The sequence below is a fragment of the Streptomyces noursei ATCC 11455 genome (assembly GCF_001704275.1).
GTDB lineage: Bacteria > Actinomycetota > Actinomycetes > Streptomycetales > Streptomycetaceae > Streptomyces > Streptomyces noursei.
The window spans coordinates 5,069,781-5,127,451 of the sequence record NZ_CP011533.1 but is presented as its reverse complement, the minus strand read 5'-3'; the positions used below and the strand labels follow the sequence as shown (position 1 = coordinate 5,127,451).

Annotated in this window: 40 protein-coding genes, 3 rRNA genes and 1 pseudogene (2 of these 44 cut by a window edge); 15 read left to right on the top strand and 29 right to left on the bottom strand. The window is 70.6% G+C overall.

Features of this window, described 5'->3' with window-relative positions:
- The 6 genes from SNOUR_RS21675 to SNOUR_RS21650 form a co-directional block, all read right to left on the bottom strand.
- Nucleotides 1-2,011, bottom strand: the 5' portion of a protein-coding gene (locus tag SNOUR_RS21675) for a hypothetical protein (protein WP_067349732.1). The gene continues 29 nt to the left of window position 1, outside the view; only the first 2,011 of its 2,040 coding nucleotides appear in the window; its start codon is at nucleotides 2,009-2,011; its stop codon lies off the left edge, out of view.
- A gap of 35 nt (nucleotides 2,012-2,046) precedes the next feature.
- Nucleotides 2,047-2,466: a hypothetical protein gene (locus tag SNOUR_RS21670; protein WP_159425891.1), complete on the bottom strand. Its 420-nt coding sequence runs from the start codon at nucleotides 2,464-2,466 to the stop codon at nucleotides 2,047-2,049.
- A gap of 303 nt (nucleotides 2,467-2,769) precedes the next feature.
- A complete protein-coding gene (locus tag SNOUR_RS21665; RefSeq protein WP_067349725.1) occupies nucleotides 2,770-3,180 on the bottom strand; it encodes a hypothetical protein in 411 nt (136 codons plus the stop codon).
- Nucleotides 3,177-5,330, bottom strand: a complete 2,154-nt coding sequence (locus tag SNOUR_RS21660; protein WP_067349722.1) for an integrase — start codon at nucleotides 5,328-5,330, stop codon at nucleotides 3,177-3,179. The genes SNOUR_RS21665 and SNOUR_RS21660 overlap by 4 nt, the downstream gene beginning before the upstream one ends.
- Entirely contained in the window at nucleotides 5,327-6,982 is a 1,656-nt protein-coding gene (locus tag SNOUR_RS21655; RefSeq protein WP_312633099.1) for a hypothetical protein, read from the bottom strand. The genes SNOUR_RS21660 and SNOUR_RS21655 overlap by 4 nt, the downstream gene beginning before the upstream one ends.
- 83 nt (nucleotides 6,983-7,065) lie before the next feature.
- Nucleotides 7,066-8,598 carry a site-specific integrase gene (locus SNOUR_RS21650; protein ID WP_067349718.1) on the bottom strand — a complete coding sequence of 511 codons (1,533 nt, stop codon included), beginning with the start codon at nucleotides 8,596-8,598 and terminating at the stop codon, nucleotides 7,066-7,068.
- A 31-nt stretch (nucleotides 8,599-8,629) separates the two neighbouring features.
- Here SNOUR_RS21650 and SNOUR_RS21645 point away from each other — a divergent pair.
- Nucleotides 8,630-9,835, top strand: a pseudogene (locus SNOUR_RS21645) (DUF2637 domain-containing protein); the annotation flags it as partial.
- Between the two features lie 120 nt (nucleotides 9,836-9,955).
- Here the strand turns inward: SNOUR_RS21645 and SNOUR_RS21640 are convergent.
- Both SNOUR_RS21640 and lysS read right to left on the bottom strand, forming a co-directional pair.
- The gene (locus SNOUR_RS21640; protein WP_067349712.1) at nucleotides 9,956-10,168 is read right to left on the bottom strand and encodes a hypothetical protein; all 213 of its coding nucleotides are present in this window, start codon (nucleotides 10,166-10,168) and stop codon (nucleotides 9,956-9,958) included.
- 108 nt (nucleotides 10,169-10,276) lie between these two features.
- Nucleotides 10,277-12,004 carry a lysine--tRNA ligase gene (lysS, locus tag SNOUR_RS21635; protein ID WP_067349709.1) on the bottom strand — a complete coding sequence of 576 codons (1,728 nt, stop codon included), beginning with the start codon at nucleotides 12,002-12,004 and terminating at the stop codon, nucleotides 10,277-10,279.
- A gap of 222 nt (nucleotides 12,005-12,226) precedes the next feature.
- Between lysS and argS the strand changes: the two genes are divergently transcribed.
- Nucleotides 12,227-13,981, top strand: a complete 1,755-nt coding sequence (gene argS / locus SNOUR_RS21630) for an arginine--tRNA ligase (RefSeq protein ID WP_067349707.1) — start codon at nucleotides 12,227-12,229, stop codon at nucleotides 13,979-13,981.
- An 87-nt stretch (nucleotides 13,982-14,068) separates the two neighbouring features.
- Here the strand turns inward: argS and SNOUR_RS21625 are convergent, their stop codons facing one another.
- On the bottom strand, nucleotides 14,069-14,635 hold the full coding sequence (locus SNOUR_RS21625; protein ID WP_079142816.1) for a Uma2 family endonuclease: 567 nt from the start codon (nucleotides 14,633-14,635) through the stop codon (nucleotides 14,069-14,071).
- Between the two features lie 673 nt (nucleotides 14,636-15,308).
- On the opposite strand from SNOUR_RS21625, the gene SNOUR_RS21620 reads away from it, so the two are divergent.
- Nucleotides 15,309-16,322, top strand: a complete 1,014-nt coding sequence (locus tag SNOUR_RS21620) for a CinY protein (RefSeq protein WP_067349704.1) — start codon at nucleotides 15,309-15,311, stop codon at nucleotides 16,320-16,322.
- A 177-nt stretch (nucleotides 16,323-16,499) separates the two neighbouring features.
- Here the strand turns inward: SNOUR_RS21620 and hemB are convergent, their stop codons facing one another.
- The 5 genes from hemB to SNOUR_RS21595 all read right to left on the bottom strand — a co-directional run bounded on the left by hemB (nucleotide 16,500) and on the right by SNOUR_RS21595 (nucleotide 22,425).
- The gene (gene hemB, locus SNOUR_RS21615; protein ID WP_067349701.1) at nucleotides 16,500-17,498 is read right to left on the bottom strand and encodes a porphobilinogen synthase; all 999 of its coding nucleotides are present in this window, start codon (nucleotides 17,496-17,498) and stop codon (nucleotides 16,500-16,502) included.
- Nucleotides 17,499-17,607: 109 nt separating this feature from the next.
- A complete protein-coding gene (locus SNOUR_RS21610; protein WP_067349698.1) occupies nucleotides 17,608-19,269 on the bottom strand; it encodes a bifunctional uroporphyrinogen-III C-methyltransferase/uroporphyrinogen-III synthase in 1,662 nt (553 codons plus the stop codon).
- Complete coding sequence (hemC, locus tag SNOUR_RS21605) at nucleotides 19,266-20,243, bottom strand: hydroxymethylbilane synthase (protein WP_067349695.1); 978 nt, start codon at nucleotides 20,241-20,243, stop codon at nucleotides 19,266-19,268. Before hemC ends, SNOUR_RS21610 begins: the two co-directional genes overlap by 4 nt.
- Entirely contained in the window at nucleotides 20,240-21,634 is a 1,395-nt protein-coding gene (locus SNOUR_RS21600; protein ID WP_067349692.1) for a glutamyl-tRNA reductase, read from the bottom strand. Before SNOUR_RS21600 ends, hemC begins: the two co-directional genes overlap by 4 nt.
- Nucleotides 21,631-22,425, bottom strand: a complete 795-nt coding sequence (locus SNOUR_RS21595) for a redox-sensing transcriptional repressor Rex (protein ID WP_067349690.1) — start codon at nucleotides 22,423-22,425, stop codon at nucleotides 21,631-21,633. The genes SNOUR_RS21600 and SNOUR_RS21595 overlap by 4 nt, the downstream gene beginning before the upstream one ends.
- A gap of 333 nt (nucleotides 22,426-22,758) precedes the next feature.
- Between SNOUR_RS21595 and SNOUR_RS21590 the strand changes: the two genes are divergently transcribed.
- The 4 genes from SNOUR_RS21590 to SNOUR_RS21575 all read left to right on the top strand — a co-directional run bounded on the left by SNOUR_RS21590 (nucleotide 22,759) and on the right by SNOUR_RS21575 (nucleotide 26,726).
- Complete coding sequence (locus SNOUR_RS21590) at nucleotides 22,759-23,037, top strand: glutaredoxin family protein (RefSeq protein WP_039635100.1); 279 nt, start codon at nucleotides 22,759-22,761, stop codon at nucleotides 23,035-23,037.
- Nucleotides 23,038-23,274: 237 nt separating this feature from the next.
- The gene (locus SNOUR_RS21585) at nucleotides 23,275-24,141 is read left to right on the top strand and encodes an HAD family hydrolase (RefSeq protein ID WP_067358607.1); all 867 of its coding nucleotides are present in this window, start codon (nucleotides 23,275-23,277) and stop codon (nucleotides 24,139-24,141) included.
- Nucleotides 24,142-24,471: 330 nt separating this feature from the next.
- Nucleotides 24,472-25,260, top strand: coding sequence for an ECF subfamily RNA polymerase sigma factor, BldN family (locus SNOUR_RS21580; protein WP_039635099.1), 789 nt, complete (start codon nucleotides 24,472-24,474; stop codon nucleotides 25,258-25,260).
- 272 nt (nucleotides 25,261-25,532) lie between these two features.
- Nucleotides 25,533-26,726, top strand: a complete 1,194-nt coding sequence (locus tag SNOUR_RS21575; protein WP_067349687.1) for a DUF5667 domain-containing protein — start codon at nucleotides 25,533-25,535, stop codon at nucleotides 26,724-26,726.
- 75 nt (nucleotides 26,727-26,801) lie between these two features.
- Here SNOUR_RS21575 and SNOUR_RS21570 read toward each other — a convergent pair whose 3' ends face one another.
- The 12 genes from SNOUR_RS21570 to SNOUR_RS21520 all read right to left on the bottom strand — a co-directional run bounded on the left by SNOUR_RS21570 (nucleotide 26,802) and on the right by SNOUR_RS21520 (nucleotide 40,253).
- Complete coding sequence (locus tag SNOUR_RS21570; RefSeq protein ID WP_067349683.1) at nucleotides 26,802-27,788, bottom strand: lysophospholipid acyltransferase family protein; 987 nt, start codon at nucleotides 27,786-27,788, stop codon at nucleotides 26,802-26,804.
- 14 nt (nucleotides 27,789-27,802) lie between these two features.
- Nucleotides 27,803-28,852, bottom strand: a complete 1,050-nt coding sequence (locus tag SNOUR_RS21565) for an NAD-dependent epimerase/dehydratase family protein (RefSeq protein ID WP_067349680.1) — start codon at nucleotides 28,850-28,852, stop codon at nucleotides 27,803-27,805.
- Nucleotides 28,853-29,054: 202 nt separating this feature from the next.
- Nucleotides 29,055-29,153 (bottom strand): 30S ribosomal protein bS22, encoded by a 99-nt coding sequence (locus SNOUR_RS43215; protein ID WP_003948845.1) that lies wholly within the window; start codon nucleotides 29,151-29,153, stop codon nucleotides 29,055-29,057.
- Between the two features lie 120 nt (nucleotides 29,154-29,273).
- On the bottom strand, nucleotides 29,274-29,483 hold the full coding sequence (locus tag SNOUR_RS21560) for a helix-turn-helix domain-containing protein (protein WP_014144137.1): 210 nt from the start codon (nucleotides 29,481-29,483) through the stop codon (nucleotides 29,274-29,276).
- A 131-nt stretch (nucleotides 29,484-29,614) separates the two neighbouring features.
- Nucleotides 29,615-30,427, bottom strand: coding sequence for a phosphatase (locus SNOUR_RS21555; protein WP_067358605.1), 813 nt, complete (start codon nucleotides 30,425-30,427; stop codon nucleotides 29,615-29,617).
- A 182-nt stretch (nucleotides 30,428-30,609) separates the two neighbouring features.
- Entirely contained in the window at nucleotides 30,610-31,785 is a 1,176-nt protein-coding gene (locus SNOUR_RS21550; protein ID WP_067349677.1) for an acetoin utilization protein AcuC, read from the bottom strand.
- Nucleotides 31,736-32,989, bottom strand: coding sequence for an MFS transporter (locus SNOUR_RS21545; protein ID WP_067349674.1), 1,254 nt, complete (start codon nucleotides 32,987-32,989; stop codon nucleotides 31,736-31,738). The genes SNOUR_RS21550 and SNOUR_RS21545 overlap by 50 nt, the downstream gene beginning before the upstream one ends.
- A 115-nt stretch (nucleotides 32,990-33,104) precedes the next feature.
- Nucleotides 33,105-33,755, bottom strand: coding sequence for an HAD family hydrolase (locus tag SNOUR_RS21540; protein ID WP_067349671.1), 651 nt, complete (start codon nucleotides 33,753-33,755; stop codon nucleotides 33,105-33,107).
- An 88-nt stretch (nucleotides 33,756-33,843) separates the two neighbouring features.
- Nucleotides 33,844-33,960: ribosomal RNA gene (gene rrf / locus SNOUR_RS21535) — 5S ribosomal RNA — on the bottom strand.
- A 71-nt stretch (nucleotides 33,961-34,031) separates the two neighbouring features.
- Nucleotides 34,032-37,153, bottom strand: a 23S ribosomal RNA gene (locus SNOUR_RS21530).
- A 306-nt stretch (nucleotides 37,154-37,459) separates the two neighbouring features.
- A 16S ribosomal RNA gene (locus SNOUR_RS21525) occupies nucleotides 37,460-38,988 on the bottom strand.
- Together the 16S, 23S and 5S rRNA genes form the textbook arrangement of a ribosomal RNA operon.
- Before the next feature lie 704 nt (nucleotides 38,989-39,692).
- On the bottom strand, nucleotides 39,693-40,253 hold the full coding sequence (locus SNOUR_RS21520; protein ID WP_067358603.1) for a MarR family winged helix-turn-helix transcriptional regulator: 561 nt from the start codon (nucleotides 40,251-40,253) through the stop codon (nucleotides 39,693-39,695).
- A 217-nt stretch (nucleotides 40,254-40,470) separates the two neighbouring features.
- On the opposite strand from SNOUR_RS21520, the gene SNOUR_RS21515 reads away from it, so the two are divergent.
- Nucleotides 40,471-41,760, top strand: coding sequence for an MFS transporter (locus tag SNOUR_RS21515; RefSeq protein WP_067349668.1), 1,290 nt, complete (start codon nucleotides 40,471-40,473; stop codon nucleotides 41,758-41,760).
- 59 nt (nucleotides 41,761-41,819) lie between these two features.
- Here the strand turns inward: SNOUR_RS21515 and SNOUR_RS21510 are convergent, their stop codons facing one another.
- Together SNOUR_RS21510 and SNOUR_RS21505 are read right to left on the bottom strand one after the other, a co-directional pair.
- Nucleotides 41,820-43,574, bottom strand: a complete 1,755-nt coding sequence (locus SNOUR_RS21510; protein WP_067349665.1) for a SpoIIE family protein phosphatase — start codon at nucleotides 43,572-43,574, stop codon at nucleotides 41,820-41,822.
- A 295-nt stretch (nucleotides 43,575-43,869) separates the two neighbouring features.
- A complete protein-coding gene (locus tag SNOUR_RS21505) occupies nucleotides 43,870-45,195 on the bottom strand; it encodes an NAD(P)/FAD-dependent oxidoreductase (RefSeq protein ID WP_067358602.1) in 1,326 nt (441 codons plus the stop codon).
- Nucleotides 45,196-45,704: 509 nt separating this feature from the next.
- On the opposite strand from SNOUR_RS21505, the gene SNOUR_RS21500 reads away from it, so the two are divergent.
- Both SNOUR_RS21500 and SNOUR_RS21495 read left to right on the top strand, forming a co-directional pair.
- The gene (locus SNOUR_RS21500) at nucleotides 45,705-46,499 is read left to right on the top strand and encodes a TetR/AcrR family transcriptional regulator (RefSeq protein ID WP_067349662.1); all 795 of its coding nucleotides are present in this window, start codon (nucleotides 45,705-45,707) and stop codon (nucleotides 46,497-46,499) included.
- Nucleotides 46,500-46,774: 275 nt separating this feature from the next.
- On the top strand, nucleotides 46,775-48,733 hold the full coding sequence (locus SNOUR_RS21495) for a sigma-70 family RNA polymerase sigma factor (protein WP_067349660.1): 1,959 nt from the start codon (nucleotides 46,775-46,777) through the stop codon (nucleotides 48,731-48,733).
- Between the two features lie 481 nt (nucleotides 48,734-49,214).
- Here SNOUR_RS21495 and SNOUR_RS21490 read toward each other — a convergent pair whose 3' ends face one another.
- Entirely contained in the window at nucleotides 49,215-51,287 is a 2,073-nt protein-coding gene (locus SNOUR_RS21490; protein ID WP_067349657.1) for an asparagine synthase-related protein, read from the bottom strand.
- 702 nt (nucleotides 51,288-51,989) lie between these two features.
- Between SNOUR_RS21490 and SNOUR_RS21485 the strand changes: the two genes are divergently transcribed.
- The 5 genes from SNOUR_RS21485 to SNOUR_RS21465 form a co-directional block, all read left to right on the top strand.
- A complete protein-coding gene (locus SNOUR_RS21485) occupies nucleotides 51,990-53,438 on the top strand; it encodes an NsdA family TPR-like regulatory protein (protein ID WP_039635071.1) in 1,449 nt (482 codons plus the stop codon).
- Nucleotides 53,439-53,638: 200 nt separating this feature from the next.
- Nucleotides 53,639-54,886 (top strand): L-2-hydroxyglutarate dehydrogenase, encoded by a 1,248-nt coding sequence (gene lhgD, locus SNOUR_RS21480; RefSeq protein ID WP_067349654.1) that lies wholly within the window; start codon nucleotides 53,639-53,641, stop codon nucleotides 54,884-54,886.
- Nucleotides 54,887-55,047: 161 nt separating this feature from the next.
- Nucleotides 55,048-55,884: a tRNA (guanosine(46)-N7)-methyltransferase TrmB gene (trmB, locus tag SNOUR_RS21475; RefSeq protein ID WP_099055715.1), complete on the top strand. Its 837-nt coding sequence runs from the start codon at nucleotides 55,048-55,050 to the stop codon at nucleotides 55,882-55,884.
- Between the two features lie 105 nt (nucleotides 55,885-55,989).
- On the top strand, nucleotides 55,990-57,324 hold the full coding sequence (locus SNOUR_RS21470; RefSeq protein WP_312633085.1) for a PrsW family intramembrane metalloprotease: 1,335 nt from the start codon (nucleotides 55,990-55,992) through the stop codon (nucleotides 57,322-57,324).
- An 83-nt stretch (nucleotides 57,325-57,407) separates the two neighbouring features.
- Nucleotides 57,408-57,671, top strand: partial view of a hypothetical protein gene (locus SNOUR_RS21465; protein WP_026247493.1) — the 5' portion only. It continues 39 nt past the right edge of the window; 264 of the gene's 303 nt are visible here — the first part of the coding sequence; the start codon lies at nucleotides 57,408-57,410; the stop codon falls past the right edge of the window.

Genomic DNA, 57,671 nt, shown 5'->3' with positions numbered 1-57,671 from the left:
CTTGCGGGTTCTGCTCGGCGGGTGTGGCTCCGGACGGCGCATCAGGAGTGCCATGCACCGTCTTGTAAGTCCGTTGGACCTCAGTGAAGAGGGCCACAATCAGAGCGTCCTTCAACGGCCCTTCCGCCTTAACGACGTCTCTGATCGGGGGGTTGACGATTCCGGTGGTGCGGCCGAGCGCAATGATGATTCCGACGACCGGGCTCTGCGGCAGTAGCCCATTTTCCGCCGCCTGCCGCCAACTGAGCAAGATCTGCTGAGTATGGAAGATGTCCTCGCTTTGCCCGATGACGTGCTGCCATCCTTCGAGCAGCCGCCGACGTATCGCGTCACCCGGCTCATCGGACTGCGTCAGCGCCACCGCGAGAGGTGAATTCTCCAACTGATCGGCCCTTGAGGGCGCATTGAAGACGTCATAGAAGACGCTCAGTTCCGTGCCAGTCGACTTGCCCGAGTTCGTGATCCACTTGACGACTGTGTCGGTCACGAGAGGGGCAAGGTCAGCGTCAGATGCCAGCACGCGCACGGCCTTGGTGGCGTCCTTCAGAGCTTCGTCAGAGCCGGGAGAGCTGAGGATGTAGCGTGCCCGAGTCAATGCCTGACTAGGGTATTCCTTCCCGAATGCACCCGAGCAGGCTCGGGCGACTGCGCGCTGGCGTGTCGGCTCCTTCTTTCCGACGGCCCATTTGGCCAACTCGGCTCTTGCCTGACTTCCCAGAGTGGCGTGTACAGCGAGATCAGAGAGGAGGTCTCCAACAAGATCCAGGTGCTGTTTATCGCCGTCGCGGAGCCACCCTGTTGCGAGGTCGAAGATGGGAGCGATGCCCACCGTCTCCGCGAGTTGCGTCAGCGCGGAAGCAAGGACCCCCAGGTGATCCTTGGCTGGGCCCTGGCTGATGTCCTGAAGCCACTGCGTCAGCACCTCTCGGCTCAACTGCGTGTGCTGCGTCCAGAGATACCGCCGGATGGCAGGCCCTTGAGACTCGTGGACGAGAGACGCGATGCCTGTGGCCCCGTCGAAGGACATACCTGCCGGTTCGAGTCGGCTCGGCGCGTCTGGCATCGCGAGGAGCCCGCCCTCGGGCATGGGGAGGTTGATCTTCGGCGCGGCAAGCAGAAGGTCAGCGCTGCTCAGCACCACCGCGGCGGGCGCCTTGTCGAGATAGGCGCCCGCGATTCGGACGCCTCGCGTTCTCACGCCATCTTCGCCGCCGCTGAACCAGTCACTCAGGTGGGCTTCCCAACCCTTGAACTCATCGAGTGCATCCTTGTCCTCGATGTCCTTGGCCTTCGCAATGATCGAAGCCAGCCGAGCCGCTTCATCAGGTGCGCAGTCTTCGGGCAGAAGGCCGCAGAACACACCTTCTTTGTTGTCGATCCAGTCGGAGCGATCCTGCGTCTTCTCGTCACTCTCCAAGTACCTCTTGACGATGTCATCGGGCTTGGGTCGTTCGATGTCCACCACGAGAATCTCGGGATGGGATCCGCCTGCTCGTGCCTGGGACCAGACTGTTTTCGTAGCCGTGATGACCATGTAACTGCCGGCCTTGCGCAGACCGGACGCGTAAGTCACGAGGTCGGTGTAGAAAGCGTCAGGGAGAGGCTGAGTGACGCCGCGCAGATTGAGAAGATACCCCGCGCCGCGCTCTTCCGGCAGGCAGGCCACATCCGGTTCGTCCCAGTCGGGCAACAGCTCAGACACCCGACTATTCGCAACGTTCGTGGCCGCCAGCAGCCGGAGCCCAGCCGACTTGCGGCCGTGTTCCTCGGGGGCGAGCAGGACCACGATGCGGACGTCCGCCGCACTCCCGAGGGCCAGTCGGACGGCCTGCGCAGCTCTGGCGAAATTGTCACCAGGGCTGACGAAGCGGTTCGCCGGCATCAGCTTGTCCGGGTCTACCGGGTGCGGCCGCAGGTGTCGTAGTCCGGTCAGGTAGTTCGTGATGTTGTTGTCTCGGCCAGCGATGTTCTGGTCGCCGAGGACGACATTGTCCGCGACGTCCTGCTTCACCGCAGAGTCAGCCGGAGTAGGGGTCGGCGACGACATCAGCGAGTGCCTCCAAGGTTGTTGTCCCGGCCTGCGGTGTTGATGTTGCCGAGGGCAAAGTTCCCCGTCACGGTCTGCTGTGAGACAACGGGGGTTTCAGCGCCCTGTGCCTTCAGTGCATCGATGAGTTCCTGGAGTGCCTCAGGCTGATCCTCACCAACACAGGTGGCGAGGATCTCCCGCACCGGCACCTGCACGGCTCCGGCCATGGCAGCCCGCTGTTCTGGTTCGATTGCCGCCACGGCCTGTTCCAACGTGTCAAGCCGAGCCAGCACTTCGGCTTCGCCGGCGGCGCCTTCGCCCCTGCGGCGTCGCCAAAGGCCCACGACGCGCTGGCGCGTGTACCCGTAAAGGTCAGTCCCCATCGTTCCCGCAACAGCGCCACTCGCTGCTGCAAGAATCTCAACTGGCGTCGACACGGCAATCCCCCTGTTCGTCAACCAGCTCGCCCCATAGCGCTGTTGAGCCTGCTGGTCCCCGTTCGTTACGTAACTGCGGATGATATGACCGTGGCGATCGGGCCGTCCCCTGAGCCCACACAGTGGCTGAATCCCATCTCGAGTTCGTGCGATGCATCGTCGCCAGATACGCGAGCCGCCTCGCCCCACGGCGCCGGAGGAAGCAGGGCTTGCCGAGCCGCGGTCGCTATCGCTTCTTGAAACGGAACAAGACTCGACGTCCCGAAGCGGGAATGACCAGGGTGGTCCCGTGGGCCGGGGCTCTCAGGCGGTCGGTGGGCGGATCGGCACGATGTTGTCAGGAATCAGGGCCGGTTCCGTCAGCGTGCCCTGCTCTTGGACGAGGACGGCGCTGGCGAGTGTGAGGGCGGTGACCTGGCGGCGGAGTTCCTCGATCTCAGCCTTCTGGTTCGAGATCGTCTTCCTGAGCTTGGTGACGGTTTCACGGAGCCGCTGCTCGGCCTCAGGCACCTGCTGGGTCTCGTTGCGGACGCGTTCGTAGAACTCGTTCTTCAGGTCTGCGTGCCGCTTCATGACGGCCATGCGGTGGACGTCGGCTTCGACGGCCAGAGCGGCGACGGTGAGGCTGCCGTTGGAGACGGTGGCCTGTCCAGCCAGGAGTCGGTCTATGGCCTCGCGGATACGGGTGCGCTCGTCCGCGTGCTGCTGAGTCATGTCAAGCCCTCAATGGTCTGGGCAGTGGTGTCATGGAGGGTGGCCGTCTCGCGGAGCCGGACGGCGTTGGCCCGCAGTTTCCGGGCGATGGGGCCGGGGGCATGGTCGGAGAGCTGGTCGATCTCGTCCGCTCTCGCACGCAGTTGGCGGGCATGGGTGTCGGTGCGGACCGTGTTGCCACAGCCGGATTTACAGGCGTATTGCTTCGGAGCGGTGGCACCCGGTTCGGGCTCACAGAGCGCGTTGTCGTGCTTGAACGCACAGATGAGGAACGCGTCGGGGTTGTCATAGAGGACAATGCCGTCCCGGGCCAGGAACGCAGTGGCTTTCTTCGCATAGGTCTTGGGGACGAGACGACCTTCGAAGCGGGGCGCTTGTCCGGCGGCGGTGACGGCTCGGCGGGCTGCAGGGCCGGAGATCTTCTCGCCGGCCGCGGTGCGGTCGCGAAAGCGGGCGGCGGTGTCGGCTGCGGCCAGGGCGGTCTCGACGTCGAGGACGCTGTGCAGGCCGCGGCGGCTGCGGGAACCGTAGCCGCTGGCGGTACGGGTATCCAGGACGGTGCGCATATGGCCGTACTGGATGGCCAGGGCGATCAGCCCGCCGGGGCGGCGGGCGACGTGCCAGGCCAGGGTGCGGCGGAACCGGGACATGCCGATCGCACCGTGCGGGTCCTCTGGGACAGCCTGACCGGGTAGCCCCTGGGCCTCGGCTTCGCGGTTTGCCCAGACGGTGAAGGACTCGATCCGCCGGTTCAGGGACGTTTTCCGGATCGCTCCTTGGTACTGCTTGCCGCCGGGGCGATGGACGTCGTGGTGAGCAGCGCTGAGGAGGAGCTCCCCCTCGGGGACCATGCGCTCCAGGACACGGATGGCGCGGACAACCGGGGCGATTGCGACCCAAGGGACTTCGCGTACCTCGCCGGCGGAGGCGTGGTTGCCGTTGTCGTCGAGGACGTTCTTGAAGTGGTGGCTGCGGATCAGGTGTCGGCCCGTCATGCCGTCGGTGGTCGGATCGGGGTCGGGGCAGCAGCCCGAGCGCAAGGCCTGGACTTCCTGGGGGCGCATGCCGGTGAGGTAGACGATCACGATGGCGGCGGCAGTGCCCAGGTGCTGCATCAGCATGGTGGCTTCGCCGAAGGAAATGTGTTCGCGCCAAGGTCTGCCCTCGATCTCTCCGGTGACCGGAGCATTCAGCGGGCAGGGAGCCGGGCGCTCCAGGACGAGGTCCTGGATGTTGTGCAGCTTGACGAGTCGCTCGATCTGGGCGTGGGTGGCCCCGGTGTGCGCTGCGACGTAGTCGCGTGCCAGGTAGAGCCTGCCCTTGACGTGAGCGGCGGGCAGCGGGGCTCCCGAGTTGACCAGCGGGAGCAAGTGCTCCTTGAGTGCGGTCCGACTCACCGAGGTGGCGGTGTTGCTCGCTGCCACGTCCATCAGGCGGCGCTGCTCGGCCCAGGCCGCCAGGATGTCGTCGGCGAAGTCGTCGACGAACCGCAGCGCCCAGATGAGCAGCGGGCCCAGGACCTGCGGGTCGAGCGGTTCGGTCGAATTCTCCACGTTGTCCGCGCCGTCGGCGGCGGGAAGGTAGTCGTCGATGCCCTCGGTCTCCCACGGCGGGCAGCTGATGCCTGCGGGGCTGGCGCTGAGCTGGTCGTACACCCATAGGTCCGTGAAGTAGCCGAAGACCATCTCGGCGTATATCCGGCTGATGCCCTCGTCCCGGCGCTCGCCCGCGTAGGCCCGCCACTGGTCCTCGGTGCAGTCCGCAAGGCGGGTGATGCCCCGCTGGTGCAGCCAGCGGGCCAGCCGGAACCACTCGTAGTACTTCTGCATCATGGTCGGGGCCGAGCCCCGGCCCCGGGCCGAGAGGCCCTTGGTGCGGAGGAAGGTGGGTCTCCGCTCGCCGTTGATCAGTGCCCAGACCACGAGCTTCACCTCGTCCCGCAAGGATGCCGGGCAGTTCTTCCAGTGGATTGCGATCAGGGAGGTGCCCGGATTGTCGATGAGTGGGGCCAGGGACCAGACAGGGTCGTGGTAGCGGGAGTTGGGGTGGGTGTTGCCGGGGCTGATCCACTGAGACAGCACGACGGGGCTGTCCGGGGTAGGCGTCGGCAGGATGTACGGGTCGACTTCGTTGGCGAGAGCGCTGGTCACGGTGCGAGGTCTCCCTTCATCAGGAGGTGGACGAGGGCGGAGTCGTCGCTACCGGCACGAGCCCGGGCGGCATCCCAGGCTGCGGCGCCTACTCTGTCGCGCAGGTCCTCCAGGCGCAGCGAGTGGTCCAGCCACCGTTCATTCCACGCGCTGTCGTCCAGTACAGAGCGCAGGCTTGCGATCTGCTGTTGCAGGAGCGCGAGGCGGGGGTGATGTCCGGGGTGGACGTAGGCGTTCTTACAGGCCAGGCAGAGCATGAAGTCAGCTCCGCAGCCACCTTCCGGCGTAGGCCACGGGCTGCTCGTCTCGTCCTCGCAGTCCGCCGTCGCGGTCTGATCGTGGGCGGGGTCCGGGGCGTCAGCGAGATGCCCGCCGAAGACCACGGTCTCAGCCTGTTCCAGGGCTTCCTCGGCTCCGTCCGCGAAGACGCTCCGTGAGGCGCGCTGAACGTTCGCGTCGGGCAGGATGTAGACACGTTCGTTGGTGCTCTGGGAGTGCTGCCGGGGGCGGCCCTCGCGAGTCACCGTCGTGCGGCGTACGCGTTGGAAGGGCGAGCCGCCCAGGTCGTGCGCCTGCTGCCAGCGCTGTGCGTCGTTGTAGGCGATGCCGAAGGACAAGGGGCCCACCGGGCGCGGACGCTCGGTGTCCTGGTGCCGGTGGGCGGCCTTAGCCGGGGCGTATAGGCGCGCGACCATCAGCAGGTCTGTGCCTGGTCTCAGACGGGCGGCCAGGTCACGGCCGTGCGCGGTGGTCTCCAGCGCCTGCGTGATCAGCCTTCCGGGGGAGTCGGCGCCGGAGTCGGTGATGTTCTCGGTGGAGAACCACCTCCCCCGGCCCGCACGGTGCTTCTCCACCTGAACCTGGTAGGTGATCGAGGTCTTCTCCCCCATGGACGGGCCTGCGGTGGGAGCGGGCATCCGGTCGTAGATCTTGAGGTTCCAGGCGAACCGGTCGGAGAGGAGGACGGCCAGCGCCGTCAGTTCCAAGCGCGACAAGAACAACCGGCCCCAGGTCTGTTCAGGACCAGCGCCACCGAGGAGGTTGCGGTGGTCCACGTGGGGCTGGCCGCTCGGCAGAATGCTGCGCGGGACATCTCCCGTTCGCGCGAGATGGTTCAGGACTTCCCCGAGCCGCCAGTCCCGGCTGCCTTCCTCCGGTTCTCCCGCACGCCACGCCCTCAGCAGGCGGGTGTTCTCCTCAATCCGCAGTCGCGCCGTCCTGAACTGCCGCTGCGCGGCCAGGACGACGCGCTTGCGTTCGTCGTCCTCGTAGGACTGCTTGCTGGGCTTCGCGGTGGGGAAGCGCCGCAGCAGCTCCTCCGTCACGGGCCCGCCGGCGAATCGCGGGTCCTGCTGCAGCAGAAGGCGCACCGTGCTCAGCACGGCCTTGCCGGTAACGGTACTCACGTGCCGGGCGCGCCAGCGCTTGAGCACCGCCACAGTCACACCGTCCAGATCCTCCGGAGTGTTCTCGAGCTCGGACAGGAACGTGGCGAAGGTCATCAGCCTGGACCAGCAGGTCTTGGCGGTGTCATGGCTGGTCCAGGCCCTCGACCGAGCCGCGTACAACCGGGCCATCGAGCGCTGCATGGGCTCGGGGAGCGGCAGCTCGGAGAAGTCGAACTCCTTCGCATAGCCCGCCTTGTTGACCACGGTGACCACCAGACCGTCCGACGCCAGAGGCGATTCGATGTGGTGATCTACCGGAGGAAGCCCAGCCCGGCGCCCACGTCGGCTCACGACGCCTCCCCGAGGAGAGTGCCGATGTCCTGGATACCCGCCGACTCACGTGCGAGCCGTGCGAAGACGTCGTCCAGGTTTCCGCGTTCCTCGTCCTGCTCGTCGCTGTTCTCGGCGGCGGCGAGGATCGACTCCAGCTGCAGGTGCGCGACGGGCGCCAGGTAGTGCCGCTTCGTCGTCTCCACGTCCGCGTGCCCCAGCAGCGTCTTCACCAGCCACCACGGGTCACCGAAGAGCAACGCGAAGTCCCGCCGGTCCTTCTGCGAGAGCCCGTAGCGGTTCTCCATCAACTCGTTCAGCACCACCAGCATGTAGAGCGCGTACGAGTGCCGGGCGGAGTGCGGCGTCGCGTACGGGCTCTTGCCGCGTACCTCCGCCAGCCGAAATCCACGCCCCAATTGCCGTTCCCCGGGCGTAAGCAGGACCTCTTCGCAGCGCACGTTCGCGGACCGGAAAACGCCATTCCAACGGTCCGGGGCCATCGGCAGGCCTTGCTCGGACAGCCACAGCCAGGCCGGCTCCGGCCCGTCTGGCCCTTCCATGAACAGCCACTGCCGCTCGCGCCACCCCAGCCGACCCAGCTCCCGGCGGCCGATGACACCGTCCTGGTCCACCCACTCCACCATCGGCTTCAGCCCGCGCGTCACCTTCGTGACCAGCCGCATCACTGGCAGGCGCTCGTAGCGCCCCTCCGCCTGGGCACGCTGAACCGCCCACGCCCGCTCCGACTCGATGTACGCCTCGATCTGCCCGACCGCATCCACCGACGCGTAGAACGTCCTTCCCTTCTTTGCTCTGGTCACCGCCCCGGCGATGGCCCCATGGCAGTACCTGCCGCGCCGCAGTTGCTGCGTGGGCAACTCCAACGTCAGCAGCGATCCACCCTCCTGGCGTCGCAGCCCCGAGCTGAGTAGTAGTTGCACGAAGGATGTGTTGCGCAGCTCAGTCCGCGCGTCCCATTCCGGCACCAGCGCTCCAGCCCTGTCGTGACCACGCAACCCGATGTCTGACCACAGAGCCCAGGTCCGCGGTGTCAGCCACGACACCCGCGCGCTGACCGAGTCCGCCGCCCGGTCTTCACGTCGCGATACGTCGACCGGTAGCGGGCGGACCTTCCCCCACGTGAACAGCTTCGTGAACGCCGCCGCCTCCCGGTTCCACTTCGTCCCACTGATCCGCTCCGGATTCGCCGGCGCCTCGCACCGCCAGTTCCGGTAGTCGGCCAGATCCTGCTCGGTGGCCTTCCGCCACGGCACCCGTCGTGAGGACAGGAACTCCAGCAGCAGCCGGATGTCTGTCGCGTAGTTCCGCTTCGTCTCCCGTTCCAGGCTCCGGAACTCCTTCGAGCGGACGAAGTCCAGCAGATCCGTATCCACCGCACCATCCGGCCGGACGAACACCGGATCGCCGGGCCGCAGCCCGATCCGTGCCACTGCCTGTGGCAGACCGCGGACCCCCAGCACCCCCTCCGGAGGCAAGACACCCCACCGCTCCAGATCCGGCACCCACACCACGAACCACGAGCCCATATACGTCTCCCCTGATGCTTGAACTCATTGAATCATCAGGGAAGCGCTGGACCTGCTGCTCACCTGGATCCGCATCCCGTTCCCGCTGCTGCGCCAGACCGCCTGGCTGCTGACCGCCGCGACCATCGCGTTCAACGGGGCCGCCGCCTGGCCCGACGCCCTGGGCGTCGGGATGCACGCGGTCATCCCGGTGCTGTTCGTCGTCGCCGTGGAGGCTGCCCGGCACGCCGTCGGCCGGATCGCCGACCTCACCGCCGACCGGCACATGGAGGGCGTCCGGCTCGCCCGCTGGCTGCTGGCCTTCCCCTCCACCTTCCGGCTCTGGCGCCGGATGAAGCTGTGGGAACTGCGCTCCTACGAGCAGGTCATCCAGCTCGAACAGGACCGCCTCGTCTACCAGGCGCGGCTGCGGGCCCGCTACGGGCGCGGCTGGCGGCGCCGGGCCCCGGTCGAGTCCCTGATGCCGCTGCGGCTGGCCCGCTACGGCGTCCCGCTGGCACAGACCGCGCCGGCCGGGCTGGCCGCGGCCGGGATCGACCTGCCGGCGGACCGGCCGCTCTCCCCCGCCCCTCCCCTTCCCGCGGGCCCGGAGGCCCTGCCGGCCGTCCCGGGCCCCCGCGCGGCCGCGGCCCCCGAGCCGGCGGCCCCCGAGCCGGCGGCCCCCGAGCCGACGCCGGCGCGGGAGCCGGAGCCGGAGCGATCGGAACCCTCGCCGCGCGGTGCGGCCCCGGCGCGGCACGACGGCCAGCCGGACGCCCCACGGCCGCGCCCACACCCTCAGCCGCACCCGGAAGCGGAACCGGAACCCGTAGCGGAATCCCCCGCGCCCGTGCCCGTCCCCGCTCCCGTGGAGGAAACCCCGGCCGAGGGCGAACGCCCCCACCCCGTGCCCGAGTTGACCGTCCCGGTCGGACCGGGCCGCCGCCGCCCCCTGGGCACCGCGGGCGCCGCGCTCCCCCACGACGAGCCGGACGCCGACTTCCCCGACGCAGGCTTCCCGGACGCCGGCCCCGCCGACGACGCGCCCCGGGACGAGAAGTACTTCGCCGCGTACCGGGCCTACGTGGCGGAGAAGAACGACTTCCCCGACTCCCGCCAATTCGGCCGCTATCTCCTGGAGTTCTACGGGTACCAGGGCCGCGACGGGGGCCCGCTCAGCGAGGGCTATCTGCGCGGTTTCCTCCGCGACTTCCGCGCCCGCTTCCGGATGGAGATGGAGGCGGAACACATCCCGTAGGCGGAACACGCCCCACGAGGCGGGTGGACGACGACGGCGACAACAGCAACGGCAACGGCAGCAGTCGGCGCTCAACGCCCCTGCTCCGTAACCCCGTTACGCCGCCACCCCGTCCCCCCGCTACGCCGTCCTCCGCTCCCCCTCCTCCTTGCGCTTGCGGTCCCACTCACCCCATGCGATCAGTGCGACGCCCGCGGCACAGATGCCGGCGTAGGCGGGCGACGGCAGGTGGACGAAGTGCCGGATCACGCCCCAGGCGCCGTCGAAGAAGACCTGCCCGATGAAGCCCAACGCGCCCTGGAGCATGACGATGAAGCCGATGATTCCCCTCATGCACCCAGCGTGAAGGGTTCGGCCCCGGGGATCCTCCTCCCCGGGGCCGAACCCGTTCTCGCTCTTGAGTCGGAGAGCCGGGCGCGGCTCTCCTCCTCGGTCAGCCGGTCAGCCGGCCAGCAGCTTGCGGACCCGGTCCGCGCCCACCGCGAGCAGCAGCGTGGGCAGCCGGGGGCCGGTGTCCCGGCCGACCAGGAGGTTGTAGAGCAGCGCGAAGAAGGCACGCTGGGCGACCTTCAGTTCCGGCGTCGGCTTGGCCTCCGGGTCCAGGCCCGCCTGGACCTTCGGCACGCCGTAGACCAGGGTGGTCAGCCCGTCCAGCGACCAGTGGTCGTCCAGGCCGTCCAGCAGCAGCCGCAGCGCGCCGCGGGACTGGTCGTCCAGCGTGGCCAGCAGCGCGGTGTCGGGCTCCGCGCGGACGACGGTGCGCTGGTCGGCGGGGACCTGGGTGGTGATCCAGTGCTCCGCCTTGTCCAGCCGCGGCCGGGTCTCGTCCAGGGACGTGACCGGGTGCTCCGGGTCCAGGTCGGTCAGGATCCGCAGGGTCTGCTCGTCGTGGCCCGCGGTGATGTCCATGACGGAGGCCAGTGTGCGGTACGGCAGCGGGCGCGGCGTCCGCGGCAGTTCGCCGGCGGCGGTGCCGATGGCCCGGGCGTAGGCCGCGGCGTCCGCGGGCTGCGCGGTGCCGTCGGCGACCTTGGCCGCGAGCTTGTCCCACTCGTCGTAGAGCCGCTGGATCTCCTGGTCGAAGGCGATCTTGAAGGACTGGTTGGGCTTGCGGCGGGCGTACAGCCAGCGCAGCAGCGGCGCCTCCATGATCTTCAGCGCGTCGCCCGGGGTGGGCACGCCGCCCTTGGAGGAGGACATCTTCGCCATGCCGCTGATGCCGACGAAGGCGTACATCGGGCCGATCGGCTGGTCGGCGCCGAACACCTCGCGGACGATCTGGCCGCCGACGACGAACGACGAGCCGGGCGAGGAGTGGTCCACGCCGGACGGCTCGAAGATCACGCCCTCGTAGGCCCAGCGCATCGGCCAGTCGACCTTCCAGACCAGCTTGCCGTGGTCGAACTCGCGCAGCGCCACGGTCTCGGAGTGGCCGCAGGCGACGCACTCGTAGGACATCCGTGTGGTCTCGTCGTCATAGCCGATGACCTTGGTGAAGTCCTTGTTGCAGACCGTGCAGTACGGCTTGTACGGGAAGTAGCCCGCGCCGCCGGCGCTGCCGTCGTCCTCGGTGGCCGCGCCGGAGCCCTCGGCCGCCTCCAGCTCCGCCTCGTCCACCGGCTTCTGCTGCTGCTTCTTCGGCTTGCCGGTCGCCTTGTCCTTGGTGCGGTAGCGGTCCAGGACGGCGTCGATGTCCTTGCGGTGCTTCATCGCGTGCAGGATCTGCTCGCGGTAGGCGCCGGAGGTGTACTGGGCGGTCTGGCTGATGCCGTGGTACTCGATGCCCAGCTCCGCCAGGGACTCCTCCATGGCCGCCCTGAAGTGCTCGGCCCAGCTGGCGTACGGGCTGCCGGGCGGGGCGGGCACGGCGGTCAGCGGCTTGCCGATGTGCTCCTCCCAGGACGGGTCGATGCCGGCCGGGACCTTGCGGTACCGGTCGTAGTCGTCCCAGCTCAGGACGTGCACACAGGCGTGGCCGCGGCGGCGCACCTCGTCGGCGACCAGGTGCGGGGTCATCACCTCGCGGAGGTTGCCCAGGTGGATCGGGCCGGACGGGCTCAGGCCCGAGGCGACGACGACCGGTTTGCCGGGGGCGCGGCGCTCCGCCTCGGCAATGACCTCGTCCGCGAACCTGGAGACCCAGTCGGTCTCGGTGCTCTGCTGAGCCACGATCGGCCCTTCCTCTTCCTGGTGTCCTGGTGCTTCCACGATGCGCCCACTCGCGCCCGCCGGCGGCGCGCTCCGTCTCCGCAGGGCGCGGGCGGGGCGGTTCGGGACGGACAAAAGCCTGACGGAGCCCATTGTCCCAGACGCCCGCCGCACGGAAATTCCATGGTGGTGCCGTGGGATACTCAGGGCAAACCCTTTCCACCCCAACGGAACGGCAGTTCAATGGCCTCGGTCACCTCCCTCGCAGCTACGGTCAACCAGCGCGTCGCGGACGCCCTCTCGGCAGCCCTGCCGGAGGCCAGCGCCGCGGACCCGCTGCTGCGACGCAGCGACCGGGCCGACTTCCAGGCCAACGGCCTGCTCGCGCTGGCCAAGAAGCTGGGGGGCAACCCGCGGGAGCTGGCCGGCAAGGTCGTCGACGCGATCGGCGCCGACGGCCTGCTGAAGGACGTCGAGGTCTCCGGCCCCGGCTTCCTCAACATCACCGTCGCCGACACCGCGATCACCGGCACGCTCGCCGCGCGCGCCGCCGACGACCGGCTCGGCGTGCCGTACACCGACGCGCCGGGCACCACGATCATCGACTACGCGCAGCCGAACGTCGCCAAGGAGATGCACGTCGGCCACCTGCGGTCGGCAGTCATCGGCGATGCCCTGCGCAACATGCTGGACTTCACCGGCGAGAAGACCATCGGCCGCCACCACATCGGCGACTGGGGCACGCAGTTCGGCATGCTCATCCAGTACCTGATCGAGAACCCGGACCAGCTGGCCCCGGCCGCCGACACCGACGGCGAGCAGGCGATGAGCAATCTCAACCGGGTCTACAAGGCGTCGCGCGCGGTCTTCGACTCCGACGAGGAGTTCAAGGAGCGGGCCCGCAAGCGGGTCGTCGCCCTGCAGTCCGGCGACCGGCAGACGCTGGACCTGTGGCAGCGGTTCGTGGACGAGTCGAAGATCTACTTCTACTCGGTCTTCGAGAAGCTGGACATGGAGATCCGCGACGAGGAGATCGTCGGCGAGTCCGCGTACAACGACATGATGGCCGAGACGGCCCGGATGCTGGAGGAGTCGGGCGTCGCCGTCCGCTCCGAGGGCGCGCTGGTGGTCTTCTTCGACGACATCAAGGGCAAGGACGACAAGCCCGTCCCGCTGATCGTGCAGAAGGCGGACGGCGGCTTCGGCTACGCGGCGTCCGACCTGTCCGCGATCCGCAACCGCGTCTTCGACCTGCGGGCGACGACGCTGCTCTACGTCGTGGACGTCCGCCAGTCGCTGCACTTCCGGATGGTCTTCGAGACGGCCCGCCGGGCCGGCTGGCTGAACGACGGGGTCAAGGCCCACAACATGGGCTACGGCACGGTGCTCGGCGCGGACGGCAAGCCGTTCAAGACGCGTGCGGGCGAGACGGTGCGCCTGGAGGACCTCCTCGACGAGGCGGTGCAGCGCGCCGCCGAGGTGGTGCGGGAGAAGGCGCAGGACCTCACCGAGGACGAGATCCAGGAGCGGGCCGCGCAGGTCGGCATCGGCGCGGTGAAGTACGCGGACCTGTCGACGTCGCCGAGCCGGGACTACAAGTTCGACCTGGACCAGATGGTCTCGCTCAACGGCGACACCTCCGTCTACCTCCAGTACGCGTACGCCCGGATCCAGTCGATCCTGCGCAAGGCCGGCGCGACCGAGCCGGCCGCCCACCCGGAGCTCGAACTCGCCCGGGCGGAGCGGGCGCTGGGCCTGCACCTGGACGCGTTCGGCGAGACGGTCGCCGAGGCCGCGGCGGAGTACGCACCGCACAAGCTGGCCGCGTACCTCTACCAGCTGGCGTCGCTCTACACGACGTTCTACGACCAGTGCCCGGTCCTGAAGGCGGACACCCCGCAGCAGGTGGAGAACCGCCTCTTCCTGTGCGACCTGACCGCCCGCACCCTGCACCGGGGCATGGCACTGCTGGGCATCCGGACGCCCGAGCGCCTGTAGGGAGGCGGCCCGGGAACCCTGAGGCCGCACACACGAGCCCCGCACCCAGGTGCGGGGCTCGTCGCCGTTCGGGCGCAACCGGTCGCTTCAGGCGTAACGGGCCAGGCTTCCCGTCGCGATCTTCACCCCGAGATCCGGGACCTCGACGTCCTCCCCGTACAGGCCGTGCCTGCGCGCCTGGTACTCGCCGCCGCGCGGCACGGAGTACACGGTCCACGTACCGTCGCGCGGATCGACCAGGAGATACCCGGGGATGCCCGCGTCGGCGTACCAGGCGACCATGTCGCGGGTGTCCTTGGTGCTGTTCCCCTTGGACACCACCTCGACGACCAGTTCCGCGTCACCGGGGTCCGCCAGCCACTCGTCGGACTCGCCGAACCCCGCGTCGCAGATCAGAAGGTCGGGGGTGGCGTAGTCGTCGGGGTCGCCGGGGAGGGGCACCGAGGCGACCTGGAACACGTCCAGATGCGCAGGCAGCTGCCCCAGGAGCTGTTTACTGATCGCGTTGATGGTCCCGGCGTGCTTGCCGCACGGAGTGGGCGACATCATGAGAACCCCCCGGATGATCTCGGCCCGCAGGCCACTGGCTTCTTCAGCGGCCTCGGCGGCCTTGCGCAGCGGTGTCATCGCGCGCTCCGGGTTCATGAGAGTCATGACGGGCTCCCTTCCGATACCCACCGAGTCTAACGAGGCCGCCCCGGCAGGTCGCGCCGACCGCGCGCGGCCTCCGACGGTGGGGGCGCGCCGACGAGCAGCAGCCCTCGTCCGCCGGATCGGCCGTCCTCGGCTGGTCATGGCAGTACCAGGAACGGGGTTCCCAGCAAGTGCCGGACCTGGTGTGCGGTCCGCGACGGCCGCAGAGTGGTCCCGTCGGCTCGCGAGGACGGCTGACGGCAAAGGACCACGCATGACGACGAGTTGGGAAGCGACACCTATGCGCAGGACCACACTCGGACGCACCGGCGTCTCGGTCAGCCGACTGCGCCTGGGCACCATGATGCTCGGGGCCTGGGGCGACGCGGACCACGACGAAGCCGTGCGCCTGGTGCGATCGGGTGCTCGGACTTCCCCGCCGAGGAGCTCGTCGAGGCGAGGTGGGTGACCGAGCGCCGCAACCACGTCCCGTTCCACACCGCGCAGCCGCCCTACTCGATCTTCATGCGCTGCGCCGCCGTCCGAGGGCCGAACGCGGGGCCTGAGGACGGCCTTCGGCGACGAGGCCCCACGCGCGGCCCGGGGCGGGCGGCACCCGGGGCCGCACGGCGCGATCTAGACTTGCCCCGGCCCGGGGCGGGCACACGGAACCACTGAACCATGAGGGCTGCACGTGCGGGGGCGTATCACGACGGGTCGCAGGCTGCCCGCATTCCTGGCAACGGCAGCGGTCACCCCGGCCCTGCTGCTGGCGACCGCCCGGCCCGCGGACGCCTTCGGCACGGTCAACGCGTTCGGGCAGCACGCCGAGCACGAGCGGATCACCCGGGCCGCGCTGGCCTGCGCTCCGGGGGTCCCTTCCGACGGTTCCTGTTTCGAGCCACGCTCCCTGGGTCAACTCGCAGGGCACAGCTGGACGTTCGGCGCCGTCGGCGCGCCGGACTCGGACGAGTTCCTCAGCTCCGCCGCACATTGCGACAATGCGGACTTCCTGGATGTGACGGGCTATCCGCAGAGTCGACAACGAGCCACCGCGGCGCTGCGCACCTGCATAGCCCACCTGCAGGCGCGGTTCCGGCAGGGTCTCGCCGCGGCCGAGGGAACCCTCGACACCCGGGGCCGCGTGGTGGCCTCCGAGACGGAGCTGCGAAGAGACTGCACCTTCACGCTCGGGCTGCCCGGCCGGGCCAAGTGCGAGGCCATGGAGGGGTTCGGCCGTGCCCTGCACGGAGTCCAGGACTTCTACGCGCACAGCAACTGGACGGATCGCACCGACCGGTCCCGCCCGGTCGGCCTGGTCGACCCGCCGGGCCTGGGCCGCTCCGCGCCCTCACCGCTGCTCGATCTCAGCGCGGCGCGGCCTCCCCTCCCCTCGGCGGTCCCGCGGAATCTGACGACGGGCTGCTTCTCGCTCCTGGTCGGCGCCTGTTCTCAGCGCCTCACGCACTCCACCCTCAACAAGGACGAGGGATTCATCGACCCGGTCTCGGGCGCGACCCGCGCTCCCGCCACGGCACGCGGCCAGGCCGCGGGGAACTTCGCCCGGGCGGTGCGGGGCGCCGTCGCCGACACCCGCCGCCAGTGGAAGCAGTTCCGCGAGGCGCTCCTCCAGCGGTACGGCACGCGGCGTGGTGCACGCATCGTCTGCGTCATCAGCCACGACGACCCGGTCCGCGACTGCGCCTGACACCGGCATCGCACCGCCCGCACAGGGGCCGCCGATCACGTCGTGGTCAGACGGCGGGGACGAACCAGCCCAGGCGACACCGTGACGTTCGACGTCCTCAAGAGCCGGCGGTCTGCCGCACGGTCGAACGTGAGGCGGGGGGGGCGGCCCGGCCGGACCACCCCCTGCCCGATCAGCTCAGTGCCGGCCGAGCTTCCGCGCCACCTCGGTCGCCCAGTAGGTGAGGATCATGTCGGCGCCGGCCCGCTTGATCCCGGTCAGGGTCTCCATGATCGCGCTGTCGCGGTCGATCCAGCCCTTCTCGGCGGCCGCCTCGACCATCGCGTACTCACCGGAGATCTGGTACGCGGCGACCGGCACGTCCACCGCGTCCGCAATCTTCGCCAGCACGTCCAGGTAGGGCAGCGCCGGCTTGACCATCACCATGTCGGCGCCCTCCTGAAGGTCGAGCGCCAGCTCGCGCAGCGACTCACGGAGGTTGGCGGGGTCCTGCTGGTAGGTCTTGCGGTCGCCCTTCAGCGACGAGCCCACCGCCTCGCGGAACGGCCCGTAGAACGCCGAGGAGTACTTCGCGGTGTAGGCCAGGATCGAGACGTCCTCGTGGCCGGTCTGGTCCAGCGCGTCCCGGACGACGCCGACCTGGCCGTCCATCATGCCGCTGGGGCCCACGACGTGGACGCCGGCGTCGGCCTGGACCTGCGCCATCTCGGCGTACCGCTCCAGGGTCGCGTCGTTGTCCACCCGGCCCTCGGCGTCCAGGACACCGCAGTGGCCGTGGTCGGTGTACTCGTCCAGGCAGAGGTCCGACATGATCACCAGGTCGTCGCCGACCTCGGCCCGCACGTCCCGGATGGCGACCTGCAGGATGCCGTCCGGGTCGGTGCCCGCGCTGCCCACCGCGTCCTTCTTGGCCTCCTCGGGCACACCGAAGAGCATGATCCCGGCGACGCCCGCCTCGACCGCCTCGACGGCGGCCTTGCGGAGGGTGTCGCGGGTGTGCTGGACGACGCCCGGCATGGCGCTGATCGGCACCGGCGCGCCGACCCCCTCGCGGACGAACGCGGGCAGGATCAGATCGGCGGGGTGCAGCCGGTGCTCGGCGACCATCCGGCGCATGGCGGGGGTGGTACGCAGCCGCCGCGGCCGCGCGCCGGGGAAGGATCCGTAAGACGTCATGCCGCCCACGCTACGCCCGCCCCGCCCGTGCCTTTGCCGACGCCCCGTCGGCCGCGGGCGGGCCGGAAGACGAAGCCGGGGGCGCCCCCGCAGGGACGCCCCCGGTCGGCTACGGGGTGGCTCGCCTCCGGCGGGCACCCGGGCGCCGCTCGCTCGGCCGCGTCACCGGGTCGCCGGCCTCCAGCGCGGCGTCGCGCCGCGCCGCGCCGAACTCCGCGAGCGCCTCGGCCAGCTTGTGGACCGACGGCTCGGGCGACATCACGTCCACCCGCAGCCCGTGCTCCTCGGCCGTCTTGGCGGTGGCCGGGCCGATGCACGCGATCACGGTCACGTTGTGCGGCTTGCCGGCGATGCCGACGAGGTTCCGCACGGTCGAGGACGAGGTGAAGAGCACCGCGTCGAAGCCGCCGCCCTTGATCGCCTCACGGGTCTCGGCCGGCGGCGGCGAGGCGCGCACGGTCCGGTAGGCGGTGACGTCGTCGACCTCCCAGCCCAGCTCGATCAGGCCGGCCACCAGCGTCTCGGTGGCGATGTCGGCGCGCGGCAGGAAGACGCGGTCGATCGGGTCGAAGACCGGGTCGTAGGGCGGCCAGTCCTCCAGCAGCCCGGCCGCGGACTGCTCGCCGGACGGCACCAGGTCGGGCTTCACGCCGAAGGCCACCAGCGCCTTGGCGGTCTGCTCGCCGACCGCCGCGACCTTGATCCCGGCGAACGCCCGGGCGTCCAGCCCGTACTCCTCGAACTTCTCCCGGACGGCCTTGACGGCGTTGACCGAGGTGAAGGCGATCCACTCGTAGCGGCCGGTGACCAGGCCCTTGACCGCGCGCTCCATCTGCTGCGGGGTGCGCGGCGGTTCGACGGCGATGGTCGGGACCTCGTGCGGCACCGCGCCGTACGAGACGAGCTGGTCGGAGAGCGACGCGGCCTGCTCCTTGGTCCGCGGCACCAGCACCCGCCAGCCGAACAGCGGCTTGTTCTCGAACCACGAGAGCTGGTCCCGCTGCGCCGCGGCGCTGCGCTCGCCGACCACGGCTATGACCGGCTGGCCGCCGTCCGGCGACGGCAGCACCTTGGCGGCCTTCAGCACCTGGGCGACGCTCCCGAGGGTGGCGGTCCAGGTGCGCTGCCGGGTGGTGGTGCCGGCGACCGTGACGGTCATCGGGGTGTCCGGCTTGCGGCCGGCGGCCACCAGCTCGCCGGCGGCCGCGGCCACCGAGTCCAAGCTGGTGGAGACCACCGCGGTGGCGTCACTGGTGCCCAGCTCGGACCAGCAGCGGTCGTCGGCGCTGCGGGCGTCGATGAAGCGCACGTCGGTGCCCTGGGCGTCGCGCAGCGGCACACCGGCGTACGCGGGCACGCCGACCGCGGCGGCGATGCCGGGGACCACCTCGAAGACGATGCCCTCGGCGGCGCAGGCCAGCATCTCCTCGGCGACGTAGCCGTCGAGGCCGGGGTCACCGGTCACCGCACGGATGACCCGCTTGCCCGCGCGGGCAGCCGCCATGACAAGATTGGCGGTGTCCCTAAGGGCGGAAACGCCATGGGGACTGCCGGGGATTGACGCCTCGTCAGCTGACGCCTGCAGTGGAGTGTCCACCTGTGCGCGTGCGTGCACACGCACGACGTCCAGGACCTGCGGGTCGGCGATGAGGACGTCCGCGGAGGCCAGCGCTTCCACGGCGCGCAGCGTCAGCAGACCCGGGTCTCCCGGCCCGGCACCCAGGAAGGTGACCTGACCGGAGGCGGAGTGGTTTGGGGCGGTGGGGTTCAAAGTGCTCGCTCCCCCATAAGACCGGCCGCACCCTTTGCGAGCATCTCGACGGCGAGTTCCCGGCCCATGCGAAGCGGGACCGACTCGTCGTCAAGAGAGGCAGGTACGTGCCCGGTGGTGGACAGCTGCACCAACGTGCTGCCGTCGAGCGTGCCGACGACTCCGCGCAGGTGCATTTCGGTGACAGCCTGCTCGCCAGCCTGGACGTCGGCGAGTGCCGCCACGGGGGCGGAACAGCCGGCCTCCAGGGCGGCGAGCAGGGAACGCTCGGCGGTCACGGCGGCCCGGGTGACCGGGTCGTCGAGCTCGGCGAGCGCGGCGACGAGGTGCGCGTCGGACGCGACACACTCGATCGCCAGTGCCCCCTGGCCGGGGGCGGGCAAAACCACGTCGGGCGACAGCAGCTGCGTCGCCTCGTCGATCCGACCGATCCGGGTCAGGCCGGCGGCGGCCAGCACGACCGCGTCCAGCTCGCCCTTCCGGACGAAGCCGATCCGGGTGTCGACATTGCCGCGGACCGGGACGGTCTCGATGCGCTTGCCCAGCGTCCTGGCCCAGGCGTTGAGCTGTGCCATCCGGCGGGGCGAGCCGGTGCCCACACGGGCGCCGTCGGGGAGTTCCTCGAAGGTGAGCCCGTCCCGCGCGATCAGCGCGTCCCGGGGGTCCACGCGCACGGGTATGGCCGCCAGGGCCAGCTCCGCGGGCTGCGCGGTCGGCAGGTCCTTCAGCGAGTGGACGGCGAAGTCGATCTCACCGGCCAGTAGCGCGTCGCGCAGCGCCGAGACGAAGACGCCGGTGCCGCCGATCTGCGCCAGGTGTTCGCGGGAGGTGTCGCCGTAGGTGGTGATCTCCACCAGTTCGACGGGGCGGCCGGTCAGGTCGCGCACCGCCTCGGCCACCTGCCCGGACTGGGCCATGGCGAGCTTGCTGCGCCGGGTGCCCAGTCGCAGGGGACTCATCGTGCTGTCGGTCATGCCCGCTCCCGTGCTGCGTCGTGCTGGTCGGCTCGGGTGTCGGCCCTGCTGACGGCGGCGACCGTCTGGGGGTCGAGGTCGAAGAGCTCCCGCAGGGCGTCCGCGTATCCGGCGCCGCCGGGCTCGCTGGCGAGCTGCTTGACCCGCACCGTGGGCGCGTGCAGGAGCTTGTCGACGACCCGGCGGACGGTCTGGGTGATCTCCGCCCGCTGCTTGTCGTCGAGGTCGGGAAGGCGGCCGTCGAGCCGGGCGATCTCGCTGCTGACGACGTCCGCGGCCATGGTGCGCAGGGCGACCACGGTGGGGGTGATGTGCGCGGCCCGCTGGGCGGCGCCGAACGCGGCGACCTCCTCGGCGACGATGCCGCGCACCGTGTCCACGTCGGCGGCCATCGGGGCGTCGGCGGACGCCTCGGCCAGCGACTCGATGTCGACCAGGCGGGCCCCGTCGATCCGGTGCGCCGCGGCGTCGATGTCGCGCGGCATGGCCAGGTCGAGCAGCCACATCCGGTCGTCGCGCCCGGCCAGCGAGGCGGCGATCCGCTCGCCGCTGAGCACCAGCCCGGACGCGCCGGTGCACGAGATGACGATCTCGGCCCGGGCCAGCTCCGCCTCGACGGCCTCCATGGCGACGGCACGGGCGGTCAGCCCGGTGGCCGCGCCCGGCCCGCCCGGCTCGGTCAGACTCGTGCCGTATTGCTCTGCGAGCGTGCGCACCAGCCGCTCGGCGCGCGCCACCGTCCGGTTGGCGACGGCCAGTTCGCCGACACCGTTGCGGACGAGCGTGGTCGCGGCCAGCGAGGACATCGAGCCGGCGCCGATCACCAGCGCCCGCTTCCCCCGCGCCCAGGCGGCGACGTCCGGGACCGCGGCCAGCTGCTCCAGGCCGAAGGTGACCAGCGACTGGCCGGCCTTGTCGATCCCGGTCTCGCTGTGCGCGCGCTTGCCGACCCGCAGGGCCTGCTGGAAGAGGTCGTTGAGCAGTCGCCCGGCGGTGTGCTGCTCCTGGGCGACCGCCAGTGCGTCCTTGATCTGGCCGAGGATCTGGCCCTCGCCGACGACCATGGAGTCCAGGCCGCAGGCCACCGAGAGGAGGTGGTGGACCGCCCGGTCCTCGTAGTGGACGTAGAGATAAGGGGTCAGCTCCTCCAGGCCGACGCCGCTGTGGCGGGCCAGGAGGGTGGACAGCTCGGCGACACCGGCGTGGAACTTGTCCACGTCGGCGTAGAGCTCGATGCGGTTGCAGGTGGAGAGCACCGCGGACTCGGTGGCCGGCTCGGCCGACACCACGTCCTGCAGCAGCTTGCCGCGGCCCTCCGGGGCGAGCGCGGCCCGCTCCAGCACGCTCACCGGCGCGCTGCGATGACTCAGTCCGACGACCAGGAGGCTCATGCCGGCATCACCGCGGGGACGTCCCCGTCAGGTCCCTTGCGGTCGGTCGCGGCGGCCGCGGCACGGGCCGGCGGCGCCGGGGTGCCCTCCAGGCCCTCCGCCGCCTCCGGACCGGCCTGGCCGGTCTCCTCGCCCGCCTTGCGCTGCTCGTGGAAGGCGAGGATCTGCAGCTCTATGGACAGGTCGACCTTGCGGACGTCCACCCCGTCCGGGACGGTCAGCACGGTCGGCGCGAAGTTGAGGATCGAGGTGACGCCCGCGGCGACCAGGCGGTCGCAGACCTGCTGGGCGGCGCCGGCCGGCGTGGCGATGACGCCGATCGAGACGCCGTTGTCCCCGATGATCTGCTCCAGCTCGTCGGTGTGCTGGACCGGGATACCGGCGACCGGCTTGCCCGCCATGGCCGGGTCGGCGTCGATCAGCGCGGCGACCCGGAAGCCACGGGAGGCGAAGCCGCCGTAGTTGGCGAGCGCGGCGCCGAGGTTACCGATACCGACGATGACGACGGGCCAGTCCTGGGTGAGGCCGAGTTCCCGCGAGATCTGGTAGACGAGGTACTCCACGTCGTAGCCGACGCCACGGGTCCCGTAGGAGCCGAGGTAGGAGAAGTCCTTGCGCAGCTTCGCGGAGTTGACTCCCGCGGCGGCCGCGAGCTCCTCGGAGGACACCGTGGGGACCGAGCGCTCGGAGAGCGCGGTCAGTGCGCGCAGATACAGCGGTAGCCGGGCGACGGTGGCCTCGGGGATGCCTCGGCTTCGGGTCGCCGGTCGGTGAGTTCGGCCAGTTGCCACGGTGCTCCTGCGGGTAGAGCGGGGCTGTGGACGGCCGTGAGGAACCCGACCGCCCCGTCTCTTGCAGGCTATGTCTTTGTGAACGCGTGCACAAAGATGGTGTCCGTTTTGCCCGGCCAAAGTGATGGGGCTCACGCAGCTTTTACGGGGCCGCGCGGAACCAACTCCCGCGTCACACCGTTCGCACGCGCCACCGGCGATTCGCGGCAGCACCGACGGGAGCACGCGCCCTCACTCCTCACCGCCATCCCCCCGGACACCAACAAATCGCCCATCGATGGTACGCGAAACCATCCCTCCGGAGCGCCGCCCGCGAACCGGCACAATGACCCCATGGCCCCCTTGTTCAGCCGCGCCCCCCGCAAGAGCCCCGCCGACCGGATGGTCACCCTCGTCCGGAAGCCGGGCTGCCACCTCTGCGACGACGCGCAGGCGGTGATCGAGAAGGTGTGCGCGGAGACCGGCGCCTCCTGGGAGCAGAAGGACATCACCGAGGACGCCGAGCTGTACCGCAAGTACTGGGAGCAGATTCCGGTCGTCCTCGTGGACGGCGCCCAGCACGACTTCTGGCGGGTCGACCCCCGGCGTCTGCGCACCGCACTGGGCGCCTGAGCGCCGCCGACCCCTCGACCGCCCGCACCGCGGCACCCTTGAGGTGGCCGTAACGCAACCGTCGACCGCCCCGCTGCTCCCTGACACGCGCCCGTAACCGGCTGCACCGAACAAACTGGCTACGCTAGCCGCATGGCCCGCCCGTCGCCCGCCCGCCGCCCCGACCGGAGCCCCGCCGGGGCGCTCTTCCCCGCGGGGTGGTTCACCCGCCGCAGACGACCCGCCACGGCGCGCAGCGTGCTGGCCGGCGAGGCCGCGGCCGAGGCCGCCCGCAAGTCGTCCCAGGAGGCGCCGCCCGCCGAGGCCCCGGCCGAGCCGGAGTTCCCGGTCGCCGGGGACACCAGCGCCGCCGCCTTCTTCGACCTCGACAACACGGTCATGCAGGGCGCCGCCCTCTTCCACTTCGGCCGCGGCCTGTACAAGCGGCACTTCTTCCACAAGCGCGACCTGGCCCGCTTCGCCTGGCAGCAGATCTACTTCCGGCTGGCCGGCGAGAACTCCGAGCACATGGCGGACGTCCGCAACAGCGCGCTGTCCATCGTCCAGGGCCACCGCGTCGCCGAGCTGATGTCCATCGGCGAGGAGATCTACGACGAGTACATGGCCGAGCGGGTCTGGCCCGGCACCCGGGCCCTGGCCCAGGCCCACCTCGACGCCGGCCAGAAGGTCTGGCTGGTGACCGCCGCGCCCGTCGAGACCGCGACGATCATCGCCCGCCGGCTGGGGCTGACCGGCGCCCTCGGCACGGTCGCCGAGTCCGTCGGCGGGGTCTACACCGGCAAGCTGGTCGGCGAGCCGCTGCACGGCCCGGCGAAGGCCGAGGCGGTGCGCGCCCTGGCCGCCGCCGAGCACCTGGACCTGTCGCACTGCGCCGCCTACAGCGACTCGGCCAACGACATCCCGATGCTCTCGCTCGTCGGCCACCCCTACGCGATCAACCCCGACACCCGGCTGCGCAAGCACGCCCGGGAACACAACTGGCGGGTGCGCGACTACCGGACCGGGCGCAAGGCGGTCCGGATCGGCATCCCGGCGGCCGCGGCCGTGGGTGCGCTCGCGGGTGGCGCGGCGGCGGCCGCCGCGCTCCAGCGCCGCCGCCGCTGACCGTCCTTGATCACCGGGCACGGCGCCGGGCCATCCGCACTCCCTACCCCCACCGTTGCCCCGTCAGTCCCTTTCCTGGCGGTTAACCACAACACGCCCTTCAACCAGGCAGATTGCGCTCCCTTCCGATCAATAGTTGCTCAATATTCGATACTTGATCCGCCACCAACCGGACACGGACCGTAAGTAATCGATGATTTGAGCAACTGGGTGTAGCGCTGCCTGTACGAAGCGTTATTCTCCTCAGACGCATTCCGGAACCCACACGTCCCTACGACGAGTGAACGGTCCCGCACTGCACGTGATGGAAGCTCTGCCTCTGGGAGTCCCGTGTACCCACACGTCGGGGTTGACGCCTCGGGCCTGGCTACGCTGCGTACGACACTCGTCGACCACCTGCGCAGTTTTGTCCCCACCGCGTACGCCGTCCCCGCATTCGCCACAGCCGTCCCCACCGGCCCCTGCTACGCGTTGGCCGACGGGAGCGCCACGGTCGGCAAGGCCGCCACCGCCGGCAGAACGCGCCGCGCCGGCACCGGTACCACCACCGCACGGCGCCCCGCGGACAGCGACAGCCGTCGCATGATGGATCTCGTCGAACGCGCGCAGGCCGGCGAGGCCGACGCCTTCGGTCGCCTCTACGACCAGTACGCCGACACCGTCTACCGCTACATCTACTACCGCGTGGGCGGCCGGGCCACGGCCGAGGACCTCACCAGCGAGACCTTCCTCCGCGCGCTGCGCCGCATCGGCACGTTCACCTGGCAGGGGCGGGACTTCGGCGCCTGGCTGGTGACCATCGCCCGCAACCTCGTCGCCGACCACTTCAAGTCCTCCCGCTTCCGCCTGGAAGTCACCACCGGAGAGATGCTCGACGCCAACGAGGTCGAGCGCAGCCCCGAGGACTCGGTCCTCGAATCCCTCTCCAACGCCGCCCTGTTGGAGGCGGTCCGCAAGCTCAACCCCCAACAGCAGGAATGCGTCACCCTGCGCTTCCTCCAGGGCCTCTCGGTCGCCGAGACCGCCCGCGTCATGGGCAAGAACGAGGGCGCCATCAAGACCCTCCAGTACCGGGCCGTCCGCACCCTGGCGCGACTCCTCCCCGAAGACGCCCGCTGACGGCCGGCCCCTCGCCGCCGACACGCCCAACACCCGGCCCACCGCTCACCGTTGGTGATCGGGCATGCCCTGACGGTCAGATCATCGTGAGTGCGTAACCCGAGTGCCGCGCCGCTCGTTGTGCGGGATGCAGGCTCCACGCGGTCACGCCATGTCCGCAGCCCCTCACTCGTTCGAGTGGCCACGGATCACGGCGTGCAACCATCCGGCCCGTCTGGATAGTCAATGCCAGTCCGGGGAGTCGAGCGGGATGACGAGAGGAGGTGCCGCCCGTGATCGCGAATGTCTCGGTACACCGGCGGGCCAACGCCTTCGCCCAGGCCCTGGAGGAGCAGGTGCTCAGGGGCGCGGCGACCGAGGACCAGGTCGACAACGCGGCGCAAGCGCCGTTGGACGCACGGCTGTTGGCGGTCGCCGACGGCCTCGGGGAACTCCCGAAGCCGGAGATGGCCGCCGAGGTCAAGACTGTCCAGCGTGCCCAGCTCATCGCGGCGATGGAGGCAGCCTTCGCCGAAGGCGCCACGCCCGGCGACACCCGGGTGCCCGAACAACGCGAGAGGAAGGGCGCCCCCCGGGCCGGCACATCGCTCGGCCGGCTGCGCCCGCACTCCCGCCTCTCCAAGGGGCTGGCGGCCGGCGGCCTGACGGTCGGCGTCGCCGCCGGCGCGTTCAGCGGCGTCGCCGCGGCCAGTACCGACGCCCTCCCCGGCGACTCCCTGTACGGCCTCAAGCGCGGCATGGAGGACCTCCGGCTCACCATGAGCGACGACGACTCCGACCGAGGCCAGCTCTACCTCGACCAGGCGTCCACCCGCATGATGGAGGCCCGCCGCCTGATGGAGCGCGGCCGGTCCGCACAGCTCGACCACGAGGATCTCTTCGAGGTCCGCAAGGCGCTGGCCGGCGTCCGGCACGACGCGGGCGAGGGGCACCGCCTGCTGCACGCCGCCTACGAGCGCGACGGCTCACTCGGCCCCATCCAGGCGCTGAACTCCTTCACCAAGTCGCACCGCGACACCTGGACCCACCTGCGCGACAGGCTCCCGGTACAGCTCACCGACGTGCGCGACGAGGTCAGTTCGGTCTTCGCCGCCATAGACGACGAGGTCGGCCCGCTGCTCCCGACGACCCCGGACAACCACAGCCGCCACCACGACACGCCGACCGACCGGGGTGCCGTCGGCGGCGCCAGCCGCCCGTCGCCGGCCGGCAGCGAGTCCGCGCCCGACTCCCACGGCACCGCCCAGCAGGCCCCGCGCCCGTCGGCCTCGCCGTCCCAGGAGCAGGGCGGTCTGCTCGGCGGCAGTACGGGCGGCCTGCTCGGCTCGCCCGGCAAGGGCAGCGCCTCCCCGCACGACGGCAACCACGGCAAGGACGGCACCGGCCGCCCCGACGTCACGCTGCCGCCGCTGCTGCCCGGGCTCCTGCCCGAGCTGGGCATCGACGGCGACAACCTGCCCAAGTAGCCGGCCCGCCCGCGCGGCGCGGGCCCGCGGCGGCCGGCGCAGCCCCCCGGCGCTCGGTGTTCTTCCGGTCCCCCCTCAGAAGAACACCGAGCGCCGCTGCACGAGCAGCTTGTAGAGGGTGTGCTGGATGGTCTCCCGGACCTGGTCGGTCAGGTTGAACATCAACATCGGGTCGTCGGCCGCCTCCGCCGGATAGCCGTCGGTCGCGATCGGCTCCCCGAACTGGATCGTCCACTTCGTCGGCAGCGGCACCGCGCCGAGCGGCCCCAGCCAGGGGAACGTCGGCGTGACCGGGAAGTACGGCAACCCCAGCACCCGCGCCAGGGTCTTGGCGTTCCCGATCATCGGGTAGATCTCCTCGGCGCCCACGATGGAGCACGGCACGATCGGCACGCCCGCCTTCAGCGCCGTGGAGACGAAGCCGCCCCGCCCGAAGCGCTGGAGCTTGTAGCGGTCCGCGAACGGCTTCCCGATGCCCTTGAAGCCCTCCGGCATCACCCCGACGATCTCCCCGCGCTCCAGCAGCCGCTGGGCGTCCTCCGCGCAGGCGAGGGTGTGCCCGGCCTTGCGGGCCAGCTCGTTCATCACCGGCAGCACGAACACCAAATCGGCCGCCAGCAGCCGCAGGTGGCGCTGTGCCGGGTGATTGTCGTGCACCGCGACCTGGAGCATCAGGCCGTCCAGCGGGAGCGTCCCGGAGTGGTTGGCGACGATCAGCGCGCCGCCCTCGGCGGGGATGTTCTCCATCCCCTTCACCTCGACCCGGAAGTACTTGTCGTGGAGCGGCCGCAGCAGCGACATCAGGACCTGGTCGGTCAGCTCCTTGTCGTAGCCGAAGTCGTCGACCTCGTAGTCGCCGGTGATCCGCCGGCGCAGGAAGGCCAGCCCGCCCGCGATCCGCTCGTCCAGGGTCCGGCCGCCGGCCGGGCGCGGGGCCGGCGGCGGCTCCGGGTCGGTGCGGGCCTCCGGTACGGGCGCCAGGGCGGTGCCGCGCGCGGTCCGCCGGGCCTTGCGGCGCGCCCGCGGTTCCTCGCCGAAGGGAATGACCTTGGCGTCCGCCATCGTGGGTGAACTCCTCACTGGCTCGGGCCGCGGCGTGCGGAGAGCACACCGGCGAGCCGGTCGACGGTGCGGGCGAGGGACGCGGGCGGCAGCAGCCCGGGTCCGCGGCTGCGGGCGAATTCCTCGAAGGTCTCCGCCGTCGTGTACCGGGGGTGGAAGCCCAGTGTCTCGCGCATCTGGGTGGTCTCGACGACCCGGCCGTGGGTCAGCATCCGGATCTGCTCGGGCGAGAAGTCCGTGATGCCGAGCGACCGCAGGGCGGTGCCGGCCCAGGTCACGGTGGGCAGGAAGAGCGGGAGGGTGGGCCGGCCCAGGCGCCGGGAGACCTGCGAGAGCAGCAGGACGCCGTCACCCGCGATGTTGAACGTGCCGCTGTTGAGGGTGCCGCGGCGCGGCGCGGCGGCGGCGATCCGCAACACGTCGATCGCGTCGTCCTCGTGGACGAACTGCAACCGCGGGTCGTAGCCGAGGACGGTGGGCAGCACGGGCAGCGAGAAGTACTCGGCGAGCGGGGAGTCCGCGCACGGACCGAGGATGTTGGCGAAGCGCAGCACGCAGACCGCCACGTCGGGGCGGCGCCGGGCGAAGCCGCGGACGTACCCCTCGACCTCGACGGTGTCCTTCGCGAAGCCGCCGCTGGGCAACGACTTGGGCGGGGTGTTCTCGGTGAAGACCGCCGGGTCGCGCGGCGCGGAGCCGTAGACGCTGGTGCTGGACTTGATGACCACGCGCTGGACGTTCGGGGCCTTCTGGCAGGCACCGAGCAGCTGCATGGTGCCGATGACGTTGGCCTCCTTCACGGAGGCCCGGCCGCCGCGACTGCCCAGGGGCGTGCCGTTGATGTCCATGTGGACGACGGTGTCGACGCCCGTTTCGGCCAGAACCCTGGCGATCGCCGGATGCCGGATGTCGGCCCTGAGGAATTCCGCCCCGCCCAGGGAGTGCTCCGGTGTCACAGCATCGACCCCGATCACCCGATCGACGTCGGGATCGCGCTGGATCCGGCGGACGAACCGGCCCCCCAGCTGCCGTGCGACGCCCGTGACGAGCACGACGTTGCCCAAGATCGGCCCTCCTTCCCGCAGCGGCTTCCGCCTGCGCCGAGATGTCCGGCTCACGCTATCGGGTCGGTGTTGCGCGGCGATGACCGCACGATGCCCATAACGACATTTGCGTACGACCACCGTCCATACGGCCCACAAAAGCACCGCGGCCCCCTATCGCCCGAAGGACGACAAGGAGCCGCGAAATCGTGATCAGCGTCGCTTACTTCTTGTTGCGACGCTGCACACGGGTGCGCTTGAGCAGCTTGCGGTGCTTCTTCTTCGCCATCCGCTTGCGCCGCTTCTTGATAACAGAGCCCACGACTACCCTCGCTCACTTCGTATCACTCGGTGCGGGGCGTCCGAGCCCACACTACCTACATCGGGCCAGGGTACCCGGCGCCGGCCGTACCGCGTAATCCGAGGGTCGCCGAACGAGCCGTCAGGCCGACTCCACCCCCACATACGACTCACGGAGATAGTCGTGGACAGCCTGCTCCGGAACCCGGAAAGACCGTCCCACGCGGATCGCGGGCAGATGACCGCTGTGCACCAGGCGGTACACGGTCATCTTCGACACTCGCATCACCGTGGCGACCTCCGCCACTGTCAGAAACACAACCTCGTTCAACGGCCTCTGGTCCGCAGCCATCACACACCTGCACCTTCCGCATAAGACGGGCACCGGCTTCCCCTCCGGTGACTCTTCGTCGCCATGCGTTCACTCCCCAGATTAGGGGCGGGTGATGCGAGTGGGGAAGAGGAGCAGCGAACGACCGTCAATCAGGACAGATGCGCCCTATTGAGGATGTAGCGGATCAGGGGTCGGTAGTGCGTCGACCGGACGGCATCATCGAGCGGCACCACCGCGGAGAGCCGTCCCTCCGCCCTCCCGACGAACGGCGCGGGGTCGTCGGCGTCCGCCAGCCCGATCGCCTCGATGCCCAGCTGACCTGCTCCGCAGACCCATCCGTGGTCCCCGATGACCAGCCCCGGAAGCGGTCCGGCGGACGCCGCTGCGACCCCCAGAGCGGTCCGCACCGGCAGCGGTGAGTGGGTGTGCACGCCCCCCTCGGAGGGTGCGCCCCGCACGCCGGGCTCGCGCATCAGCGCGACTCCCCGTACGTAATCGAGGACCCGGGTGCGTACTCCGAACCGGGTCGCTATGTCGACACGATGGCCATACGCCGGGGTGAGGACGGTGCAGCCCGCTGACGAGAGGGCGTCTGCGAGGGCGGCGTAGAACTCCAGCAGCCGGTGCGGGTGCCCGGTGCCGAGCAGCACCGGCACCCGACGGCCGGCCGCCGCGGCGAGCCGGTCGGCGAACGCGTCCAACCCGGCGATCGTCCGGTCGGGATCGATCACATCCAGACCTGAAGTGTGCGCGGGATCGGCTGAAATACCGCACTCCTGTCCCATCAGTCGCAGGACTTCACCGAAGGACCAGTCCCGTTCGGGATCCAGCCCCAACAGCGCCCGCGGATCGCGCGCCGCGAAGAGCCGGTAGCGCCGCAGACTCTGCTCCCGCGTGGTCGCGATCGTCCCCGCGAGCCGCGCCTCGATCAGGTGCGCCCGCAGCGCCCCGGTGCCCAACACGGGCCCCATGCTGGCCGTTCGGCCGGGATGCGGATGCCCTAACCGACGGGTAGTCACACATCCGGGGCAGCCACGACGAAAGCGGGAATGCCCCCTCACCCCACCACGTTGTGGCCCCGCAGGGGGGCCTCGCATCCCCTACGGGTTCTGTTCGCCCACCCCCTACGGCATCCCCCGCCGCCTCACGGCAACAGCCCGTGGGACGGGAACACCGCCCGACGGGTGGCCAGCACCGCCTGGTCGAGCCGGTCGGCCGGGTCGTAGCCGCCCTCGCCGAAGTCCCGCCACTGCGGAGTCCGCCCGTCCGTCATCCGGTACGGCGCCAACTGCCGCGTCCTGCGGAACACTTCGTGCCGCCACTCCTCCGGCACCGGCGACGTCGGGTCGATCGGCCGGTGCCCGGCGATCGCCGCCAGATGCGTCCAGCTGCGCGGCACCACCTCCACCACCGCGTAGCCACCGCCCCCGAGCGCGACCCAGCGCCCGTCCGCGTACTCGTGCGCCAACGCGTGGCAGGACTCGGCCACCGCCCGCTGCGCGTCCAGGCTCACCGCGAGGTGCGCGAGCGGGTCCTCGAAATGGGTGTCGGCGCCGTGCTGGGTGACCAGGGCCTGGGGCCGGAACGCGGCCAGCAGCTCCGGCACCACGGCGTGGAAGGCCCGCAGCCAGCCCGCGTCGGCGGTCCCGGCCGGCAGCGCCACGTTCACCGCACTGCCCTCCGCGCCCTCCCCGCCGGTCTCCTCCGGCCAGCCGGTCTGCGGGAACAGCGTCCGCGGGTGCTCGTGCAACGAGATCGTCAGCACCCGCGGGTCCTCCCAGAACGCCGCCTGGACGCCGTCCCCGTGGTGCACGTCCACATCCACGTACGCCACGCGCTCGGCGCCGAGCTCCAGCAGCCGGGCGATCGCCAGCGCCGCGTCGTTGTAGACGCAGAACCCGGACGCGCCGCCGGGCATCGCGTGGTGCAGCCCGCCCGCGAAGTTCACCGCGTGCTCCGCATCACCGCGCCAGACGGCCTCCGCCGCCCCCACCGACTGCCCGGCGATCAGCGCCGACGCCTCGTGCATCCCGGGGAACGCCGGGTCGTCCTCGGTGCCCAGTCCGTAGGCGAGGTCCGCGGACTCCGGGTCGGCGGACGCCCGGCGGACCGCCTCGATGTAGTCCTCACGGTGCACCAGGCGCAGCGTGGAGTCGCCGGCCGGCTTGGCGGCCACCACCTCCAGCGGTCCCCGATGGAGCTCGTACGCCTCCACCAGGCGCATCGTCAGGGCGAGTCGGACGGGGTCCATCGGATGCCCCGGCCCGAAGTTATAGCCCGTTACTGCCTCGTCCCACATCAGCTGTGCGCGGCCGCTCATGGTCGTCACCGTATCGGGCCGAGGACGACCCGAACGAGCGGGCGTACACCAATGTCACCAGGACCAGCACCATCGGTACGAGCATCGCCCCGCGATAGCTCCAGGCGTCCCCCAGCCCGCCCACCAACGGGGAGCCGATCAGAAAGCCCACATAGTTGAAGATGTTCAGCCGCGCGATGGTCGGATCCGAAGCACCCGGGCCATGGCGCTCGACCGCGTACCGCCCGGCCGCCGCGAAGGTCTGCGGCACGATGACGCACAACCCGAGCCCCAGCAGGACGAATCCCACCATCCCGACCCAGGCCCCCGGCGCCGCCGCCACCACCGCGAAGCCGACCGCCGCGACCACGGTCCCGATCCGCACCACCGCGACCGGCCCGAAGCGCCGCACCCCCATATCCCCCACGGTCCGCCCGAGCAGCGTCGTCACCATGTAGACGTTGTACGGGACCGTCGACAGCTGCTCCGAGCCGCCCAGTACGTCCTTCAGATACTTCGCGCTCCAGTTGGAGACCGTCGAGTCGCCGATGTACGCGAACGCCATCACCAGGCACAGCGGCAACAGCAGCCGCATCGCCACCGGCGCCCCACCCGCCGTCCCCCCGGCACCCTCCGACCCGCCCCGGTCCTCGCCGTCCACGAACCACCGGCCGATGACCAGCACCAGCGGGACGGCCACCGCCACCACCGGCCCGTACAGCACCACCAGCGGCAGTTCCCAGTGCGCCCCCGCCCACGCCAGCGAGGCCCCCACGATCCCGCCCAGGCTGTACGCGGCGTGGAAGCCGAGCATGATGCTCCGCCCGTAGGCCCGTTGGAGACTCACCCCGAGCATGTTCATCGACGCGTCCAGGCCGCCCACGGTCAGCCCGAACACGGCCAGCGCCACCGCGGCCTGCGCCAGCGACCCGACCGCTCCGACCGCCAGCAGCGCCAGGCACACCACCGGCTGCACCGCGCGCAGCACGACGCTCGGCCGCACCCGCTTCACCAGGTGCTCGGTGCCGACACTACCGACGCCGGCGAGCACCGGAACGGCCGCCAGGAAGACCGGCAACAGGCCGTCGGAGATGCCGTAGCGCGTCTGGACCGCCGGTATGCGGGTCACGAGCAGGGCGAAGACCGCCCCCTGCGCGAAGAAGCTGAGGGCGAGCGAGACCCGGCCACGGCGGAGCCGCGCTCCCGGTACCTGAGGGGGCGTCATGGCCGGTCAGCCTAGAACTCCGGGCTACCGCTGGGTAGATGGATCACTCGCCCAATTCCGCCTGGTGTACGAGAAGTTGGCGGCCCGGCAGGCGGATACCGGCCCGCACCCGTCCTCACCGCACCCACCGCGGCAGCTCCGCCATATCGCCGAACAGCGCGGTGGCCCCGGCCTCCCTCAGCTTCACCGCCGGCGTCATCGCCGTGAACCCGTAGACGTCCATGCCCGCGGCCACCGCCGCCCGCACGCCCAACGGACTGTCCTCGACCACCGCACACCGCCCCGGCGCGACGCCCATCTCCTTCGCCGCGTGCAGAAACAGGTCGGGCGCCGGCTTCCCCCGCGCCACGTCCTGCGACGAGAAGACCCGCTCCGCACCGAACCGCTCGAACAGCCCGGTCTTCGTCAGCGCCACCCTGATCCGCTCATGGCTCCCCGACGAACCGACGCAGTACGGCACACCGTCCGCGGCCAGCTTCTCCAGGACCGCCGCCACGCCCGGCACCGGCTGCAGCCGCCGACGGAACTCGTCGAAGACCCGCGTGTGGAAATCGGTCTCGAAATCCGCCGGCAGCGCCCGCCCGGACTTCTCCCACACCATGTCCCGCACCCGCTGCACCGACCCGCCCATGAAGTCACGCAGCGATTCCTCGTACGTGGTGGGGTGCCCCAGTTCGGTGAGATAGCCGGCGAGGATCCGGTTGGAGATCGGCTCACTGTCGACCAGTACACCGTCATTGTCGAAAATGATCAGGTCATAACGCATCAAACGAGCGTACCCAGCCTTCCGGAAGGACAACGCAAAGAAGCCCCGTTGGGAACCGAGGTTCCCAACGGGGCTTCTTCTAAAATTAGTTCGGCGGCGTCCTACTCTCCCACAGGGTCCCCCCTGCAGTACCATCGGCGCTGAAAGGCTTAGCTTCCGGGTTCGGAATGTAACCGGGCGTTTCCCTAACGCTATAACCACCGAAACACTATGAAACAAAGAACAACCGTTGGTCTGTTCGTGGCTTCAGAACCAACACAGTGGACGCGAGCAACTGAGGACAAGCCCTCGGCCTATTAGTACCAGTCAACTCCACACCTTACGGCGCTTCCATATCTGGCCTATCAACCCAGTCATCTACTGGGAGCCTTACCCCATCAAGTGGGTGGGAGCCCTCATCTCGAAGCAGGCTTCCCGCTTAGATGCTTTCAGCGGTTATCCTTTCCGAACGTAGCCAACCAGCCATGCCCTTGGCAGAACAACTGGCACACCAGAGGTCCGTCCGTCCCGGTCCTCTCGTACTAGGGACAGCCCTTCTCAAGACTCCTACGCGCGCAGCGGATAGGGACCGAACTGTCTCACGACGTTCTAAACCCAGCTCGCGTACCGCTTTAATGGGCGAACAGCCCAACCCTTGGGACCGACTCCAGCCCCAGGATGCGACGAGCCGACATCGAGGTGCCAAACCATCCCGTCGATATGGACTCTTGGGGAAGATCAGCCTGTTATCCCCGGGGTACCTTTTATCCGTTGAGCGACGGCGCTTCCACAAGCCACCGCCGGATCACTAGTCCCTACTTTCGTACCTGCTCGACCCGTCAGTCTCACAGTCAAGCTCCCTTGTGCACTTACACTCAACACCTGATTACCAACCAGGCTGAGGGAACCTTTGGGCGCCTCCGTTACCCTTTAGGAGGCAACCGCCCCAGTTAAACTACCCACCAGACACTGTCCCTGATCCGGATCACGGACCCAGGTTAGACATCCAGCACGACCAGAGTGGTATTTCAACAACGACTCCACACCAACTGGCGTTGGCGCTTCAAAGTCTCCCACCTATCCTACACAAGCCGAACCGAACACCAATATCAAGCTATAGTAAAGGTCCCGGGGTCTTTCCGTCCTGCTGCGCGAAACGAGCATCTTTACTCGTAATGCAATTTCACCGGGCCTATGGTTGAGACAGTCGAGAAGTCGTTACGCCATTCGTGCAGGTCGGAACTTACCCGACAAGGAATTTCGCTACCTTAGGATGGTTATAGTTACCACCGCCGTTTACTGGCGCTTAAGTTCTCAGCTTCGCCCCACCGAAATGGAGCTAACCGGTCCCCTTAACGTTCCAGCACCGGGCAGGCGTCAGTCCGTATACATCGCCTTACGGCTTCGCACGGACCTGTGTTTTTAGTAAACAGTCGCTTCTCGCTGGTCTCTGCGGCCACCCCCAGCTCAGACAGTAAATGTCATCACCAGAAATGGCCCCCCTTCTCCCGAAGTTACGGGGGCATTTTGCCGAGTTCCTTAACCATAGTTCACCCGAACGCCTCGGTATTCTCTACCTGACCACCTGAGTCGGTTTAGGGTACGGGCCGCCTTGAAACTCACTAGAGGCTTTTCTCGACAGCATAGGATCATCCACTTCACCACAATCGGCTCGGCATCAGGTCTCAGCCTTAACGTGTGACGGATTTGCCTACCACACGGCCTACACCCTTACCCCGGGACAACCACCGCCCGGGCTGGACTACCTTCCTGCGTCACCCCATCGCTTACCTACTACAAGTCTGGTCCGTCGGCTCCACCACTCCCCTCAACTCCGAAGAGATCAGGGCGGCTTCACGGACTTAGCATCGCCTGATTCAGTATTGGGCGCTTCAAAGCGGGTACCGGAATATCAACCGGTTGTCCATCGACTACGCCTGTCGGCCTCGCCTTAGGTCCCGACTTACCCTGGGCAGATCAGCTTGACCCAGGAACCCTTAGTCAATCGGCGCAAGAGTTTCCCACTCTTGTATCGCTACTCATGCCTGCATTCTCACTCGTGAACCGTCCACAACTCGTTTCCACGGCTGCTTCACCCGGCACACGACGCTCCCCTACCCATCACAACAGGCGTTAGCCCTCATGCTGCAATGACACGACTTCGGCGGTGTACTTGAGCCCCGCTACATTGTCGGCGCGGAATCACTTGACCAGTGAGCTATTACGCACTCTTTCAAGGGTGGCTGCTTCTAAGCCAACCTCCTGGTTGTCTCTGCGACTCCACATCCTTTCCCACTTAGCACACGCTTAGGGGCCTTAGTCGATGCTCTGGGCTGTTTCCCTCTCGACCATGGAGCTTATCCCCCACAGTCTCACTGCCGCGCTCTCACTTACCGGCATTCGGAGTTTGGCTAAGGTCAGTAACCCGGTAGGGCCCATCGCCTATCCAGTGCTCTACCTCCGGCAAGAAACACACGACGCTGCACCTAAATGCATTTCGGGGAGAACCAGCTATCACGGAGTTTGATTGGCCTTTCACCCCTAACCACAGGTCATCCCCCAGGTTTTCAACCCTGGTGGGTTCGGTCCTCCACGAAGTCTTACCTCCGCTTCAACCTGCCCATGGCTAGATCACTCCGCTTCGGGTCTTGAGCATGCTACTCCAACGCCCTATTCGGACTCGCTTTCGCTACGGCTTCCCCACACGGGTTAACCTCGCAACATACCGCAAACTCGCAGGCTCATTCTTCAAAAGGCACGCAGTCACGACCACACAGCAAGCTGCATGGCGACGCTCCCACGGCTTGTAGGCACACGGTTTCAGGTACTATTTCACTCCGCTCCCGCGGTACTTTTCACCATTCCCTCACGGTACTATCCGCTATCGGTCACCAGGGAATATTTAGGCTTAACGGGTGGTCCCGCCAGATTCACACGGGATTTCTCGGGCCCCGTGCTACTTGGGTGGCTCTCAAGCAAGCCGCTGACATTTCAGCTACGGGGGTCTTACCCTCTACGCCGGACCTTTCGCATGTCCTTCGCCTATATCAACGGTTTCTGACTCACCGACCGGCCGGCAGACCGATCAAGAAAGCTCCCACAACCCCAACCACGCAACCCCTGCCGGGTATCACACGTGACTGGTTTAGCCTCATCCAGTTTCGCTCGCCACTACTCCCGGAATCACGGTTGTTTTCTCTTCCTGCGGGTACTGAGATGTTTCACTTCCCCGCGTTCCCTCCACACTGCCTATGTGTTCAGCAGCGGGTGACAGCCCATGACGACTGCCGGGTTTCCCCATTCGGACACCCCCGGATCAAAGCTCGGTTGACAGCTCCCCGGGGCCTATCGCGGCCTCCCACGTCCTTCATCGGTTCCTGGTGCCAAGGCATCCACCGTGCGCCCTTAAAAACTTGGCCACAGATGCTCGCGTCCACTGTGCAGTTCTCAAACAACGACCAGCCACCCGTCACACACCCACAAGAGGCGCTTCACCGGGACCGGCATCCCGAAGGCTCAGACCATAAGTCCGCACCCTCAGACACCCAACAGCGTGCCCGACCAGTTCAACCCACAGTCCCGTGTTCCACGCCGAAGCAGTACTAACGATCCATGACCCTGAACAGGCCGAGTAGTCAACGTTCCACCCATGAGCAACCAGCATCAGACACTCGCTGATGTACTGGCCTCTGACCAAGCAAAGCTCGGTAAGAAGTGCTCCTTAGAAAGGAGGTGATCCAGCCGCACCTTCCGGTACGGCTACCTTGTTACGACTTCGTCCCAATCGCCAGTCCCACCTTCGACGATTCCCTCCCACAAGGGGTTGGGCCACCGGCTTCGGGTGTTACCGACTTTCGTGACGTGACGGGCGGTGTGTACAAGGCCCGGGAACGTATTCACCGCAGCAATGCTGATCTGCGATTACTAGCAACTCCGACTTCATGGGGTCGAGTTGCAGACCCCAATCCGAACTGAGACCGGCTTTTTGAGATTCGCTCCACCTCACGGTATCGCAGCTCATTGTACCGGCCATTGTAGCACGTGTGCAGCCCAAGACATAAGGGGCATGATGACTTGACGTCGTCCCCACCTTCCTCCGAGTTGACCCCGGCAGTCTCCTGTGAGTCCCCATCACCCCGAAAGGCATGCTGGCAACACAGAACAAGGGTTGCGCTCGTTGCGGGACTTAACCCAACATCTCACGACACGAGCTGACGACAGCCATGCACCACCTGTACACCGACCACAAGGGGGGCACTATCTCTAATGCTTTCCGGTGTATGTCAAGCCTTGGTAAGGTTCTTCGCGTTGCGTCGAATTAAGCCACATGCTCCGCTGCTTGTGCGGGCCCCCGTCAATTCCTTTGAGTTTTAGCCTTGCGGCCGTACTCCCCAGGCGGGGAACTTAATGCGTTAGCTGCGGCACGGACGACGTGGAATGTCGCCCACACCTAGTTCCCAACGTTTACGGCGTGGACTACCAGGGTATCTAATCCTGTTCGCTCCCCACGCTTTCGCTCCTCAGCGTCAGTATCGGCCCAGAGATCCGCCTTCGCCACCGGTGTTCCTCCTGATATCTGCGCATTTCACCGCTACACCAGGAATTCCGATCTCCCCTACCGAACTCTAGCCTGCCCGTATCGAATGCAGACCCGGGGTTAAGCCCCGGGCTTTCACATCCGACGCGACAAGCCGCCTACGAGCTCTTTACGCCCAATAATTCCGGACAACGCTCGCGCCCTACGTATTACCGCGGCTGCTGGCACGTAGTTAGCCGGCGCTTCTTCTGCAGGTACCGTCACTCTCGCTTCTTCCCTGCTGAAAGAGGTTTACAACCCGAAGGCCGTCATCCCTCACGCGGCGTCGCTGCATCAGGCTTTCGCCCATTGTGCAATATTCCCCACTGCTGCCTCCCGTAGGAGTCTGGGCCGTGTCTCAGTCCCAGTGTGGCCGGTCGCCCTCTCAGGCCGGCTACCCGTCGTCGCCTTGGTGAGCCATTACCTCACCAACAAGCTGATAGGCCGCGGGCTCATCCTTCACCGCCGGAGCTTTCCACACGGAGATCATGCGACCCCGTGTCATATCCGGTATTAGACCCCGTTTCCAGGGCTTGTCCCAGAGTGAAGGGCAGATTGCCCACGTGTTACTCACCCGTTCGCCACTAATCCCCGACCGAAGCCGGTTCATCGTTCGACTTGCATGTGTTAAGCACGCCGCCAGCGTTCGTCCTGAGCCAGGATCAAACTCTCCGTGAATGCTTACCGGTAATCCGGTATCAACACTCGCGTTGAGCGGAACCACAAGGAGGAATAATCCTCGCGGTTCACAGCGTCCTCGCTGTGCGCCTCCCAAAGCTATTGGAAGGACTTTTCAAAGGAACCTCATCTCCATGATGGAGACGGGGTATCAACATATCTGGCGTTGACTTTTGGCACGCTGTTGAGTTCTCAAGGAACGGACGCTTCCTTCGGCCACCCTCTCGGGCTTCCTCCGGGCGCTTCCCTTCGGTCTTGCGTCTCCGACTCTATCAGATCCTTTCGGCTCCGATTTTCGCCGGTGCGATTCGGCCTTTCGGCTTCCTCGCGGTTCCAACCTTACCAGATCCGTTTCCGTCTCTGGCCCCCTGTTGGAGCGGGGTCCGGCCGCTTCGCTTTCGCTTTTCGGCCTTTCCGACTTTATCAGATCTTCTTTCCGTCCCGGCCCGCTTCTCAGTGAGTTGCGGTCGGTTCGAATTTCGATCCGATTCCCCGTCGGCGGGGTGTTCACTACGTTAGCGGAATTCCTCGCTGACGCCTAATCAGACGCCCGGAATGAATTTCGGCATGCGAAATTCGCTCCCGTTGAGGGGCCGTGCAGTAGTGAGTTGCCGCGAAGCGGCGGGATGGCTGCCACAGAACCGTTCCGGCTCGTTGGCAACTCGGAGAACACTACGGATCGGGGAGGGGCGTGTCAAACCCGGTCAGTCGAGGTCGCTCAGACGGCCCTCGGCATCGGGTTGGGCCTCCTCTACGCGGCGCAGCAGCCGGGTCAACGCATCGCCGAGGATGCGGCGTTGCTCGCCGGAGAGGTCCTGGAGGAGCTCCTCCTCGAAGACCGATGCCATGCGCATCGCCTCCAGCCACTTCTCGCGGCCCTCGTGGGTCAGCTCGACGATCACTCGGACGCGGTTGGTCTCGTCGCGCTCGCGGGTGACCAGACCTTCGCTCGCCATGCGGTCGATGCGGTGGGTCATGGCGGCCGGCGTGAGGCCGAGGCGCTTGGCGAGTTCGCCGGGGCCCATGCGATAGGGCGCGCCGGAGACGACGAGGGCCTTGAGGACCTCCCATTCGGCGTTGCTGATGCCGAGGGTGGCGGTCTGGCGCCCGTAGGCGACGTTCATCCGCCTGTTGAGGCGCTGAAGTGCGGAGACGACCTGCTCCACCTGGGGGTCGAGGTCCCGGAACTCGCGCTGGTAGGCCGCGATCTGTTCCTCAAGGCTCGGCTCGGAGTGACCGGCGGGCGCATCTGAGGGCTCTGGCATGCGGCGCAGTATGACACGAAAGCCATTGGCGTTGAAGTTCTTCGTCATGTAGTCTTTAGCTTCGAACTTTAGGGTCGAAGTCTTGAGGGTGTGACTGTCCGGTCTTGGACGTCCGGGGTGTCGTGGACGCCGGGGACGCCGTGGACACCGCCTCGACTCGGCCCGGGGGGTTCCTGACTCGTATCCGTCTTCTGTGACCTGACCTAGGTAGGTGAGTGTGACCACCGCGATGGGCGCCGCGCTGCGCCGGATCCAGCTGGGGAACGCGCTGAGCGCGTTCGGCAGCGGCTTCACCGTGCCGTATCTGTACGTCTACGTGGCGAACGTGCGGCATCTCGGTGCGAATACGGCTGGTGCGGTGCTGGCGATGCTGGCGATCTCCGCACTGATCGTGCTGCCGTTGACCGGACGGGTCATCGACCGGCGGGGGCCGCTCCCGGTGGCCGTCGTCGGTACGGTCTCGGCCGCCGTCGGTTCGCTGGGGATCGGGCTGTCGGCGACCGAGCCGATGGTCATCGCGTCGGCGGTGGCGCTGGGAGCCGGTATCGCGGTGATCCAGCCGGCGCTCGCCACGATGATCGTGTGGTGCTCGACGACGGTGACCCGGTCGCGGGCGTTCGCCACCCAGTTCTTCCTCAACAACCTGGGGCTCGGCATAGGCGGCCTGGTCGGCGGTCAGCTGGTGGACGAGACGCACGCGTCGAGCTTTGTGCGGCTGTTCGCCATCGAGGCCGTGATGTTCCTGGTGCTGGGCGCGGCGATCGCGACCGTTCGGCTGCCGCGGGCGCCGAAGGTCGAGGACGCGGTGCCGACGGAGGAGCGGGCCAAGGGTGCCTGGCGGGTGCTGTTCGGCGACCGGCGGATGGTGTGGCTGTGCGTGCTGGGCTTCGTGCTGTTCTTCGCCTGCTACGGGCAGTTCGAGTCGGGGCTGGCGGCGTACGCCACGGAGGTGACCCGGATCGCGCCGGCGACGCTGGGCATCGCCCTGGCAGCCAACACGGCGGCGATCGTGGTGGCGCAGTTCGTGGTGCTGAAGCTGGTCGAGCGGCGGCGTCGGAGCCGGGTGATGGCGCTGGTGGGCGTGGTCTGGACGGTGGCGTGGCTGGCCGCCGGGCTGTCCGGGCTGGTGCGCGGGAGCCAGGTGGTGGCGACCGTCCTGCTGATCTCCACGTACGCACTGTTCGGCGTCGGGGAGTCGCTGCTGGCGCCGACCGTGGCGCCGCTGGTGGCGGATCTGGCGCCGGCCTCGCTGATCGGCCAGTACAACTCCGCGTTCGCGCTGGTCAAGCAGTTGGCGCTGGCGGTCGGGCCGGCCGTGGGGGCGCTGATGGTCGGGCACGGGATGCATGTCGCGTACATCGCGATGCTGGTGGCGTGCGCGGTCGGGATCTCGGTGCTGGCGCTGCGGCTGGGGCGGATGCTGACCCCGGCCCAGGACCAGCCGCACCGGGTGGCGACCCTGCCCGCGCAGCGGGTGGAGGCCGAGCCGGTGGCCGCGGGCGTGTGAAAGACGGTCCGGGGGCGGCGCCCGCTGTTGGCGCGGCGCCGCCCCCGGGTGCACACGACCTAGCCCCTGGGCAGGGCGAATTCGCACCAGACGGCCTTGCCGCCGCCCGGGGTGCGGCGGGAGCCCCAGGAGGAGGCGATGGTGGCGACGATGGAGATGCCGCGGCCGGTCTCGTCCACGGGCTCGGCCCGCCGGCGGCGGGGCAGGTGATCGTCGCCGTCGGTGACCTCGATGATCAGGCGGCGATCGGTGCGGCGCAGCCGTAGGCGCATCGGCGGGGTGCCGTGCTGGAGGGAGTTGGCGACGAGTTCGCTGGCGGCCAGGACGCCGAGGTCGTGGAGTTCCGGGGAGAAGCGCCAGGAGGCGAGGACGCCGGAGGCGAAGGCGCGGGCGCGCGGTGCCGCCTCGGTGCCGCCGTGGAGTTCGAGGGCGGCGTTGTGGAACAGCTCGGCGTCGTGGCCCGTACGGACCGGGTTCTGGATGACGAGGATGGCGACGTCGTCGTCGTGCGCGGCGGTGATGCCCAGGGAGCGCAGCAGCCGGTCGCAGACGATGTCGGGGGTGCCGGTGGAGCCGGCGAAGGCGCGCTCCAGGGCGGCGACGCCCTCGTCGATGTCCTTGTCCCGGCGTTCGACGAGACCGTCGGTATAGAGGACGGCGCTGCTGCCGGCGCCCAGCGGGACGGAGCCGGAGGTGTGCAGCCAGCCGCCGGTGCCCAGTGGCGGGCCGGTCGGTTCGGCGGCGCGGCGGACGGTGCCGTCGGCGTCCCGGACGAGCATCGGCAGATGACCGGCCGAGGCGTAGACCAGGCGGCCCTCGTTGGGGTCGTGGACGGCGTAGACGCAGGTGGCGATCTGGCTGGCGTCGATCTCGGCGGCCAGGCCGTCGAGGAGTTGGAGGACCTCGTGGGGCGGGAGGTCCAGGCGGGCGTAGGCGCGGACCGCGGTGCGGAGCTGGCCCATGACGGCGGCGGCGCGCACCCCGCGGCCCATGACGTCGCCGATGACCAGGGCCGTCCGGCCGGCGCCGAGGGTGATGACGTCGTACCAGTCGCCGCCGACCGCGGCGTCCGTGCCGCCGGGCTGGTAGGTGGCGGCGACCCGCAGGTCGTCGGGCTGCTCCAGTTCCTGGGGCAGCAGCGAACGCTGGAGGGTGACCGCGGCGGCGCGCTGGCGGGCCTCGCTGGCGCGGAGCCGTTCGGCGGACTCGATCTGGTCGGTGACCTCGGCCCCGAAGACCAGGACGCCCTTGTGCGGGGCGACGCAGGCGACCTCGGGGTCGGGGGCCGGGCCGCTGGCGGCGACCTCGATGGGGGTGCAGGTGAAGGTGTAGTAGCCGTCGCGGGTGCGGTCGCCGCCGGCGCCGGCCGGGACCTTGCGGGACTTGACGGTGCGGGGTTTGCCGCTGCGCAGGACCTGGTCCATCAGGGGCAGCAGGCCCAGCTCGCCGAGTTCGGGGAGGGCCTCGCGGGCGGTGTGGCCGGCCGGGCGGGGGCCGAAGACGCCGGCGTAGGCGCTGTTGACGTAGGCGATGCGGTGCTCGGGGCCGTAGACGACGGCGACCAGGGCGGGGATGGTGCCGAGGATGTCGTGGACGGAGAGCGCGTCGACGGTGGGGGGCGCGGTGGGCGGCGGGGCGTCCTCGCCGGGTCCCTCGGCGCGGGCGGCGGGGACGGTGCCGGAGGGGTCGTCGGTGGGCGCGGCGGAGTGCGCCGTGGGCCCCGACGGGGCGGACGGCGTGGCGGCGCGGTCGGACCGGGCGGCGGTGCGCCGCTGCGTGCCGGGGAATTTGGCGCTCCAGCGCGTGAAGATCACGGAGGGATACCTCTTACTTCGCGTCGTCACGCGGGGTCGGGCCATCGGCGTGGGGGCAGGCCCCGTGGTGCGGCGGGGGGCACGATCGGCACCCTCTGGCGGAATGCAGCAAACGTCCTGAATCCTCGTGATTGTCACTCTTCGCAGATACGAGCCCACCCATGGTCACACGTCCAGTGTGGCCGACCGGACGGTCATCCGTCAGACGCCGGACGTCGAGGCGTAGTTCCCGGCCCGGGGGCGGTCGGCCCGGGCCGACCGGGTGGCCAGTCAACGTCCCTGGTGGAGCGGCCGGTCAGCTGGTTTCGTTGTGCCGGCCGGTGCCCGCGGCGAGTTCGAATTCGGCGCGCGGGTTCTCCAGCGAGCCGAGCGAGACGATCTCGCGTTTGAACAGACCCGCGAGGATCCATTCGGCGAGGATCCGGGCCTTGCGGTTGAAGGTGGGCACCCGGCTGAGGTGGTAGGCACGGTGCATGAACCACGCCGGGTAGCCCTTGAGCTTGCGGCCGTAGACCTGGGCGACGCCCTTGTGCAGGCCGAGCGAGGCCACCGAACCGACGTACTTGTGCGCGTAGTTGTGGATCTCGCCGCCGCGCAGGGCCGCGGTGAGGTTCTCGGCCAGCACCTTGGTCTGGCGGACGGCGTGCTGGGCGTTGGGGGCGCAGACGGCGCGCGGCGCGTCGGGGGTGGCGGGCGGCGGGGCCGTCAGGTCCGGGACGGCCGCCGCGTCCCCGGCTGCCCAGGCGTGTTCCACGCCGTCCACCTGGAGCGCGGCGGTGCACTTGAGGCGGCCGTGGTCGGTCAGCGGCAGTTTGCTCGCGGCCACGATGGGGTGCGGTTTGACGCCGGCGGTCCACACGAGCGTCCTGGCGGGGAAGCGGGAGCCGTCGCTGAGCCGGACGATGCGCTTCTCGCAGGACTCCAGGCGGGTCTCCAGGCGGACGTCGATGTTGCGGGCGCGCAGCTCGCGGACGGTGTAGCCGCCCATGTCGGGGCCGACCTCGGGCAGGATCCGGTCGGTCGCCTCGACCAGGACCCACTTCATGTCCTCGGGCCCGACGTTGTGGTAGTAGCGGACGGCGTAGCGGGCCATGTCCTCCAGTTCGGCCAGCGCTTCCACGCCCGCGTAGCCGCCGCCGACGAAGACGAAGGTCAGCGCCGCGTCGCGGATCGCGGGGTCGCGGGTGGAGGAAGCGATGTCGAGCTGTTCGAGGACGTGGTTGCGCAGTCCGATGGCCTCCTCGACCGTCTTGAATCCGATGCCGACGTCGGCCAGTCCGGGGACGGGGAGGGCGCGCGAGACCGATCCCGGCGCGAGGACCAGTTCGTCGTAGGCCACGGTGACGGCGCCGGCGCCGGCATGCTCCGCGGCCAGGGTGGCGATGGTCGCCTTGCGCTCGTCGTGGTCGATCTCGGTGACCTCGCCGATGACGACCGTGCAGTGCGGCAGGACGCGGCGCAGCGGGACGACGACATGGCGCGGGGAGATGGAGCCGGCGGCGGCCTCGGGCAGGAACGGCTGGTAGGTCATGTAGGGCTCGGGATCGACGACGACGATCTCGACCGTGCCCTGCCGCAACTCCTGTTTCAGCGTCCGCTGCAGCCGCAGGGCGGTGTACATCCCCACGTAGCCACCGCCCACCACGAGAATGCGCGCCACGGCGTCCGAATGCTCCGAAGACACAGTCTTCACAGAGGTTCTCCTCGCGGTGTCGACCAGGCCGGGGCGCCACCGAGCGGGTGGCCGGGCCGGCGCGCGCGGCCACCTTCGGGCGCTGTGCCCCCGGACAGCACAGCACTGTTCCATGACGCACCGCCGGGACGGCTTTGTCCACAGGCCGGTCGAAAAGTATGTCCGGTACGAGGCGCGGTGCGGAGCGGGACATTCCGGCCGAGCGGGGCGAAGTACGCTGGTCAGGCGGAGTTCGGCGCGAGGTGAGCGGAAGGACGAGCAGGACGGATCGGGTCCATTGGGCCGAACGGGGGGCACGGCGTACGGAGCGCCCCCTTCAATCTTGACGCGGGCTCAACTATGTTCGTATGTCGTCGGGGTGCACCCTCTTGTCGGGTCGCCCCGACCGTCAGGGCGGGGAGTCTCCGGGGGGAGACGTCATTACCGGGGGATCACTTATGCACATTCAGGGCTCTCAATGGTCGGCGGCGGCCACGATGACCGCTGCCGCTTCCGACGGTGTCAACGGCGCCGGCGGCAACGGAACGGGCGCGGCGACCGGCCTCAACGGCCGGAGCACACCCCTGCGGGTCGATGCCCAGCGCAATCTGGAGCATGTGCTGCGGGCGGCCCGAGAGGTCTTCGGCGAACTGGGGTACGGCGCGCCGATGGAGGACGTGGCGCGTCGCGCCCGGGTCGGGGTCGGGACGGTCTACCGCCGCTTCCCGAGCAAGGACGTCCTGGTCCGGCGGATAGCCGAGGAGGAGACCTCCCGGCTGACCGAGCAGGCACGGGCCGCACTGGGTCAGGAGGACGATCCGTGGTCGGCGCTGGCGCGGTTCCTGCGCACGTCGGTCGCCTCGGGCGCCGGGCGGCTGCTGCCGCCGGGCATCCTGCGGGTCGGCGCGAGCGAGGAGCGGGCGGACGGCGCGGCCGAGCCGCGGGTGCCGGAGGGCGGCACCGAGGCCCGGGTGCCGCTGCAGCGGATGGCGCCCGGCGAGGCGGACGGGCCGCGGAGCGGCCCCGAGGCCGAGGAGACGCCGGGCGGGCAGGCGCTGCTGGACGTCGTCGGACGGCTGGTCGAGCGGGCCCGGGCGGCGGGTGCGCTGCGGACCGATGTCACGGTCTCCGACGTGCTGCTGGTCATCGCCACGGGTGCGCCCGCGCTGCCCGATCCCGGGCAGCAGCAGGCGGCCTCCGCCCGGTTGCTGGAGATCCTGCTGGAAGGGCTGCGGTCGCGTCCCGCGACGTGACAGGCGCGGCGGCCGGCTCCATGACGGCGGGCGGGGCACGAACCGCCCGCGTGGAGCCGGTGGCGGCACCGGGAGGCCCCGAGTGCGGGGCGTCCCGGTGGGGCGCCGGCATCCCTGCGATGCGGTGGTCCCGACCGGTGCGGGGCGCCCCGTGCGGGTGAACGCCAGTGCGGGCGCCCCGGATGAGTGGTTGCCCACCGGGGCCCTGAAGCCCGGGCCAGGGGTGTGGCACGCTTGCGCGGTGTTGCGGTGTGACGGGTTCGGGAGCCTCGGCGATGGGTGTTGACGGGCGGGACGAGCGGCGTGGCGAGACCACGGGACGCCGCTCGGATCAGGTGCCGGGCCGGACCGGGCCGCCGGGGGCGACGCCCCCGCGCGGTGGCCTGGAGGACGCCGGGCCCAGCGTGCCGGCGCAGCGCAGGCGCTCCCGGCACGGCGGGATGCCGTCGGACGAGCCGGTGGGGGTGCCCGGCGAGCGCACGGACGCGGATCTGCCGCCGTCCGACGCCGAGTTGGTCGCCGCGATGCGGGCCGGTGACGACAGCGCCTACGAGGAGCTGTACCGCCGGCACGCCGAGGCGGTGCGCCGGTATGCGCGCGGCTGCTGCCGGGACGCCCACACCGCCGAGGATCTGACCGGCGAGGTCTTCGCGCGCACCCTGCAGGCGGTGCGCGGCGGGGCGGGGCCGGACTCCGCGGTGCGCGCGTATCTGCTGACGACCGTGCGGCGGGTCGCCGCGGCCTGGGCGAGGACCACCCGACGGGAGCAGTTGGTCGAGGACTTCGCGGTGTTCGCGGTGTCGGCGGCCGGGTCGTCCCTGGACGACAGCACGCTGGATCCGGGCGCGGACGTCCGGGCGATGCACGAGGCCGAGCAGACCATGGCGGTGCAGGCGTTCCGCAGCCTGCCGGAGCGCTATCAGACGGTGCTGTGGCACACCACCATCGAGGACGAGTCGCCGAGCGAGGTCGCACCGCTGCTCGGGCTGACCGCCAACGCCACCGCCGTGCTGGCCCACCGCGCCCGGGAAGGGCTCAAGCAGGCGTATCTGCAGGCGCATGTGAGCCAGTCGCTGACCGCGGGCGGCGACTGCGCGCGCTATGCCGACCGGCTCGGCGCGTACGCCCGGGGCGGATTGCGGATGCGGGCCGAGCGGGGGCTGCGCAAGCATCTGGAGGAGTGCGCCCGGTGCCGCGGGGCGGCGCTGGAGGTCGTCGACCTCAACCAGCGGATCGGGGCGGTGCTGCCGGTGGCGGTCATCGGCTGGTTCGCGGCCGGGTACGTCGTCAAGGGTGCCGCCGCGGTGGCCGGGATCGCCGGCGCCGGGGCCGCGGCGGGTGCCGGGGTGGCCGCGGCCGCCGCGGGGTCCGGTTCCGGTACGGCGGGCGGCGCCGGCGGCGGGGCGGCCGTGGGCGAGGGGCTGGCCGCGCCGGTGAAGATCGGTATCGGTGCCGGGCTGGTGGTCGCGGCGGGGGCGGCGCTGGCGTTCGCGCTGGCCGGGTCGCCGCAACCGGCCCCGCGGGCACAACCGCACCCGCCGGCGCCGGTCGCGCCGCCCGTGCCGGCCCCGCCGCCGTCGCACACCCCCCGGCCGCCGGTGGGCGCGCCGGTCACCGAGCCGACGCCGTCCCGCACGCCGATGCCCACCCCGACGCCGTCCGAGCCCGCCCCGACACCGACGCCGACGCCCACCCCGGCACCGCCGACGCCCACGCCGACTCCAACACCGACGCCCACCCCGACGCCCACGCCGACCCCGACACCGACGCCCACGCCCACGCCCACCCCCACGCCGCCGACGACGGCGTATCAGGTCAGTGCGTTGGCGTACGACTTCATGGGGGACGGCAGCAAGCCGGAAGTACGGGCCCTCGACAGCGGCTGGCTGTGGAAGCGGTACCGCCCGAGCATCGGCGGGACCGCCTATCCCCACGGGGTGAGCGTGCACGCCTCGTCCTCGGTGGTCATCGATCTCAACCGGCAGTGCACGGCGTACGACGCGGTGGCCGGCGTGGACGACCTCAGCCTGGGCCTGGGCGCGCTGCGCTTCTCGGTGTACGGGGACGGGGTGCGGCTGTGGCGGTCGCCGGTCCTGCGCGGCGGGGAGTCGGCGGTGCCGGTGCACGTCCCGTTGGCCGGGCGCAAGACGCTGCGCCTGGTGGTCGAGCCGGAGAGCGCGGGCGATCTGGTGGCGCTGGGCGACTGGGCGCGGTCGCAGATCAGTTGTCGGTGAGCTGTCGGTGAGCTGGTCGCCGCGGGTGGGGCGGGATCGCGCCGGAGGGCGGGACGGTGTGCCCCGTTCGTCGGCGCGGTGACGGACTGGCCCGTTCGTCGGCCCGGGGACGGACCGACGCGTCCCTCGACCCGGGGACGGATCCCGGCAGGGGCGAGGGGCCCGTCACGGTCGAGGGATCCGTCAGGGCCGGGGATTCCGTCAGGGCTCGGCGGGCGGTCAGGGCTCGGCGGGCGGTCAGGACGTGTGGGGTGCCGGGGTCGTACGGGGCGCAGGGACGGCAGCGTGGTCGGCGGTGTGATCGCCCGCGTACGCGCCGCTTCCCCGGCGTGCGGGGCCTCGGGTGCGCCGTGGGTCGCGCCGTTCTGCTGGGCGCACCGGGACGCGGTCGTGCGCCGGGCGTCCGCCCCGTGGAGAGCGGGCGCCCGGGGGTTCCGGCGGGCCGCCTCGCCCCGGGCGGTGAGGCGGCCCGCCGGGCGCGTCAGGAGAGCCGCGCGCGCACCACGCCCCCGGCGAGCGCCCGTTGCCGGGGCGCCTGCGCGCCCGTCCAGCACGAGCCGCGGCGGGCCAGCAGCCGGCGCAACCACACTTCGGCGGCGACCAGTTCGGCCAGACCGTCCAGGGGCACCGGGGCGCCCTCGGCCGCCGCGCGGAGCGCGCGGCGGACCACCCGCGCCTCGACGAGGCCGGCGTCCGCCAGCAGTGGCGCGTCGAAGAGCTGGAGCAACGGGCCGACCGCGGCGCGCAGTCCGGCGCGGACCGCGGCGGTGTGGGTGTGGTGCGCGGCGGCGCCCCAGCCGGACGGCAGGTACCGCACGCCGGCGCCGGCCAGGACGGCGCGCAGGACGGCGGCCCGGGCGCCCGGCTGCACCCGCAGGGTGTCCGGCAGGGCGCGGCAGGCCAGCACCACCTGGTTGTCCAGGAAGGGGGCGTGCAGCCGCTGGCTGCGGACCTCGACGGCCTGCTCGAAGATCCGGTGGTCGGCGGCCTGGCGGGCGAGGGCGGCGCGGGCCCGTCGTTCGCCGGGGCGGCCCGCGGCGGGCGAACGGTGCGCCGCGTCCCCGAGGCGAACCGATACTTCGGCCAGCGCCTCCCCCGTGAGCCAGCGGGCCGCGGGCCCGGGGCGGCACCAGGCGAGCGCGGCCAGGGAGGCGTCCACCGCGCCGCCGGCCACCGGCTCGTCGGCGAACCGGCGCTCCATCAGGTGGCGCGCGGCCTCGGCCATCCCGGTGGCGTAGGGGGTGCGGGCGAGCTTCCGGGCGGCCCGGTAGACGGTGAACGGGACCAGCACCGAGTGCGCGGAGGGGCCGTCGGCCTTGGCCAGCGCGGTGACCGGGCGCAGCAGATGGCGCCGGCGGCGGTCCATGAGGAGGTCGGCGAGGCGGGCGGGGTGGGCGTCGAGGACCTGGCGGGCGCCGTTCCCGACGAAGTGGTCGGCGCCGCCGGACAGCAGCCGCCTGCGGTGCCGGCCGGCCAGGGTCAGCGAGGGGCCGGACTCGTCGGTGAGCGGGAGGGCGTCCAGGCCGGTGTACGGGAGGGCCTCCTCGCCGGCGGCGACGACGACGTGGTGCAGCCGGGGGTCCTCGGCGATGCCGCGGGCACGCTCCAGTTCCGCCTCGTGCTGGGCCCGGTCGCCATGGGTGGCGCGGTCGTTGAAGGTGACCGCCAGCAGGCGCTCGCCGTGGCCGTTGATCCGGCCGGGCTGCCCGGGGAGGCCGGCGGCCAGGAGGGCGAGGGTTCCGGAGGCGCTGCCCCCGGAGAGGTCGGCGCCGATGCCGGGGGCCGGTCCGCCGCGCGCCGCGCGCCGCTCCGCGGGGCCCATGCCGGGCACCGGGCCTGGGTCGAGCCGGTCGAGGCCGTCCGGGTCGGGCGCGAAGCGGGGGGCCGCCAGCCGGGCACGCACGGCCTCCACGAGGGCCTCCCGGACGCCGTCCACCGCCTGCTCCGGGGCGAGTTGGGGGGCGGCGACGGCCAGGGACGCGGGCGGTTCGTAGGAGGCGATCTCGCTGCTGCCGGTGCGCAGCACCAGGGCGTGGCCGGGCGGGATCCGGCGGACCCCGTCGTACGGGGTGCCGGCGCCCACCGCCTCGGGGGCGTCCGGGCAGGCCAGCAGGGCGGCCAGATGGCCGACGTCGAGGCCGGCCTCGACGAGGTCGGCGAGCGGCAGGGCGGCGGTGGCGTAGGCGGTCCCGCCGGCCCACCGGGTGTGGAAGACGGGCCGGGCGCCGGCCAGGTCTCCGGTGACGGTGATCCGGCGGCCCACTTGGGCGACGGCGGTGTAGCTGCCAGGCCAGGCGGTCAGGTGGCGCAGCGCGCCCCCACGGGCGGCGAACAGGCCCACCTTCAACTGGTCGTCGGTGGCGCCGCAGACCCCGAAGACGGCGAGTCGGGTCTCCGGGTCGGCCTGGACGACGCGCACCTCGTGGGGCCGCCAGTCGCCCACCGCCCAGAGGGGATCGGGGTCGCCCCACAGGAGTTGGGCGCCCACGGGCAGCAGCGTCCGGCACTCCCTGTGGGCGGTCGCGGCACTGCTCCACCCCACCAGCCAGCGCATCGCCGCCTCCACCCGATTCCCCGTCCGCAGGGGTGGCCGGCGACCGCCCCGTACAGCGGATATCCCAGCTGTCGTGCGGACCATGCTGCCATGGCGGTGGCCTGCGGGAGGTGGCGGAGGAGGCCCGGACGCGGGCGGGGCGGCGGGCGCGGCGAGGGGCGCACGGGGGCGGTGTGGCGCCGTCGGGACGGCGGCTGCGCCCGGCGGCGGCCCCGGGTGGCCCCCCGTGTGGCCCCCGGGGCGCTGGACGGCGTGAAAGCATCACCCGTCGATTTTCGGCCAAAGTCCTTGCCGCGCAGCCGAGTTGACGCCCGGACACCGTCCCGTATACGGCGCCGTGCGGCGCGGTGGGCCGGACCTGCGCCCGGCCCCCGCGACGGTCCGGGAAGCGGGCTGCGCCTCCCGGACCGGACCGCCACCCGCGGGGAATGAGGTGGCGGTGTCCCCCAGCCCACTGGATCCAGTGCAGCGGGCCGACCCACGCAGAACTCATCGAAGCGTGGGGGTCGTTGAGGGGCCAGCGCGCACGCACGGGCGCATGGGCACACGTACCCGGAGCACATGCCAATTCCCGCACCCCCGTTTGAACACGAATCTCGCCATCCAAGACACCGACCCTTAACGGTAGGGATCCGGCGAACTACTCTGGGTGGACGCATGCCCCGGGGTACGGGGCGGCTGTCGCTGTGTCGAGGGGTGCGCATGTCCAGGGATACACGCGGGCCGAACGAAAAGCTCGGCACCGTTCTCGCCCTCGCGGGAATCAGCAATGCCGGACTGGCGCGCCGGGTCAACGACCTCGGTGCGCAACGCGGCCTGACGCTTCGCTACGACAAGACGTCGGTGGCCCGATGGGTCTCCAAGGGCATGGTGCCCCAGGGCGCCGCGCCCCATCTGATCGCGTCGGCGATCGGCAGCAAGCTCGGGCGCCCGGTGCCGCTGCACGAGATCGGGCTGGCCGATGCCGATCCGGCGCCCGAAGTGGGGCTGGCCTTCCCTCGCGACGTGGGTGCCGCGGTGCGCTCGGCGACCGAGTTGTACCGCCTCGATCTCGCCGGACGGCGGGGCAGCGGCGGCGGCATCTGGCAGAGCCTGGCCGGATCCTTCGCCGTCAGCGCCTACGCCACCCCCACCTCCCGCTGGCTGATATCGCCGACCGACAGTTCGGTGGCACGGGAGACGGCCGAGGCGCGGGACAAGGACGCCGCGGCCGCCGGTGACGCGGGAGCCCCGCAGCACGTCGGCCACAGCGATGTCACCAAACTGCGCGAGGCGGCCGAGGACGCCCGGCGCTGGGACTCCAAGTACGGCGGCGGGGACTGGCGTTCGTCCATGGTGCCGGAGTGCCTCCGGGTGGACGCTGCGCCGCTGCTGCTCGCCTCGTACAGCGACGAGGTGGGCCGCGCGCTCTTCGGGGCGACGTCCGAACTCACCCGCCTGGCGGGCTGGATGGCCTTCGACACCGGCCAACAGGAGGCCGCCCAGCGGTACTACATCCAGGCGCTGCGGCTGGCGCGGGCCGCCGCCGACGTCCCCCTGGGCGGGTATGTGCTGGCGTCGATGTCCCTCCAGGCGACCTACCGCGGGTTCGCCGACGAGGGCGTCGATCTGGCCCAGGCCGCCCTGGAGCGCAACCGCGGCCTGGCCACCGCCCGCACCATGAGCTTCTTCCGGCTGGTGGAGGCGCGGGCGCAGGCCAAGGCCGGGGAGGCGCGCGCCTGCGAGGTGGCGCTGAAGGCGTCCGAGGGCTGGCTGGAGCGCTCCCGCAGCGGCGATCCGGATCCGTCCTGGCTGGACTTCTACTCCTACGAGCGCTTCGCCGCCGACGCCGCCGAGTGCTACCGGGACCTGCGGCTGCCCCGTCAGGTGCGGCGCTTCACCGAGCAGGCGCTGTCCCGGCCGACGGAGGAGTTCGTCCGCTCGCACGGGCTGCGCCTCGTGGTGTCCGCCGTCGCCGAACTGGAGTCCGGCAATCTGGACGCGGCCTGCGCCGCCGGCACCCGCGCCGTCGAGGTCGCCGGCCGGATCTCCTCGGCCCGCACCACGGAGTACGTGCGCGATCTGCTGCACCGCCTGGAGCCGTACGGGGACGAGCCCCGCGTGGTCGAACTCCGCGAGCGGGCCCGGCCGTTGCTGGCCGCGCCGGCCTAGCGGCGGCACGGGCGGGACGGGCCGGGGAGCGGGTCTGTGGGCCGGCCGTCGAAGGGGCGTCGCGGCGGGCCTGTCGCCGCAGGTCAGACTGGTCACTGCGGATTGTCGGTGCCGCCCGTCATGATGGACTACGTCGTCGGCGATGACGCGCGGGCCCGCGGCGACGGGCGGGTCGGCGGTCATGCGGTTGGGGAGGTGCAGTGGCGGCGTACGACTGCGACGTGCTGGTGATCGGTGCCGGGATCGTGGGGCTTTCCACGGCCCATGCCCTCACGCGCGCGGCACCCGGTATACGCGTCGTGGTGCTGGAGAAGGAGCCCGCCGCGGCCCGCCACCAGACCGGGCGGAACAGCGGCGTGATCCACAGCGGCATCTACTACCCACCGGGTTCGCTGAAGGCCCGCTTCGCCCTCCAGGGGGCGGCGGAGATGGTCGAGTTCTGCACCGCGCACGACATCCCGCACGAGGTCACCGGCAAGCTGATCGTCGCCACCGACCGCGCCGAGCTGCCCCGGCTGCACGGCCTCATCCAGCGCGGCCGCGAGCACGGCCTGCCGGTGCGGGAGCTGGGCCCGGCCCAGATCGCCGAGTACGAGCCCGAGGTGCGCGGCCTGGCCGCGATCCACGTGGGCACGACCGGCATCTGCGACTTCGGGGCGGTGGCCCGGCAGCTGGCCCGCCTCGCGCAGGAGGACGGGGCCCGGGTCGTCCTCGGCGAGGAGGTCACCACCATCGCCCGCCGCCCCGGCCGGGTCGCGGTCCGCACCGCCGGCGGCACGGTCTACCGCGCCCGCGCCCTGGTCAACTGCGCCGGGCTGCACTGCGACCGGGTGGCGCGGCTGGCGGGCGACGCCCCGGGCATGCGGATCGTGCCGTTCCGGGGCGAGTACTACACCCTCGCACCGGAGCGCGCCGCCCTGGTCCGCGGGCTGGTGTACCCGGTCCCCGACCCCGCCTTCCCGTTCCTGGGCGTCCATCTCACCCGCGGCATCGACGGCTCCGTCCACATCGGGCCGAACGCCGTCCCCGCGCTGGCCCGCGAGGGCTACGACTGGCGCACCGTCCGTCCCACCGAGCTCGCCGGCACGCTCGGCTACCCCGGTTCCTGGCGGATAGCCCGCCGCCACTGGCGCTACGGCGCGGGCGAGCTCCACCGCTCGCTGTCCCGCCGTGCCTTCACGGACGCGGTCCGCCGCCTGCTGCCGGCCGCCCGGGAGGAGGATCTGCTGCCGTCGCCGGCCGGGGTCCGGGCCCAGGCCGTGCTGCCCGACGGCACCCTCGTCGACGACTTCCTGTTCGCCGAGTCCCCCGGCATGATCCACGTCCTCAACGCCCCGTCCCCGGCCGCCACGGCCTCCCTCCCGATCGGGCGGGAGGTGGCCCGGCGGGTGACCCGGCTGCTGGGGCTCCCGGAGTGCGCGGCGCAGGACGGGGGCCTCGCGGGGTGAGGGGCGCCGGGGCCCGTCCGGCCGTGGGCCCGTGGGGACCGCCCGGATTCCGGTCGGCGCCGCGCTGACCTGCGGATTCGAGTGACGGTGGGGGCTGCCCGGCGCATGGCCGCCGGCGGCGTTCCCGTCCGCCGCGGTGGCGTCCGTAGAATCGACCCACTGTGTCCGAGAACCCCGCCACCCCCGAAACCACCGCCGCCGCGACCGCCGCCCCGGTGGACGAACCGCGCCCCCTCGGTGCCACCGCCGTCTCGGCCGCCGTGCCCCGGCGCGGCAAGCCGATGTTCCCCGACGGGACGGGACCGGCGGCCGACCCCGCGGGCTCGCACCACGAGCGGCGGATCCGCTCCTTCCAGCCCCGTCGCAGCCGCGTCACCGCCTCCCAGGGCGAGGCGCTGCGCCGCCTGTGGCCCACCTGGGGCGTGGACGTCGACGGGCTCTCCCGCCTCGACCTCGACGCGTTCTTCGGCGGGCTGCCGGTCGTGCTGGAGATCGGCTTCGGGATGGGCGAGGCCACCGCGCAGATGGCCGCCGCCGATCCGGGCACCGGCATCCTCGGCTGCGATGTGCACACTCCCGGCCAGGGAAGTCTGCTCGGTCTCGCGGAGCGGAACGGCCTGTCCAACATCCGGGTGGCCAACGGGGACGCGATCATCCTGCTGCGCGAGATGCTCGCCCCGGCCTCCCTCGCCGGCCTGCGCGTCTACTTCCCGGACCCCTGGCCCAAGAAGCGCCACCACAAGCGCCGGCTGATCCAGCCGGAGTTCGTGGCGCTGGCGACCACCCGGCTCGCACCGGGCGCCCTGGTGCACTGCGCGACCGACTGGGAGCCCTACGCCGAGCAGATGCTGGAGGTCCTCTCCGCCGAGCCGACGCTTGCGAACCTGCACGACGGCTACGCGCCCCGGCCCGACTTCCGGCCCTTCACCAGGTTCGAGGGCCAGGGACTGGACAAGGGGCACGTCGTGCACGACCTGCTCTTCCGCCGCCGGGGCTGAGGGCCGCCGCCCTCCGGGGCCCCGGCCCCGGAGGCACCCGCCCGCGCCGGTCCGGCCCGACAAACCCGCATGCCCGCACTGTCCCACCCTCGTTAGGGTCGATGGGTGTACCCGTCCTTGCCGCCGCTCCCCGAGCACCCAGCCGGCCCGCCGCCGTACACACCCGCCGAGGCCCACCGCGGGCCCCGGCGCTGGTCCGCGCCCTGGCACAGCAAGACCGTCCGGGCCATCGCGCTGGCCGCGCTGCTGGCGCTCTCCGGCGTGCTCATCCTCGGCATCGTCCGGCGGCAGACCGGCACCGAGGGCCTCCTGGTCGGCGTCGGACTAGCCGTCTTCCCGGTGCCCCTGCTGATCGCGGCCTTCTGCTGGCTGGACCGGATCGAGCCCGAGCCCTGGCGGAATCTGGCGTTCGCGTTCGCCTGGGGGGCGTGCGCGGCCACCTTGGTCGCGGTCCTGGCCAACGGCTTCGCCACCGACTGGCTCGCCAACAACATCGCCTCCGCGTCGCCGACCGAGGCCCAGGCATGGGGCTCGACGGTCATCGCCCCGATCGTCGAGGAGGTGATGAAGGCCGCCGCCGTCGTGCTGCTCTACCGCTTCCGCCGCCGTGACTTCGACGGCATCACGGACGGCATCGTGATCGCCGGGATCACCGCGACCGGCTTCGCCTTCACCGAGAACATCCTCTATCTGGGCAGCGCCTTCGGCGAGGACCAGTCCTTGGGGCACACCGGTCTGAGCTCCCTCACCGCCGGCACCTTCTTCGTGCGGATCGTGGTCTCCCCGTTCGCGCATCCGCTCTTCACGATCCTCACCGGGCTGGCGTTCGGGATCGCCGCGACCCGCTATCCGCGGCGCCGCGGCGCCCGTGCCGCGCTCATCCTCTTCGGCCTGGCCACCGCGGTCCTGCTGCACGGCATCTGGAACGCCGCCTCCAACCTCGGCGACGCCGGCTTCCTCACCGTCTACGGCGTGTTCATGGTCCCGGTGCTGCTGGTCCTGACCTGGCTGGCGCTGTGGGCCCGGCGGCAGGAGCTGCGCTCGGTGCGCGACTACCTCGCCCCGTACACCGCCACCGGCTGGCTCGCTCCACCGGAGCCCACCGCCCTCGCCTCGCTGCGGACCCGCGCGCTGGCCCGCGACATCGCCCGCCGCACCCACGGCCCGGCCGCCGCTCGCGCCGTCACCGCCTACGCGGCGCTGGCCACCGCCCTGTCCTTCCACCGCCGCCGGGCCCATCTGACGGGCCCGCCGCCGGACTTCGCCGCCCGGGAACGCGAACTCCTGGAGCGCCTGTGGCACTACCGGCCGTGGGCGGGCCCGGCGCTGCTCCAGGCGTGGGCGGGCGGGGCGGCGGGAACCGGCCCGGCCTCGGCGGCGCGCCACCCGGCCCCGGCCCCGCCGCACGAAGCCGCGCCGCCGCCCGGCGCCGCGCGCTGAACCGTCCCCCAGGCCGTGCTCCGCGCGCGGGATGCGGGCGCGCGTAGGCTCGTGGGAGTTGTCCGTGAAAGGGAGGATCTGCGATGGCTGGGATACCGACGAGCGTGGTGGCGGCCACGGGCCTGGTGGGCGGTTACGGCGTGGCCCGGTGGACCAAGAAGCGGCCGTTGGGCGGCGTCGCGCTGGCCGCCGCCGGGGCGGTGGCGGCCAGGGGCTGGCAGCAGAAGGCCGGTACGAAGGCGGCTGCCGCGCTGAGCGGTGCCTATGTGGCGGCGTTCGCGGGGTCGCACCCGCTGGCCAAGAAGATCGGGGCGTGGCCTTCGGTGTTCGCGGTGGCCGGCGGCGTC

Bases quoted from the DNA above. Each gene is read 5' to 3' on its own strand.
- SNOUR_RS21540 (WP_067349671.1), bottom strand. From the start codon at position 33,755: ATGCGTTATGACCTGATCATTTTCGACAATGACGGTGTACTGGTCGAC.
- hemB (WP_067349701.1), bottom strand. From the start codon at position 17,498: ATGACGTCTTACGGATCCTTCCCCGGCGCGCGGCCGCGGCGGCTGCGT.
- SNOUR_RS21550 (WP_067349677.1), bottom strand. From the start codon at position 31,785: ATGAGCGGCCGCGCACAGCTGATGTGGGACGAGGCAGTAACGGGCTAT.
- SNOUR_RS21485 (WP_039635071.1), top strand. From the start codon at position 51,990: ATGTCCAGGGATACACGCGGGCCGAACGAAAAGCTCGGCACCGTTCTC.
- SNOUR_RS21560 (WP_014144137.1), bottom strand. From the start codon at position 29,483: ATGGCTGCGGACCAGAGGCCGTTGAACGAGGTTGTGTTTCTGACAGTG.
- SNOUR_RS21520 (WP_067358603.1), bottom strand. From the start codon at position 40,253: ATGCCAGAGCCCTCAGATGCGCCCGCCGGTCACTCCGAGCCGAGCCTT.
- SNOUR_RS21495 (WP_067349660.1), top strand. From the start codon at position 46,775: ATGGGTGTTGACGGGCGGGACGAGCGGCGTGGCGAGACCACGGGACGC.
- SNOUR_RS21665 (WP_067349725.1), bottom strand. From the start codon at position 3,180: ATGACTCAGCAGCACGCGGACGAGCGCACCCGTATCCGCGAGGCCATA.
- SNOUR_RS21500 (WP_067349662.1), top strand. From the start codon at position 45,705: ATGCACATTCAGGGCTCTCAATGGTCGGCGGCGGCCACGATGACCGCT.
- SNOUR_RS21640 (WP_067349712.1), bottom strand. From the start codon at position 10,168: ATGAGGGGAATCATCGGCTTCATCGTCATGCTCCAGGGCGCGTTGGGC.
- SNOUR_RS21490 (WP_067349657.1), bottom strand. From the start codon at position 51,287: ATGCGCTGGCTGGTGGGGTGGAGCAGTGCCGCGACCGCCCACAGGGAG.
- SNOUR_RS21625 (WP_079142816.1), bottom strand. From the start codon at position 14,635: ATGACTCTCATGAACCCGGAGCGCGCGATGACACCGCTGCGCAAGGCC.
- SNOUR_RS21590 (WP_039635100.1), top strand. From the start codon at position 22,759: ATGGCCCCCTTGTTCAGCCGCGCCCCCCGCAAGAGCCCCGCCGACCGG.
- argS (WP_067349707.1), top strand. From the start codon at position 12,227: ATGGCCTCGGTCACCTCCCTCGCAGCTACGGTCAACCAGCGCGTCGCG.
- SNOUR_RS21600 (WP_067349692.1), bottom strand. From the start codon at position 21,634: ATGAGCCTCCTGGTCGTCGGACTGAGTCATCGCAGCGCGCCGGTGAGC.
- SNOUR_RS21650 (WP_067349718.1), bottom strand. From the start codon at position 8,598: ATGGGCTCGTGGTTCGTGGTGTGGGTGCCGGATCTGGAGCGGTGGGGT.
- hemC (WP_067349695.1), bottom strand. From the start codon at position 20,243: ATGACCGACAGCACGATGAGTCCCCTGCGACTGGGCACCCGGCGCAGC.
- SNOUR_RS21545 (WP_067349674.1), bottom strand. From the start codon at position 32,989: ATGACGCCCCCTCAGGTACCGGGAGCGCGGCTCCGCCGTGGCCGGGTC.
- SNOUR_RS21570 (WP_067349683.1), bottom strand. From the start codon at position 27,788: ATGGCGGACGCCAAGGTCATTCCCTTCGGCGAGGAACCGCGGGCGCGC.
- SNOUR_RS21505 (WP_067358602.1), bottom strand. From the start codon at position 45,195: ATGTACACCGCCCTGCGGCTGCAGCGGACGCTGAAACAGGAGTTGCGG.